A 57,671-nucleotide genomic window follows, 5' to 3' on the forward strand; every position below is an offset into this window, starting at 1 on the left:
CGGCGCCACCGCTCACAGTGCGATTGTCGCCCGAGCCCTCGGGATTCCAGCGCTGGTCGGCGCCGGCCCGGCGGTGTTGCTGCTGGCGCCGGGCACGCCGTTGCTGATTGATGGTCAGCGTGGCCGCCTGCACGTGGACGCCGACGCGGCGACCTTGCAACGCGCCACCGAAGAGCGCGACACCCGCGAGCAACGTCTGAAAGCAGCCGCCGAACAACGCCATCAACCGGCACTGACCACTGACGGCCATGCGGTCGAAGTGTTCGCCAACATCGGCGAAAGCGCTGGCGTGACCAGCGCGGTGGAGCAGGGCGCCGAAGGCATTGGCCTGCTGCGCACTGAACTGATTTTCATGGCCCACTCGCAAGCGCCGGACGAAGCGACCCAAGAGGTTGAATACCGTCGCGTGCTCGATGGTCTGGCCGGTCGGCCGCTGGTGGTACGTACTCTCGATGTTGGCGGTGACAAACCGCTGCCGTATTGGCCGATCGCCAAAGAAGAAAACCCGTTCCTCGGCGTGCGCGGTATTCGCCTGACCCTGCAACGTCCGCACATCATGGAAGCGCAATTGCGCGCGTTGCTGCGTGCGGCGGACAACCGTCCGCTGCGGATCATGTTTCCCATGGTCGGCAGCGTCGACGAGTGGCGCCAGGCGCGGGACATGACCGAACGTCTGCGTCTGGAAATTCCGGTTGCCGACCTGCAATTGGGGATCATGATTGAAGTGCCGTCGGCTGCATTGTTGGCGCCGGTGCTGGCCAAAGAGGTCGACTTCTTCAGCGTCGGCACCAATGACCTGACCCAATACACCTTGGCCATTGACCGTGGTCATCCAACCTTGTCGGCCCAGGCTGACGGCTTGCACCCGGCGGTGCTGCAACTGATCGACATCACCGTGCGTGCGGCGCATGCCAACGGCAAGTGGGTCGGCGTGTGCGGCGAGTTGGCGGCCGATCCGCTGGCAGTGCCGGTGCTGGTCGGTCTGGGTGTGGATGAGCTCAGTGTGTCGGGTCGCAGCATTGCCGAGGTCAAGGCGCGGGTTCGCGAACTCAGCCTGGCGCAGACCAAAATTCTTGCCCAACAGGCCTTGGCCGTGGGCAGCGCAAATGAAGTACGCGCACTAGTGGAGGCCCTGTAATGGCCAAGATCCTGACCCTGACCCTCAACCCGGCGCTGGACCTCACGGTCCAATTGCCGTTACTTGCCCCGGGCCAAGTCAACCGTAGCGACGAGATGCACACCCATGCCGCCGGTAAAGGCGTGAACGTGGCACAAGTGCTGGCGGACCTCGGGCATCAGCTCACGGTCAGCGGTTTCCTCGGGGAAGACAACCTTCAAGCGTTCGAAACCCTGTTCGCCAAACGCGGTTTTGTCGACGCGTTCATCCGTGTCCCGGGTGAGACGCGCAGCAACATCAAACTGGCGGAAAGCGATGGGCGCATCACCGACATCAACGGTCCCGGACCCTTGGTGAGTGAAGCCGCGCAGCAGGCATTGCTTGATCGACTTGATCAGATTGCTCCCGGTCATGACGCGGTCGTCGTTGCCGGCAGCCTGCCCCAAGGCATCAGTCCGCAGTGGCTGCAGGCGTTGATTGTTCGCTTGAAAAATCTCGGTTTGAACGTGGCGCTGGACACCAGCGGTGAAGCCTTGCGGGCGGCGCTCAAGGCCGGCCCGTGGCTGATCAAGCCCAATACCGAAGAGCTGGCCGACGCGCTGGGTTGTGAGGTGGTTTCGGTGGCTGCGCAAGCGCAAGCCGCGAGCCGCTTGCATGCTCAAGGCATCGAGCACGTGGTGATCTCCGACGGCGCTGATGGTGTGAACTGGTTCAGTGTCGGCTCGGCGATGCATGCCACGCCGCCCAAGGTCAGTGTCGTCAGCACCGTGGGCGCAGGCGATTCGTTACTGGCCGGCATGCTCCACGGTCTGCTCAGCGCCGACACGCCTGAACAGACCTTGCGCACCGCCACGGCGATTGCCGCGATGGCGGTCACCCAGATCGGTTTCGGTATTGGCGACGCCACGCAGTTGGCACGGCTCGAACAGGGTGTGCGCATGCGCACCCTGACAGAACAATAAGAGGGTTTGTCATGAAGTTAGCCATTGTTACGGCCTGCCCGAACGGCATGGTCACCAGTGTGCTGTGCGCCCGTTTGCTTGATGCGGCGGCCCAGCGTCAGGGCTGGAGCACCAGTGTCGAAGTCAACGATGCCGCGCACCCGGAACGTCAACTATCGGCGGCCACGATCGAGGCCGCCGAATGGGTGTTGCTGGTGACCAGCGCGCCGGTGGATATGTCGCGATTCGTCGGCAAGCGGGTGTTCCAAAGCACTCCGGCGCAAGCCCTGCAAGATGTTGAAGCGGTGCTGCGTCGCGGTGCTGAAGAGGCTCAGGTTTACGTCGCCCCCGAAGCCGTGGCCGAGCCTGCCGCGCTCGTAAAAAACGCCCCGCGCCTGGTCGCGATTACCGCGTGTCCGACCGGCGTCGCTCACACTTTCATGGCCGCCGAAGCCTTGCAGCAAGCGGCCAAGCGTCTGGGTTACGACCTGCAAGTGGAAACCCAGGGCTCGGTCGGTGCGCGCAATCCGCTGAGTGCAGCAGCAATTGCCGATGCGGACGTGGTGCTGCTGGCCTGCGACATCGAAGTCGCCACCGAGCGTTTCGCCGGCAAGAAGATTTACCGTTGCGGCACCGGCATCGCCCTCAAACAAGCTGAAGCGACGCTGAATAAAGCGTTGGCCGAAGGCACGCAGGAAACCGCTTCGAGCGGCGCCAAAGGCCCGGCCAAGCAAGAGAAAACCGGTGTCTACAAACACCTGCTGACGGGCGTGTCGTTCATGCTGCCGATGGTGGTGGCAGGCGGTCTGATGATCGCCTTGTCGTTCGTGTTCGGCATCACTGCGTTCAAGGAGCCGGGCACGTTGGCGGCGGCGCTGATGCAGATCGGCGGCGAGACCGCGTTCAAGCTGATGGTGCCGCTGTTGGCGGGTTACATCGCCTACTCGATCGCCGACCGTCCGGGCCTGGCGCCGGGGATGATTGGTGGTCTGCTGGCAAGTACCCTGGGTGCCGGTTTTATCGGCGGGATCGTTGCCGGCTTCATCGCCGGTTACGCGGCGCAGGCGATCAACCGTTATGCGCGCTTGCCGCAAAGTCTTGAGGCACTGAAACCGATCCTGATCATCCCGTTGCTGGCGAGTTTGTTCACCGGTCTGGTGATGATCTACGTGGTGGGCAAACCGGTGGCCGGGATGCTCGAAGCCCTCACGCACTTCCTCGACAGCATGGGCACCACCAACGCGATTCTGCTCGGTGTGTTGCTGGGCGGGATGATGTGCGTCGACCTTGGCGGGCCGATCAACAAAGCCGCGTATGCGTTCTCGGTAGGGCTGCTGGCGTCGCAAAGTTATGCACCGATGGCCGCGACCATGGCGGCCGGCATGGTGCCGCCGATTGGCCTGGGCATCGCTACGTTTATCGCGCGGCGCAAGTTTGCTCAGACCGAACGCGAGGCCGGTAAAGCGGCGTTGGTATTGGGGCTGTGCTTTATCTCCGAAGGCGCGATTCCGTTTGCCGCCAAGGACCCGCTGCGGGTGATCCCGGCGAGCATTGCCGGTGGTGCGCTGACCGGTGCGTTGTCGATGTATTTCGGCTGCAAACTGATGGCGCCGCACGGCGGATTGTTCGTACTGGCGATCCCGAATGCGATCAACCATGCGCTGTTGTATCTGCTGGCGATTGTGGCCGGGAGTCTGCTGACGGCGGTGGCGTATGCGGTGCTCAAGCGGCCGGAAGTCGTTGAGCTGGCACTGGAACCCGCCAACGCCTGATACCCCACCGCACTACTGTAGGAGTGAGCCGGCTCCGGGCGGCGTTCCGACGATGGCTGCTTAACATTCAATAGATAAGTTGACTGTTACACCGCTATCGCGAGCAGGCTCGCTCCCACAGGAGGTTGCGTTTTCACACGGACGTCATGCGTACATGTTTTAGTTTTTCCTTTTCAGGGAGAACAATATGAGCGAATTCGACCTCGGTCGCCGTCGTGTCATACAAGCCGTCGGTGCCGGGCTGTTGTTGCCAGGCCTGGCGCCGGCGGTGATTGCCTCGGTCAAGGATCGTCCGCAACTCACCGATGGCGTGCAGTCGGGCGACGTGCTGGGCGACCGGGCGATGATCTGGAGTCGTTGTGATCGTCCGGCGCGAATGGTGGTGGAGTGGGACACCCGCAGCCTGTTCAGCAACCCTCGTCGTTTTGTCTCGCCATTGGCCGATTCCAATACCGATTTCACTGCCCGCGTCGAACTCACTGGCCTGCCCGCCGACCAGGCGATTTTCTACCGCGTGCTCTTCGAAGACGCCCAGAACGGCGTCGCCAGCGAGCCCTGGTTCGGTCATCTGCGCAGCGTGCCGCAAACCCGTCGCGACATCCGTTTCGTCTGGAGCGGCGACACCGCTGGCCAGGGCTTCGGCATCAACCCGGACATCGGCGGCATGCGCATCTACGAAGCCATGCGTTTGCGCCTGCCGGACTTCTTTATCCACAGCGGCGACACCATCTACGCCGACGGCCCCATACCTGCGCAGCTCACCACAGAGGGCGGCCGCGTGTGGCGCAACATCACCACTGAAGCCAAGAGCAAAGTGGCCGAAACCCTAGACGACTATCGCGGCAATTACCGCTACAACCTGATGGACGAAAACATCCGTCGTTTCAACGCCGAGGTCCCGCAGATCTGGCAGTGGGACGATCATGAAGTGGTGAACAACTGGTCGCCGGGCAAGCAGTTGGATGTGCGCTACAAGAGCAAAGATATCCACAGTTTGGTCGGCCGCGCGCGTCAGGCCTGGCTCGAATATGCACCGATGCGGTTGCAGAGTGCCGATGGCGGCGGGCGGATTTATCGCAAGCTCGGTTACGGTCCGTTGCTCGATGTGTTCGTGCTCGATATGCGCAGCTACCGCGGGGCCAATGACGACAACCTGGGTGCCGCTAAACCGTTCCTCGGACGTGAACAGCTGGACTGGCTCAAACGTGAGTTGAAGGCTTCCAATGCCCAGTGGAAAGTCATCGCTGCTGATATGCCGATCGGCCTCGGCGTACCAGATGGTGAAGTCAGCCCCGGTGTGGCGCGTTGGGAAGCCGTGGCCAACGGTGATCCGGGACCGGCCCAGGGGCGTGAACTGGAAATTGCCGAATTGTTGGGTTTTCTGCGGGCGCAGCAGGTGCGCAATTTTGTCTGGCTGACGGCGGATGTGCATTACTGCGCCGCGCACCATTACCACCCGGACCGTGCGGCGTTTCAGGATTTCGAACCGTTCTGGGAGTTTGTCGCCGGGCCTTTGAATGCGGGGAGCTTCGGGCCTGATTCGCTGGATAAGACCTTTGGCCCGGAGGTGGTGTTCGAGAAAGCACCACCGGCACAGAACACTTCGCCGTTTGCCGGGTTTCAGTTTTTTGGTGAGGTGAATATTGATGGGCAGACGGGGGAGATGAGTGTGGTGTTGCGGGATTTGGATGGGGTCAGTGTGTTTCAACAAAATTTGCAGCCGGTTTGAAATCGACCCCTCACCCCAGCCCTCTCCCCACGGGGGAGAGGGGGAAAGGGAGCCGATTTTCATCGTATCCAAACCTGAGTTCGACTCGATTTTTCAGGTCGATGTATAACGTGAGACACCTCGGTCAGTCCCCTCTACCTCTGGGAGAGGGTTAGGGTGAGGGGGCGATGTTCGATTCGCCGCAAGTCTCAAGATCTGCTCAAGCACTTCACTCATCCGCTCAATTACCTCCAGATTGCTAAACCGCACAACCTCAATACCTTGCTGCTGAAGGTAAAGCGTTCGACGCCGGTCATGTATTTTTGCCGCTGTCTCGTAATGCTGACCACCATCCAGTTCGATGGCCAACTTCAGTTCCACGCAATAAAAATCCAGGATGTACGGCGGGCATGGAAACTGCCGACGGAATTTCAGATTGGCGATTTGCCGAGAACGAAGTTTTTGCCAGAGCAGGAGTTCGCAGTCGGTTTGATTGGTGCGCAGATAGCGGGCGAATTGGCGTTGGTTGGAGGAGGGGCGGGTGGGCATGCTTCACGTCCGTGTGAAGGGGGATGGAGGTTTTACTGTAGTCGGGATTTTGGGGACGACTTGAAATCGACCCCTCACCCCAGCCCTCTCCCCACGGGGGAGAGGGGGAAAGGGGGCATATCGGGGGCTTTTCAGAGCCTGAGTTCGACTCGGTATTTCAGGTCGCAGTATTTCTAAAGAAACTCACGGTCAGTCCCCTCTCCCTCCGGGAGAGGGTTAGGGTGAGGGGCTCTTTTAGTAGACGTCACGGCGGTAGCGGCCTTGCTCGATCAGGCGGTCGACCTCTGCAATTCCGAGTATTTCGTTGAGCACGTGATCCACGCCTGAAGCCATCCCTTGCAAGCTGCCGCAGATGTAAATGACCGCACCCTCGGCCAGCCATTTTTTCAACTCGTCCGCCGACTCGCGCAGTCGATCCTGCACGTAGATCTTCTCGGCCTGATCCCGCGAGAACGCCAGGTCCAGCCGCTCCAGATCCCCCGAAATCAACCATTCTTCCAGCTCATCGCGACACAGATAGTCATGCTCGCGATTGCGTTCGCCGAACAACAGCCAATGACGCTGCTGCCCATCGGCGATCCGCGCCTTGAGCAAGCTGCGCAGCCCGGCCAGGCCGGTGCCGTTGCCCAGCAGGATCATCGGTGCCGGTTCGACCGGCAGGTGGAAACCGCTGTTGCGCCGTACGCGCAGGCTGATGGTGCCGCCCACAGGGGCATGCTCGGTCAGCCAGCCGGAGCCGACACCCAGGCTGCCGTCGGGATGCAGTTCCTGGCGCACGATCAGTTCGAGGATGCCATCGGCGGCGATCGAGGCGATGGAGTATTCGCGCATGGCCAGGGGCACCAGCGCATCCACCAGCGCCTGGGCATGCAGGCCGACCAGGTGAGTTCTGTTTTCTGGCAGTTGTCGACTGGCGAGGGCTCGCTCCAGCGGTTGCGACAGGCCACCGAGCGCAACCGTGGCGCGACCGTCAATGCCCAGGCCATCGAGGAAATGTTCGATCGCCCACGGACAATTGCGCGGCAACACTTCCACCAGGTCGCCGGCCAGCCAACTGCTGGTGCTGGGGGCGGTGAGGCCGAGCAAATAAACACCCGAACCGCTGCTGTCAGGGTTGAGCAACTCGCGGCGGGTCAGGTTCCAGTTGTCATAGCTTGGCGCTTGCCAGGTGTCCACGGGCGTCTGTCCGGTCAGCAGGCCGAGTTGCTGCTGCCAGTGACGCAAGGCGTAAGGGTCGCCGCTGTCGACCTCCACCGGGGCGAACAGGGTCTTGCCTCCGTGCTCGCCCAGCCATGTGTGCAAGCGTCGAGCGAAGCCGCAGAAGTGCTGATACTGGCGATCACCGAGGCCGAGCACGGCGTAGTTCAGGCGTTCCAGGCTCAACGTCCGGCCCAGCACTTTGCGCTCGAAACCCCGGGCGCTGTCCGGCGCCTCACCGTCGCCGAAGGTGCTGACCACGAACAACGCATTGCTGGAATCACGCAAGTCTTGCTCGCTGACGTCCGCCAGCGGCTGAACCTTCACCGGCAGGCCCGCAGCCTGCAATTGCCCGGCGGTCTGCCACGCCAGTTGCTCGGCAAAGCCGCTCTGGCTGGCGAAGCCGATCAGCCACGCCGATGCGTCATTGTCCGGTTGTGCGAGGTCTTTGCGGGCATTCTTGATCTGCTTTTTCTTGCGTCGACGATCGAGGTACAACAACCAACCGGTGACGAAAAACAGCGGCATCGTCAGCGCACTAATCGTCAGGATGATCCGCCCGATGATTCCGAAGTAGCTGCCGACGTGCAGCGCGTAAATGCTGGTCAGCAGTTGCGCCTTGAGGCTCTTGTCGCTGTAGCGATCATGGTGCTTGACGACGCCGGTGGCCGGATCCAGCGAGATCTGGTTCAGCGCGCGGTCGTGAGGTGAGGTGTTCAACAGGTAGAACACGGTGGCCGGCTGCCCGGCCACGGGCGGCATGCGGATGTTGTAGGCACTCAGTGCCGGGCCGGCGGCGCTGTAGATGCTGCTCCACATCGCTGCGTAGTCGGCGGTGGGTGCCGGGCCGCTTGGCGCAGGACCGCGACCGCCGCGAACGCGCTCGTTCTGTGGTGAGTCGGAAAGCAATCGGGTCAGGCCCTTGTTGTACCACTCATAGGACCAGGACAACCCGGTGAGCGCTGCCAGGAGGTAAAACATCAGGCACCAGGTGCCGGCGACGGAGTGCAAATCCCAGTTGAAGCTGCGGCCCTTTTTCTTCCAGTCGAGGGTCAGCCAGGCGCGCCAGCTTTTCCACTGACGCGGCCAGCGCAGGTAAAGACCGGACAGGCAGAAGAACACCAGAATCAGCGTACAGGCACCGGTGATCTGCCGACCGCTATCGCCCATGGCGAGGAAGCGGTGCAGTTGCAGCATCAGGCCGAAGAAATCCTGGCCGGTGGCGTCGCCCATGAACTCGGCGGTGTACGGGTCGAAGTAGCGCATCTGCCCACGGCGCTCGCCCGGTGGCGGAGTAAAGATCACGCGCGCGGCGTTACCACTGTCGGTCTCGACCCAGAGCATCGAGACTTTCTTGCCCGAGGCGCCTTCGATTTTTTCCACCAGTTCAGCGGGCGGCAGGACGCCGGCGACCTGCTTCTCGACCTGCAACACAGAAGGGTTCAGCGCGCGCAGGATTTCATCCTGAAACGACACCGTCGCCCCGGTGATGCCCATCAGGGCCAGGACCAGTCCGGCGCTGATGCCGAAAAACCAGTGCAACTGGAACAGGGTTTTCTTCAACACGTCGCTCGCCTTGTTCGTTCGAAAGTAATGATCACGGCGCGCATTATGCCGTGGGTTGTCGAGAAACATTCTTTTTTACGCACAAAAGCCCCGTTCACCTGGATGAACGGGGCCCTGGTCTTCACGCTTCTATCAGAAGTGGAAGTTGGTGCTCAGCAATGCTGTACGACCCGCCGCCTGGTTGGCGAAGTGGGTCGAGAAAGCTTTGTCGTAGTAGGTTTCATCGGTCAGGTTCTGCACGTTCAGTTGCAGGTCGACGTTTTTGCTCAGCTTGTACGCGGCCATTGCGTCGTAACGAACGTAGGAATCAACCATGGTGGTGTTGGCCACGCTGCCGAACACATCATCGACATAAAACGCACCGCCACCGATGGTCAGCTTCGGCGTGACCTGATAAGTCGTCCACAAGCTGGCACTGTTTTTCGGTGTGTTAGGCAGCTCGTTGCCTTCGGTGGCGCGGTTCAGCGGGCCGCCATCGACCTGCTCGCTGTCCATGTATGCGTAACCGGCGAACACTTGCCATTTGTCGGTGATCTTGCCGCTGGCCGACAGTTCGATACCTTGAACGCGGGTTTTGCCGGCGTTTTCATAGGCGGTTGTGTCGACTTGAACGCGAGCGTTTTCTTTCTCGGTGCGGAAGATGTCGGCGGTCAACGACAGGCGATCGTTCAGCAGGTCCCACTTGGTACCGATTTCGTAGTTCTTGGTGGTTTCCGGTTCCATGTCGCTTTTGAGCACATCTTTGTTGCGATCAACCGTGCCACCCAGCGGGTTGCCGTCCATGCCTTCGCCGAGGGTGGCGCCTGGTGGAGTGGCAGAAGTTGCGTAGGACGCATAGATGCTGCCGTTTTCGGCCGGCTTGTAAACCACACCGAATTGACCGGTGACGAATTCGCTGGTGTCTTTGCCTTTTGCAGGTACGCCTTTGTTTACGACCGTCGCCCCTACGCTGTCAAAGGTGCGGTACTGGGTGTCGAAATGGTCGTAACGCAGGCCCATGTTCACCAGCCATTGCTCGGACAACTCCAGTGTGTCGAACACATACAGCGCATAGGTATTGGCTTTGGTGTCGGTGCCAGCGTAGTTACGCGAGATTGCACCGTTCCATGGGTCGTTCGGGTTCGGGTTGGACAGCGAGGTACAGTTGTAACCGCTCGGTGCGCCAATCATCGCCGGTGTGCAGTTGGTGCTTGCAGGAGGAACGGTCGTTGCCGGGGTGGTGTCGGTGTTGACGTTGTACGAGGACTTTTCGCTTTCCTCGCGGCTCAACTCGATACCGGTAGAGAAGCTGTTTTTGAATCCGGCGATGTAGACGTCGCCAAACAGATCGGTCTGGTTAGTGGTGGTTTCGGTGTTGCTGACCCGGGTGTTGGCCCGACGCCAGACGCTGCCGTTGTTGACGTTGCCCTTGCTGTCGTCCGGCTGGGTCAGGATGTAGTCCTGCATGCTGGTGCCGTGGCGCAGGGTGTTCTTGACGGTCAGCGCGTCGCTCAGATCGTGCTCGATGGCGATGGTTGCGGTGTCGGTGCGGCCCTTGCGGAAGTCGCGGCCGTCGAGACCGTAGAAGTTGCTGCTGTCGCCGCCGTCGTTCGGTTTATCCGGATTGGCTTTGGTACGGGCAGCTGCCAGCCCGGTCGGGATGGAGTATGGAATGCCGGAATCTGGCGTGTCGTTGCTTTCCAGGTGGTAGTAGTCGAGGTTGACGCGAGTGTCGGTGCCCAGGCCGAAGGCCAGCGACGGTGCGATGCCCCAGCGATCGTAATCGACGGTGTCACGGCCGGCGACGTTGCTTTCGTGGCTCATCAGGTTCAGACGGCCAGCGGCGGTGTCGGTGAACTGATAGTTGCCATCCATGGTGTAACGCTGGGTCTGGTCGGAACCCCAGGTGAAACCGCCATCGAGCGAATTGCCAAGGTGTGCCTTTTTGCTCACCAGGTTGATGCTGCCACCGGCAGCGCCACGGCCGCCCATGGCCGAGTTCGGGCCTTTGCTGACTTCGATCGACTCAACGGCGAAGATCTCGCGGCTCTGCGAACCGGTATCGCGCACGCCATCCAGATACGTATCGCCCTGGGCATCGAAGCCGCGAATGAATGGGCGGTCGCCTTGCGGGTTGCCACCTTCACCGGCACCGAAGGTGATGCCTGGAACAGTGCGCAGCGCGTCCTGCATGTTGAGGGCGCCAGTGTCCTTGAGCACTTGTTGCGGGATGACGGTGATCGAGCGCGGCGTGTCCACCAGCGGCGCGGTGTACTTGGGCGAGGAGGCTTTTTCGACGTGGTAGGAAGTCTCGTCCTGAGCCTCGCCAGTGATGGCGGTTGCGCCCAGAGAAATCACATTACTCGGTGCTTTTTCGTCAGCTTTTTCCGCCGCGAAAACCATGTGGCCCGCAGAACCGGCAGTAATCGCCACGCCAATTGCAGACGCGAGCAAACGCGGTGAACTGGCCGGTAATTGTAGTTGTTGGCGTGACATGAGAATTCCCCTCCCCAAGGATTTGAGGCCGCGGAATATAGGGTAAACAGGTATTTGTATCAATTGCGAAACGTTACTATTCGCGACAAATTTACATTCTTTACAATTTGCCCTTACGGTTTTTGCTGTCTCGTTCGTCACAGGGGTTGTACACAGGCAATAAGAATCAATACCATTGCCGCCTCTTTGTCCTCAGGTGTCATCCCATGCTGCTGCACATTCCCGGTGTGTTCGCGAAAGAAGAAGTGCAGCGCATCCGCGAGGCTCTGGAGCAGGCAGATTGGGCCGACGGCAAAATCACCGCCGGCTACCAGTCGGCCAAAGCCAAGCACAACCTGCAGCTGCCGGAAGGTCATCCGCTGGCCAAGGAAGTCGGCGCGGCGATGCTGGAACGGCTGTGGAAAAATCCGCTGTTCATGTCGGCGGCGTTACCGCACAAGGTCTTTCCTCCGTTACTGAACTGTTACACGGCTGGCGGCAGTTTCGACTTTCACATCGACAACGCCGTGCGCCAGCCCAAGGGCAGCATCGAGCGGGTGCGCACCGATTTGTCGGCCACTCTGTTCTTCAGCGAACCGGACGACTACGACGGCGGCGAACTGGAAATCCAGGATACCTTCGGCACCCAGCGGGTGAAGTTGCCGGCCGGCGACATGGTTCTGTACCCCGGCACCAGCCTGCACAAGGTCAACGCCGTGACGCGCGGCACTCGCTACGCCTCGTTCTTCTGGACCCAAAGCCTGGTCCGCGAAGACAGTCAGCGCGCCTTGCTGTTCGAGATGGACGGGGCGATCCAGCAGTTGACCCAGGACATGCCCGACCACCCTTCGCTGATTCGCCTCACCGGCACTTATCACAACCTGTTGCGTCGCTGGGTCGAGGTATGAGTTATCAACTGCGCTGTGAGGAAGTGCTCGACGGTGACCGCCTCAAAGCCATGCTCGAGGAAAGCCCGGCGCGCGCGGCACAGGCGATTCTCATCGCCGCCCGCGAAGGTGTACTCGATGCTCAGGCGTTGCTCGGGCAGATTCTGCTGGATGGGCAGGGCATCGAGCAGGATCAGCCGCTGGCCGTGCGCTGGTTCGAGATAGCCGCTCAGGGCGGGCACTTGATGGCGCGCAACATGCTCGGTCGTTGTCATGAGCACGGTTGGGGTTGCGTTGCCGACGCCGCCGTTGCTGCGGGGCATTATCGCCTGGCCTCCGAAGCGGGGCTGGATTGGGCGATGTACAACTTCGCCAACCTGTTGGCTACCGGGCGCGGAGTGATCGAGGATCAGCTGCAAGCACTTAACCTGTATCGCCATGCGGCCGAACTGGGCCATGCGAAATCAATGAACCTGCTGGGGCGTTACCTGGAAGACGGGCGAGTGTGTCCGGCAGATCCGCAAGCTGCGCGTGACTGGTATCGACGCTCGGCGGTCGGCGGGGATTTTCGCGGGCAGTTCAGTTACGCCGCCGTGCTGGCGGATGAAGGCGATATCGACGAGGCGCTGGGTTGGCTGCACAAAGCACTGGCCGGGGGGAACCTGAATTTCTTGCGGGTCGCCAGTAAGGCGTTGGCGAGCGCGACGGATCCGAAAATTCGAGCGTTGGCGGTGGATTATGCCCATCGTTCCGCCGAACTGGAGCACGACCTGAAACCCCTGTAGGAGCTGTCGAGTGCAACGAGGCTGCGATCTTTTGATTGTTAAGGGCAAGATCAAAAGATCGCAGCCTCGTTGCACTCGACAGCTCCTACAGGGCGGCGGGGTGTTTTCGGGGGCGGATTTCAGACACAAAAAAGCCCATGACACGTCATGGGCTTTTTCATTTCTACGCGTAGTGCTTACACGTAAAACGACTTCAGCGGCGGGAAGCCATTGAACTCAACGGCGCTGTAGCTGGTGGTGTAAGCACCGGTCGACAACCAGTACAAACGGTCACCAATCGCCAGGTTCAGCGGCAGGCCGTACTTGTAGTTCTCGTACATGATGTCGGCGCTGTCGCAGGTTGGGCCGGCGATGACCACTTCTTCCATCTCGCCTTTCTTCTCGGTCCAGATCGGGAACTTGATGGCTTCGTCCATGGTTTCGATCAGGCCGGAGAATTTGCCCACATCCGTGTACACCCATCGCTCTACCGCGGTACGGGATTTACGCGCCACCAACACCACTTCGCTGACCAGGATGCCGGCGTTGGCGATCAGCGAACGGCCCGGTTCCAGGATGATTTCCGGCAGCTCGTCGCCGAAGTCTTCCTTGAGGAAACGGATGATTTCTTCAGCGTAGGTTTCCAGGCTGTTGGTGCGGGTGATGTAGTTGGCCGGGAAGCCGCCGCCCATGTTGATCAGCTTCAGGTGAATGCCGTCTTCTTCTTTCAGGCGTTCGAAGATCACTTTGACCTTGGCGATCGCCGCGTCCCAGACGCTGATGTCGCGCTGTTGCGAGCCGACGTGGAACGAGATGCCGTACGGCACCAGGCCCAGGTCGCGAGCGAGGATCAGCAAGTCCATGGCCATGTCGGTCTGGCAGCCGAATTTGCGCGACAGAGGCCAGTCAGCGGTGGTCGAGCCTTCGGTGAGGATGCGCACATAGACTTTCGAACCCGGTGCAGCCTTGGCGATGTTGCGCAGGTCGGCTTCGGAGTCGGTGGCATACAGACGCACGCCCTTCTCGTAGAAGTAGCGAATGTCTTTGGATTTCTTGATGGTGTTGCCGTAGCTGATGCGATCCGGGCCGACGCCCTGGTTCATCACTTTGTCGAGCTCGTAGATCGAAGCGATGTCGAAGTTCGAGCCTTTCTCTTTGAGCAGGTCGATGATTTCGACGGCCGGGTTGGCCTTGACCGCGTAGTAGACCTTGGCGAATTCGAAACCGGCGCGCAGGTCGTCATAGGCCTGGCTGATCATCGCGGTGTCGATCACCACGAACGGGGTTTCTTGTTTGTCGGCGAAGGCCTTCATTTTGTTGAAGGTATCGCGCGCGAAATAGTCTTCGACGTTGATCGACATGCTGGGAACTCCTACTGGCAAACTGAAATTAACAATGGGTGCAAATGAACGTCCTCCGTATCCCCACTTTGGTTCGCCTACTTCCCAAGGCATGTCGCCGAAAGCAAAAAGGCCATGGGAAGCGGTGCTTTCCCTTGGCCTTGCTGTCTCGTCGTCAGTACTTGAGCCGGATGGATCGTTTCCAGCATGGACGTTCGGCGCGAACTTTAGGGCGTGAGGGGCTTGAGATCAACAAAAAATGTCGCGTTTTTACACACATCCGTCGTGCGGTCCCGGACAGCTACTGATGTAACCGACTTGCATGACAGTGTGATGTTCCCGTAGGAGGGATATTTGAGGTGGTTCAGCGGGATTTGTGGTGCCCCATTCGCGAGCAAGCCCGCTCCCACATTGGATCTGCGACATTCCACTATTTTGTGGCTGAACACGGACCAATGTGGGAGCGGGCTTGCTCGCGAAGGCGTCAGATCAGGCGACTGCAGTTTCAGCCGGCGAAACAATGCTGGTCTTGCCCCCACGAGACTTGCCGGAGCTCAGGTACTCGGCAATCGATTCCTGTGTCACTTCACCCAGGAACACCCGCTCCGCATCCATCACCGGCAACCACGAGCGGTTGAATTCGTACATGCGCGACAGCAGGATGCGCAAATGTTCGTCATACACGGCGGTGGCGTTGAACTCGCGCAGGTATTGCGCGCACGTGCCGGTCTGACGGTGCAGGTCGCGACGGCGCACGTAGCCCAGTGCTTTATTGTCGGCGCAAGTGACCACCACGTAGCGACGGTCCAGTTCGTCCATCAACTCCAGGGCTTCAGCCACTGGCGTTTCCGGGCTCACCGACGGCGCGTTGTCCGCTGCATCTTCGGCTTTCACCAGCAACAGACGCTTGAGGGTGCTGTCCTGGCCAACGAAGTTGCTGACAAAGTCATCCGCCGGGTGCGCCAGCAGCGTGTCCGGGTGATCGATCTGCAGCAGTTTGCCGGCGCGGAAGATTGCGATCTTGTCGCCCAGCTTGATGGCTTCATCGATGTCGTGGCTGACCATGATTACGGTCTTGTTCAGCGCGCGCTGCATTTCGAAGAACTCGTTCTGAATCATTTCGCGGTTGATCGGGTCGACCGCGCCAAACGGTTCGTCCATCAGCAACAACGGCGCATCCGCCGCCAGCGCACGAATCACGCCGATCCGTTGCTGCTGGCCACCGGACAATTCACGCGGGTAGCGAGTCAGATACTGTTTGGGTTCGAGCTTGATCATGCTCATCAACTCGCGAGCGCGGTCGTGGCATTTCTGTTTGTCCCAGCCCAGCAGACGCGGAACGATAGTGATGTTTTCCTCGATGGTCATGTTCGGGAACAGACCGATCTGCTGGATCACATAACCGATGTTGCGGCGCAGGGTCACGGCGTCGAGGTCGGTGGTGTCTTCGCCGTTGATCAGGATCTTGCCGGAGGTCGGCTTGATCAGGCGATTGATCATTTTCAGCGTGGTGCTTTTGCCGCAACCCGATGGCCCGAGGAACACACAGATCTCGCCTTCATTGACGGTCAGGCTTACCGAGTCCACGGCTTTCACATCTTTGCCGTTGCTTTGGAAGGTCTTGCTGAGGTTTTGAAGTTCGATCATTTCAGGAGTCCTTTTGGAGTCAGCGTGCGTTGCAGCCATTGCAGAAGCAGGTCGGCGAAGATGGCCAGGAGACTGACCAGCACGGCGCCGACGATCAGCATCGACATGTCGCTGCGGCTGATGGAAGCGAGAATGAGTACACCGAGGCCACCGGCGCCGATGGTGGCGGCGATGGTCATGACACCAATGTTCATGACCACGGCGGTGCGCACACCGGCGAGGATCACTGGCACCGCGATCGGCAGTTCGACCATGCGCAGGCGCTGGCCGAAGGTCATGCCGATGCCGCGGGCGGCTTCGCGAATGCCGGGGTCGACGCCGGTCAGGGCGAGGTAGGTGTTACGCATGATCGGCAGCAGTGAGTACAAAAACACCGCGGTGATCGCCGGCATCGGACCCAAGCCCTGGCCGAATTTTGAGTAGAACGGCAGCAGCAGGCCGAACAGCGCAATCGACGGAACCGTCAGTAGCACCGTGGCGCTGGCTTGCAAGGGGCCGGCGAGTGTCGGGAAGCGCGTCATCAGGATGCCCAGCGGCACGCCGACCAGAATCGCCAGGGTCACGGCAATGCCGACCAGGGTGATGTGCTGCCCGGTCAGTTGCAGGACCAACGGCCAGTCGAGATGGGAAAAGGCGTTCAGAAATTCCATGTCTTTTCCTCCTTATTTGATGGGGTGCTGGCGCAGGAAATCGGCGGCAACGGATGAAGGGCTTTCGTGATCGACATCGACCCGCGCATTGAGCTGGCGCATGGTCGCGTCGTCGAACAGTTCGGCCAGTGGCTTGAGTTCTTCGGCGAGTTTCGGATGGGCGTCGAGGTAAACCTGACGCACCACCGGCGCGGCGGTGTAGTCCGGGAAGTAATGCTTGTCGTCTTCCAGCAGTTTCAGCTTGAAGGCGTTCAAGCGACCGTCCGTGGTGTAGACCAGACCGGCAAACACCTGACCATTGCGCAGGGCGGTGTAGACCAGCCCGGCATCCATCTGGCGAATGTTTTTGCGGGTCAGGTTCATGCCGTAGAGGTCGACCATGCCGTCCAGACCGTCGGAACGGTTGGCGAATTCGGTGTCCAGGGCGACGAGGTGATTGGTCTTCGCCTCAGCCTGCATCACCGTGTTCAGCTCGCTGATGGTGTTGATCTGCGGATACGCCTTCGCGGTGTTTTCTGGCAGGGCCAGCGCGTAGGTGTTGCTGAATTTCGACGGGGTGAGCCAGATCAGGCCTTTTTTCGCGTCGAGTTCTTTCACCTTGGCGTAGGACTGAGCGCTGTCGAGTTTTTCAGTGATGTGGTTGTAAGCCACCAGCGACACGCCGGTGTATTCCCACATCAAATCCAGCTGACCACTTTCGTGGGCGCCGCGGGCCAGGTTGCTGCCCAGACCGCCGGTCACTTGGGTGTCGTAACCCTTGGTGCGCAGGTATTGGGAGGTGATTTCCGCCAGCAGGGTTTGTTCGGTGAACACCCGGGCGCCGATGCGGATCACCGGCTTTTCAGCGGCTTGGGCAAATCCTGCGAACAGCAGAACGCAGCCTGTTAAAAAGCTTAATGTCTTCATAAAAATTCCTTTGCCGAGGCTTAAGACGGGCGGAGGCCGCGTTCGAGCCAGAGGCGGCTGGCGAGTGTCACCAGACCGTCGAGCAGCAAGGCCAGCAGGGCGGTGCAGGCCGCGCCGAGCAGCAGTTGCGGCTGATTGTTCAGGGCGATGCCTGGGAAAATCAGGCTGCCCAGACTGTTGGCGCCGATCAGGAACGCCAGCGGTGCGGTGCCGACGTTGATTGCCAGCGCCACGCGCACGCCACCGATGATGATCGGCACGGCGTTCGGCAGTTCGACCCGCCACAACACCTGAGTCGGTGTCATGCCGATGCCGACGGCCGCTTCCTTGAGCGAAGCCTGGACGTTTTTCAAGCCTTCATAGGTGTTGCGCACGATCGGCAACAGCGAGGCGAGGAACAGGGCGAAAATCGCGGGGCCGCTGCCGATGCCGAGGATACCCAGGGCGATGGCCAGTACGGCAAGAGGCGGCACGGTGTTGCCGATGTTGAAGATCTGCATGAAGCGTTCAGCGCGGCCCACCATGGTCGGGCGGCTGAGAAAGATACCGGCGGGTATGCCCACAACGAGGGCGGCCAGCATGGAAGCGAGGACGAGAATCAAATGGGCTTGCAGGTAAAACAACAAATCGTCGCGGTAATGTTCGATCGTGTTGATGCCAATCCAGTGGACCAGCAGGGCCAGAAGGGCGACGACAACCGCACCTCCTATCAGCCCTTTGCCATAGCGAATAGCCACAGGCAGACTCCTTTTTCTTTGTCGGCGAACGCAGTCCCGTGAGGCATGCCATTCCTGGCTGCCGGGAGTATCAACGTTCGCGAGAAGCAGCTCTTCATGCTGATAAAACCGCATGAGATCGAGCCATAAGCGCAGCCTCGTCAGGCCAACTTGCTGATTTTTCAGCCCCTGGTACGAGTGCCGTAACAGGGGAGTGGACGTCTGCACCTTTTAAAAGGTTCCATAATTAACAGCATTTAGCCACCCTTGATGTCCCTTCCGGCCCGTCGATCGCCGTTGGCGACAGGGCGAACGGTGGTCCGTAGATGTCGGTTTGCGCTATACTCGCCGCCCTTTTTTGAATCACCTGCCAGGCGATTTCCCATGACCAAACAGGCCGCCGAAGTCGCGAAACGCCGCACTTTCGCCATTATTTCCCACCCCGATGCCGGTAAAACCACCATCACCGAGAAGCTCTTGCTGATGGGCAAGGCGATTGCGATTGCTGGCACGGTGAAATCTCGCAAGTCTGACCGCCATGCCACCTCCGACTGGATGGAAATGGAAAAACAACGGGGTATTTCCATTACCACGTCGGTCATGCAGTTCCCGTATCGCGACCACATGATCAACCTGCTCGACACCCCGGGCCACGAAGACTTCTCCGAAGATACCTACCGCACCCTGACGGCGGTTGACTCGGCCTTGATGGTCCTCGACGGCGGTAAGGGTGTAGAGCCACGCACCATCGCGCTGATGGACGTCTGCCGTCTGCGTGACACGCCAATCGTCAGCTTCATCAACAAACTCGACCGTGACATCCGCGACCCGATCGAACTGCTCGACGAAATCGAAGCGGTCCTGAAGATCAAGGCAGCGCCGATCACCTGGCCGATCGGTTGCTACCGCGATTTCAAGGGCGTTTATCACCTCGCCGACGACTACATCATCGTGTACACCGCTGGCCACGGCCACGAGCGCACCGATGTGAAAATCATCGAGAAACTCGACTCCGATGAAGCCCGCGCGCACTTGGGCGACGAGTACGATCGCTTCGTCGATCAGCTGGAACTGGTGCAGGGCGCCTGTCACGAATTCAACCAACAGGAATTCCTCGACGGCCAACTGACCCCGGTGTTCTTCGGTACCGCACTGGGCAACTTCGGTGTCGATCACGTGCTCGACGCCGTGGTCAACTGGGCGCCGAAACCGCTGGCCCGTGTCGCCAACGAGCGCACCGTGGAACCGGTTGAAGAAAAATTCGCCGGCTTCGTGTTCAAGATCCAGGCGAACATGGACCCGAAACACCGCGACCGAATCGCCTTCATGCGTATCTGCTCCGGCAAGTACGAAAAAGGCATGAAGATGCGCCACGTGCGCACCGGCAAAGACGTGCGGATCGGCGATGCACTGACCTTCTTCTCCTCCGAGCGTGAGCAACTGGAAGAAGCGTTCGCCGGCGACATCATTGGTTTGCACAACCACGGCACCATCCAGATCGGCGACACCTTTACCGAAGGCGAAGTCCTGGGCTTCACCGGTATCCCGCACTTCGCTCCGGAACTGTTCCGTCGCGTGCGCCTGCGTGATCCGCTGAAATCCAAGCAACTGCGTCAGGGGCTGCAGCAACTGGCGGAAGAGGGCGCGACCCAAGTGTTCTTCCCGACGCGCAGCAACGACATCATTCTCGGCGCCGTCGGTGTGCTGCAGTTCGATGTGGTCGCCAGCCGTTTGAAAGAGGAATACAAGGTCGAGTGCTCCTATGAGCCGATCACCGTTTATTCCGCGCGCTGGATCGATTGCAGCGATAAGAAGAAGCTCGAAGAATTCCAGATCAAGGCTGTGGAAAACCTCGCGATTGACGGCGGCGGTCACCTGACCTACCTGGCCCCGACGCGGGTCAACCTGGCGCTGATGGAAGAACGCTGGCCGGATGTGAAATTCAGGGCGACGCGTGAGCATCACTAAGCGCTGATCGGCTACATCAAAAACCCCGTTGCGAAAGCAGTGGGGTTTTTTGTTGACCCGATTTCAGCCAGTTAAGCGAAATCCCTGTGGGAGCGGGCTTGCTCGCGAAAGCAATAGACCCGCCAACAGAAGTGATGAGGCTGATGGCCCCTTCGCGAGCAAGCCCGCTCCCACAGGTTTTGTGCTCACTGCTGCAGGATAAATGTCCCTTGATGGAAAACCATCTGCCATTGCTCATCTTGCTTACGCCAAATCGAACAACGCAAGCTGTTGGCAGGGGCGCGCTGGCTGCTGGTGGCGGTGTGACAGTGGTAGGTCACAAGCACGGTGTGTTCTGACAGCTGTTTGACTGCGAATTCGCTGATCGTGCGTTTGGTAAAGGGCTGATCGGGCAAATGCTCGACTAGGTCGGCTTTGGTCCAAGTGCTGCCGCTGGCGCCAAACTCGATGAAGTCGTCGGCGATCAGAAGGGCGATTTCTTCGGCATCGCACCGAACATCTTGCGACTGGAGGCGTTGTTCGAGTTGCAGCAGTGTCTGCGATAGATCCATGGCGGTAGCCTTTGTCTGAGTGCTCACTCTCAGCTTGCGTAGTTAGGGCTTGTGCTTTACTCCACGGCTGTGGATCAGCCGGATGTCTTCCTTGAACTGTTCTCTAAATCCTTTCAAGCGTTCATGGCGAATCTGTGCCAGACGTTGCCTCGCGCGAGGCTTCAATCCTGCAAGGAATTATCATGGTTCGCAACGACCCAGATTTCTGACAGGCTGCGTGCATTGATCTTGAGTATGTAGGAGCACGGCTTGCCGGCGATGGCGGTTTCGAAATTGTCATCGCGAGCAAGCTTTGCTCCTACGGGTTGTGTGGTGCCCCTGATCTTTGATCAGTACCAAGCGATCTGCGTGTGAGGTTTTTCTGTAGGTATTTTCCCGTGATTTCGTAGCTTGACTCTGGTTTTCCATTATCGGGGCTTTTCCTCGCGACAATGAACTCGTCGACGTCTAGTGTTCAGAGGACATTTCGCAAGCAGCGACTTTCCACGAGCAGGAGCACAAGGGATCAATGGAATGACAATTCGGTTGACTCACCTGCTGCGGCTGGACGGCTATTTCTGCACCATGGCCTGGGTACTGGCGGCGCTGCTTTTCATCAATCGCTTGAGCAGCATGGTCAAGCTGTTCATGGCGCTGTACCTGCGTCAGGAACTGGGGCTGGCCATTGAAACAGTCGGCTGGCTGCTGTCCGCTTATGGCGCCGGACTGTTGATCGGCTCGATGCTGGGTGGATGGCTGAGCGATCATGTGCCCACGGCGCGGCTGACGGCTGCGCTGTTTTTTGCCTCGGTGTGGACGCTGGTCTTGCTCGGGCTGACCACGCAGGTGCCGCTGCTGGCAGGTTTGCTTTTGCTCAGCGGGACACTCGACGGGGCGATTCGTACGCTGCATCAGCGGCTGATCATGGAGTACTGCGAGGTGGCGCAGCGTCCTCGCGCGCAGACCTTGAGCCGTGTCGCCAGAAACCTCGGAATGGCTGCCGCTGGCTTGGCGGGCGGGGTGCTGGCGCAGACCGATTTTCGCTGGGTGTTTTTTGTCAGCGCGGCCATGACCCTGCTGGCATTGCTTTGGTTTGTCCGCACGACATGGCATCGACCAGTGCTGATTCCTGACGAAACGCCCGATGTCGGCACAGGCACAGGCGTCCCCTATCGAGATCGACTGTTCCTCTGGTTGCTGGCAGCAGTGATCCTGCTCGGCATGGCGTTCGACTCGATCTACAGCATGCTCGGCAATTACCTGCGGGATTACTACCGGTTGAGCACTGAAGCCATCGGTTGGCAGTTCGGGCTCAATGCGATGCTGATTGTGGTATTGCAAATACCGCTTTCGCACTGGGGTGAACGCTGGGGCGTGCGCCGGCAACTGGCGGCGGGATGTGTGTTGCTGGCGGTCGGACTCGGCATGTTGCCGCTCGGTTCCGGGGTGTTTTACGCCTGCCTTTCGACTGTGGTCTGGACCCTGGGGGAAGCCTTGTTCATGCCGCCGCTGAATGTACTCGTCATGCAGCACGCGCAGGCCGGAAAAAGCGGCCAGTACTTCGGCCTGTTCTTCATGTGCTGGAGTGCGAGCGCGCTGCTTTCGCCTGTGCTTGGCGGGCAGCTTTACGGTCATTTCGGTGGCCACAGTGTCTGGCTCGCAAGCGCGGCGCTGGCGGTGTTGTCCATACCGCTGTTTTATCAAGCAACGCGTTTGTCGGAGCGGCAACGGGTTCTCTCCTCGGCGCACGGCGAGCCTGCTTAACTTAGCTGATCTGGTTATAGACATTATGCAAAACCAATCTCCCTCTCGGCGGCATTCTGTCCATTCGTTAGCGTCCTATCTGGAGAATCGGGTGAATCGGAACTAGATTTCACACAGCGCCAGACAAGCACCCCATGCACCACTCAAGAAAGGATGGAATCGGCTATGAGCATTTTTCAACGCATTGTGCTGTTGCTTAAGGTTTTGGTGATGCTGTCCGTTGGTATGTCGGCGGCGTGGGCCGAGTGCGAGGATCACGGAGAGCAGGCTTCGAGTGGGCCGGTGGCGCACAGTGGCATGATGATCGCCAAATCGGAATCCGAGCCTGGAGACAAAGGGCAGGGTGGTAGCGAGGGCGATGACGATTCGACCACCGAAGAGCCCGACAGCGACGATGATGAAGGCGACAGCCAGACGTAGATGACGGACAAAAGAAAACCCCTCCTGCCGGACTGATGCGCAGCCCAGGCAAGAAGGGGTTTGGTTAACCCTGAAAAAGCGCGCCTCAGTGACTGAGGCGCGTTTTTTTATGCCGCGCCGTCGAGGAATTGCTCGGCGTAGTGGCAAGCCACTTGGCGGCTGTCGAGCAGGCGCAGGGCCGGCTCTTCGGTGCTGCAGCGCTCGGTCGCGTACGGGCAGCGCTTGTGGAAAGCGCAACCCGACGGCGGGTTCAGCGGGTTGGGCAATTCGCCGACGATCTTGATTTTCGGCTTGTTCGGGTCCGGGTGAATGGTCGGGGTGGCCGACAGCAGCGCCTGGGTGTACGGGTGCAGAGGGCGCTCGTAGATGTCGTTTTTCGGGCCCATTTCCACCGGGCGACCGAGGTACATCACCATCACGTCATCGGCGACGTGTTGCACCACCGCCAGGTTGTGGGAGATGAACACGTAAGCGGTGTTGAACTCTTGCTGCAAGTCCATGAACAGGTTCAGCACCTGCGCCTGAATCGACACGTCCAGCGCCGAGGTCGGTTCATCCGCGACCAGCACTTTAGGCTGCAACATCATCGCGCGGGCCAGGGCGATCCGCTGGCGCTGACCGCCGGAGAACATGTGCGGATAACGCTGGTAGTGCTCGGGACGCAAGCCCACCTGCTTCATCATCGCCTGGACTTTCTCGCGACGTTCGGCTGCGCTCAGGTTGGTGTTGATCAGCAGCGGCTCGCCGAGCTGGTCACCGACTTTTTGCCGTGGGTTCAACGACGCGTAAGGGCTCTGGAACACCATCTGCACGTCTTTGCGCAGTTGCTTGCGTTCAGCCTTGTTCGCACCGGTGACTTCCTGCCCGGCGATTTTCAAGGAGCCGGAGGATGGCTCTTCGATCAGCGTCAGGGCACGGGCCAGGGTGGATTTGCCGCAGCCCGATTCGCCGACGACAGCGAGGGTCTTGCCAGCTTCCAGTTCGAACGACACGCCGTTCAGGGCGCGAACGGTCGCATGGCCCTTGAACAGGCCACGGGACACTTCGTAGTGACGGGTCAGGTCGCGGGCGGTAAGTACGACGGCCATTACGCCACCTCCTGATTCAGCGGGTAGAAGCAGCGGGCGAGGCTGTTGCTTTTCGGGTCGAGGGTTGGACGTTGCTGACGGCAGGTGTCCTGCACGTACGGGCAACGCGGCGACAGCAGGCAACCCTGCGGGCGGTCATAACGACCGGGAACGATGCCCGGCAGCGTCGCCAGGCGCGTGGCGCCCAGGCTGTGTTCCGGAATCGCCTTGAGCAGCGCTTCGCTGTACGGGTGCGCCGGAATGTCGAACAGCTGAGGCACCTGACCCACTTCGACCGCCTGGCCGGCGTACATCACGCACACGCGCTGAGCGGTTTCGGCCACGACCGCGAGGTCATGAGTGATCAGCACCAGGCCCATGTTCTGCTCTTTCTGCAGGGCCAACAGCAGGTCCATGATCTGCGCCTGAATCGTTACGTCCAGTGCAGTGGTCGGTTCGTCGGCGATCAGCAGTTTCGGTTCGCCGGCAATCGCCATGGCGATCGCAACACGCTGGCTCATGCCGCCGGACAGTTGATGCGGATAAGCATCCATACGGCTGGCGGCGCCCGGGATTTCAACTTTTTCCAGCAGTTCGATGGCGCGCTTGCGGGCTTGCTTGCCGGACATTTTCAGGTGCAGGCGCAGCACTTCTTCAATCTGGAAACCGACGGTGTAGCTCGGGTTCAGCGCGGTCATCGGGTCCTGGAAGACCATGGCCAGGTCTTTGCCGACGATTTTTCGACGCTGACGGTTGCTGAGCTTGAGCATGTCTTTGCCGTCGAACATCAGGGCGTCGGCAGTGACGATCCCCGGATGCTCGATCAGGCCCATCAGCGCCATCATGGTCACGGACTTGCCGGAACCCGATTCGCCAACGATGGCCAGCACTTCGCCCTTGTCCACGGTAATGTCGAGACCGTCGACCACCGGAACGGCGTTCTTGTCGCCGAAGCGAACGTTGAGATTCTTGATTTCTAACAGTGACATTTGAATCTCCTCAGGCGGCGTTCTTGAGTTTCGGGTCCAGCGCATCGCGCAGGCCGTCGCCCATCAAGTTGATTGCCAGCACGCTGAGCAAAATGGTCAAACCAGGCAGACTGACGACCCACCAGGCGCGTTCGATGTAGTCGCGAGCCGAAGCCAGCATGGTGCCCCACTCAGGGGTTGGCGGTTGAACGCCAAGGCCGAGGAAGCCCAGTGCCGCGGCATCGAGGATCGCCGAGGAGAAACTCAAGGTCGCCTGAACGATCAGCGGCGCCATGCAGTTAGGCAGCACGGTGACGAACATCAGGCGTGGCAGATTGGCACCGGCCAGGCGCGCGGCGGTCACGTAGTCGCGGTTCAGTTCGCCCATCACCGCGGCGCGGGTCAGGCGAACATAGGACGGCAACGAAACCACGGCGATGGCAATAATGGTGTTGATCAGGCCAGGGCCGAGGATGGCGACAATCGCCACAGCCAGCAGCAGGGACGGCAGGGCCAGCATGATGTCCATCAGACGCATGATGGTCGGGCCGAGCAAGCGCGGGAAGAACCCGGCGAACAGACCCAAAAGGATGCCCGGAATCAGCGACATCACCACCGACGACAAACCGATCAGCAGGGACAGGCGCGAACCGTGGATCAGCCGCGACAGCAGGTCGCGACCCAGTTCATCGGTGCCGAGCAGGAACTGGATTTGCCCACCTTCCAGCCAGGACGGCGGGGTCAGCAGGAAGTCGCGGTACTGCTCGCTCGGGTTATGCGGCGCGACCCAAGGGGCGAACAGGGCGCAGAAAATCACCAGCAGCATGAACAGCAGGCCGGCGACGGCGCCTTTGTTCTTGGAGAACGCTTGCCAGAATTCTTTGTATGGAGACGGATACAGCAGACTTTGATCGACTGCTACCGCTGGAATTGAAGTGGTCATGGTCATAATGATCTCAACGCTGGTGACGAATGCGTGGGTTGGCAAAGCCGTAGAGGATGTCCACTACGAAGTTGACCAGAATCACCAGGCAGGCGATTAACAGGATGCCGTTTTGCACCACGGGATAATCCCGTGCGCCAATGGCTTCGATCAGCCATTTGCCGATGCCGGGCCAGGAGAAGATGGTTTCGGTCAGGACCGCACCGGCCAGCAATGTGCCGACTTGCAGGCCGACCACGGTCAGTACCGGAATCAGCGCGTTACGCAGGCCGTGAACGAATACCACGCGCGATGGCGACAGGCCTTTGGCGCGGGCGGTACGGATGTAGTCTTCACGCAGCACTTCAAGCATCGAAGAGCGGGTCATCCGCGCGATCACCGCCAGCGGAATGGTGCCGAGCACAATGGCCGGCAGGATCAGGTGATGCAGGGCATCGAAGAACGCACCGACGTCATCGGCCAGCAGCGTGTCGATGAGCATGAAGCCGGTCCTCGGCTCGATGTCATAGAGCAGGTCGATCCGCCCGGACACTGGGGTCCAGCCCAGTGACACCGAGAAGAACATGATCAGGATCAGGCCCCACCAGAAGATCGGCATCGAGTATCCCGCCAGGGAGACGCCCATCACCCCGTGGTCGAACAGGGATCCTCGCTTGAGTGCCGCGATCACCCCGGCCAGAAGGCCCAGGATGCCGGCGAACAGCAGGGCGGCCATGGACAGTTCCAGGGTCGCGGGGAATAGAGAAGTGAATTCGCTCCAGACACTTTCACGGGTACGCAGGGATTCGCCGAGATCGCCGTGGGCCAGTTTGCCAACGTAATCCAGGTATTGGGCATACAGGGGTTTGTTCAGACCTAGGCGTTCCATTGCCTGAGCGTGCATTTCGGGGTCGACTCGACGTTCGCCCATCATTACTTCCACGGGGTCGCCTGGAATCATGCGAATCAACGCGAAAGTCAGCAAGGTGATGCCGAAGAACGTGGGGATCAATAACCCCAATCGGCGGGCAATAAAACTAAACATCTTGTGGTGTACCTCATCAGCCGGTTAGGCGTGCCTGGCGTCCCTGGGGTCAGGGACGCCGGGAGTTTTCTTATCTACTTCACCTGGGTGGTGGCGAAGTTATTAGTGGTGAGCGGGCTAATGTGATAGCCCTCTACGTTGTTGCGCATTGCGGTGAACATACGGGTGTGCGCCATACTGATCCAAGGTTGGTCCTGGTTAAAGACTTCTTGGGCTTGCTCATAGAGCGCTGCACGTTCCGCCGGGTTAACTTTAGCCCTGGCTTCATCGATCAGCGTCTGGAACTTCTCATTGCACCAACGTGCATAGTTTTCGCCGTTTTTGGCGGCCTCGCAACTGAGCATAGGCGTCAGGAAGTTATCCGGGTCGCCGTTATCGCCCGCCCATCCGGCAGACACCATGTCGTGCTCGCCGTTTTTCGCGCGCTTGAGCATTTCGCCCCACTCCATGACGCGAATATCGACCTTGATCCCGACCTGGGCCAGGTCGGCCTGCATCATCTGCGCGCCGAGCATCGGGTTCGGGTTGGTTGGACCGCCACCGTTACGGGTGAACAGGGTGAACGTGGTGCCTTCCGGTACGCCGGCTTCCTTGAGCAGGGCACGAGCCTTGTCCAGATCACGCGGCGGATTCTTCAGGTCGTGGTTGTAGCCCAGCAGGGTGTCCGGGTACGGATTGACCGCCACGGTCGCATTGCCTTTGCCGAACAGCGCATTGACATATGCGGCCTTGTCGAAGGCGATATCGATGGCTTTACGTACGCGCACATCGCTCATGTACTTGTGCGAGGTGTTCATGGCGATGTACGAGACCGTCATCGCGTTCAGTTCATCGACACTCAGTTTGGCGTCTTTCTTGATGCTCGGAATGTCATCCGGTTTCGGATACAGCGCAATCTGGCATTCGTTGGCTTTGAGTTTTTGCAGGCGCACGTTGTTATCGGTGGCGATGGCCAGGATCAGCGAATCAGCCGGTGGCTTGCCACGGAAGTAATCCGGGTTGGCCTTGAAGCGGACTTGAGCGTCCTTGTTGTAACGCTGGAAAACGAACGGGCCGGTGCCGACAGGCTTGTTGTTCAGGTCGCCGGTCTTGTTGGCCTTGAGCAGCTGGTCGGCATACTCGGCGGAGTAGATCGAGGAGAAGGCCATGGCGATGTCGGCCAGGAACGGCGCTTCGCGGCGGGTCAGGGTGAAGGTGACCGTGTTGTCGTCGATCTTCTCGACACTTTTGAGCAGTTCCTTGAAGCCCATGCTTTCAAAGTACGGGAAGCCCACGCTCGACAGTTTGTGCCACGGGTGATTCGGGTCCAGCTGACGCTGGAAGCTCCAGACCACGTCGTCGGCGTTCATGTCGCGGGTCGGCTTGAAGTATTCGGTGGTGTGGAACTTGACGCCTTTGCGCAGGTGGAACGTGTAGGTCAGACCGTCTTCGCTGATGTCCCAGGAGTCGGCCAGTGCCGGAATCACTTCAGTGGTGCCGGGCTTGAAGTCCGCCAGACGATTGAAGATGGTTTCGGCCACCGCATCGGCGGTGACTGCAGTCGTGTACTGGACCATGTCGAAGCCTTCCGGACTGGCTTCGGTGCAGACCACCAGGGGTTTGGCCGAGACGCCAACAGCGACACTCAGCAACGCGGCCGCGATGGCCGCACGTAGGGGAAGCATTTTCATCAAAGAACCCTCTGCAATCGGTTAAAAGGACAAAAGCCGAACGGCCGATTCGTCACTGAATCAGCCGTTTGGCAGGTTCATTACAGAATGTTGAACGGGATGGTGGTCACGAGACGGAACTCGTTGATGCTGCCATCAGACTGGTTCTCGCTGGCGCGGTGAGCGGTGTAGGTCGCGCGCACAGTGGTGGCCTTGAGTGGGCCGCTCTGCACGGCGTACGAAGTACCGATGCCGTATTCATAGTGGTGTTCACCGTCCATCGTGGTCACGCTGTCGTAGGCGCCACCTTTGTAGTGAGTACCATCGATGCCCCAGCCGCGAGCCTGATAGATGTTGAACTTCAGGCCTGGCACGCCGTATTCGGCCATGTTCAAGCCGTAGGCGATCTGGAAGGATTTCTCGTTCGGGCCGTTGAAGTCCGACAGCAGGGAGTTGGCCAGGTAGATGCCGTTGGTTTCGTGCAGGTAGTCGAAGTACTCGTTACCGTTCACTTCCTGGTAGGAGAAGGTCAGGCTGTGGGCCTGGTGGGTCAGGCCGAGCGACAGGGAGTAGGTGTCGTTGTCGATTTCGCCCAGCAGCTTTTTGCCTTCGTCGACGGTTTTGTAGTAGTTCAGGCCGGTGGTCAGGCTCAGTACCGAGCTGTCACCCAATACATGGCTGGCGCCGAAATAGTACTGGTTCCACAGGTCTTCGGCCTGGGTGCCCCACAGGCTGGTGGTCAGGCTCGCGAACGGCTGATAAGTGATACCAGCGGTGTTCACGTGATCGGCTTCAATGACAGTGTCGGCGTATTCGGAGCGGAACTTACGCTGGCTCTCTTCGGTACGCGGTGAGTTGCGATCGAAGGTGCCGAGGTCGAACGACAGGTTCTCCAATTCTTCACTGTGCAGGCTGACACCCTGGAAGCTCGAAGGCAGTGCACGGTTGCCGATTACATCGACCTGCGGGCTGCTGAAGTTTTGACGACCGGCGGTCAGAGTGGTGTTGGAGACACGCGCCTTGACGTTGGCCAGGCCCAGTTTGCTCCACTGACCCTGGGCGTCGCCGCCGTCTTTGGTCAGGGTACGGTTGTTGCCAAGGCCGCCAACACCATTCAGTGGTGCGCCACCGTTAGCAGACGCAAGGTCTTTGCGGTCACGGTCCAGGGCGATGGCGTTGTAAGCCGCGACTTCAGTGCTGAAGCCGACAGTACCCTCGGTGAAGCCCGAGTTGTACTTGATGATGGTGCCCTGGACCCAGTTGATACGACGATCCGTTTCGGTCGATACACCGTTTTTGTTGTACTTGAAATGGGCGCCACGTTTCAGTTGCTCGTTGGCATACCAGTTACGCGTGCTCCCGGTGATCGACTGGCCTTCGACAAAGCCAGTGGCTTCACTCTGAGCGCTTTTCTCTTTCACGGTAACCGGGGTGTACGCCTGGCTTTGGGTTTCTGCGTACGCCGAGGCGGTTACGCTGCTGATGGCCAGGGCCAATAACGCGGTGCTACTCAGTTTCATGGGGTGAAGCTCCTTTCTTTCTTTTTTTAATGCCGGTCTTTTTTGGTGATCCGGCTATTTGGTTTAGAACTCATTCAAGGCATCGCAAACGTTTGCTGTAGGCCTGATTGACGAATTACGGCAATACGCTTGCGTGAGGGCGCAATGCGCCCCCAGCGGTTCTGGCTAATCGGTTATTTTTCTATGCTGACGCCCGAGAACACGTTACGACCGAAAGGGCTCACCTTGAATCCTTCGATTTTGGCGCTCAACGGCTGGTTAACCGTCGAATGGGCGACTGGCGTAATCGGCACCTGCTGCTTGAGGTACTGTTGCGCCTGTTTGTAAAGCACGGTGCGCTGGTCGCGGTCGGTGACGACCTTGGCCTGCTTGATCAGCTTGTCGTAAGCCGGGTCACACCACATGGAGTAGTTGTTGCCGCCAATGGCGTCGCAGCTGTAAAGCGTGCCGAGCCAGTTGTCCGGGTCCCCGTTGTCACCGGTCCAGCCAATCAGGCTGACGTCGTGTTCGCCATTCTTGGTGCGCTTGATGTACTCGCCCCATTCGTAGCTGACGATCTTCACTTTGAGGCCGATTTTTGCCCAGTCCGCCTGGAGCATTTCGGCCATCAATTTGGCGTTCGGGTTGTAAGGGCGCTGAACGGGCATCGCCCACAAAGTAATTTCGGTGCCTTCCTTCACGCCGGCAGCCTTGAGCAATTCCTTGGCTTTTTCCGGGTTGTAGGCGGCGTCTTTAATGGTCTCGTCGTAGGACCATTGGGTCGGCGGCATGGCGTTGACGGCCAGTTGACCAGCGCCTTGATAGACAGCGTTGAGAATGCCTTGCTTGTTCACCGCCATGTCCAGCGCCTGGCGCACTTCGAGCTGGTCGAAAGGTTTGTGGCGCACGTTGTAGGCGATGTAACCGAGGTTGAAACCGGGCTTCTCGATGAGCTTGAGTGTCGGGTCGTTCTTCAGCGCGGTCACGTCGGCAGGGCGCGGGTGCAGGGTGATCTGGCACTCGTTGGCCTTGAGCTTCTGCACGCGCACCGAGGCATCGGTGTTGATGGCGAAAATCAGGTTCTCAAGCTTGACCCGGCTCGGGTCCCAGTACTGCTTGTTGCCGGTGTAACGGATGTTGGAATCTTTCTGGTAGCTCTTGAACACGAACGGCCCGGTGCCGATCGGCTTCTGGTTGATGTCGCTCGGCTTGCCTTCGGCCAGCAGTTTGTCGGCGTATTCGGCGGACAGGATGGCGGCGAAGCTCATGGCGATGTTCTGGATGAACGCGGCGTCCACGCTGTTGAGCGTCATGACCACGGTCAGCGGCCCGGTCTTCTCGACCTTGGCGATGTTCTTGTTCAGGCTCATCCCGTTGAAATACGGGAACTCGGTCGGATAAGCCTTACGGAAAGGTTGCTGTGGATCGAGCATGCGATTGAACGTGAACAGCACGTCATCGGCGTTGAAATCACGGGTCGGCGTGAAGTATTTGGTTGTGTGAAATTTCACCCCTTCGCGCAGGTGAAAAGTGTACTTGAGGCCGTCCTCGGAAATATCCCAGCTCGTCGCCAGGCCTGGTACGACGTTGGTGGCGCCTTTTTCGAACTCTGCCAGTCGGTTGTACAACGGCTCGGCGGCGTCATTGTCGGTCGCAGTGGTGTACTGCGCGGTGTCGAAGCCAGCCGGGCTGCCTTCGGAGCAGAACACCAGGCTGTTATTGGCGGCCTGGCTGATGGACGTGGCGGCCAGCAGACCGGTGCCCAGCAATGCGGATAAAACCAAGGTATGGCGCATGACGCTCCCTTTTCTCTTTCTCTAAGTGTTTTCAATGAATCGCCGTCCCGTCCGGGGACGTGGAGGCATCATTGATCTCAAGCCATGACAGGCAGCAATAACCGAGAGCCCACGCACGAACTGGTCAGATCCCGACGGTAGGAGCCGTGGGTCTGGCAGTAAATGCGCAGATTCCGAAAGACTCGTAGGAAAAGGCAACGCGTCCGAAACCACTGCTGTAGTACGCAGTGGAATTGGATGTCAGCGGATTCCTACTTTCTCGGCAGATAAAACAACGGCGACGTTAAAAACGTCGCCGCTGCAAAACCTTATTTGCTGACGCTGACGCCGTAGAAGGAGTTCAAGCCAAACGGGCTGATCTTGAAGTCCTGCACGTTGTCGCGCATGGGTTGGAACACCGTCGAGTGAGCGATAGGTGTCATTGGAACGGCATCTTTGAGGACGTGTTGCGCCTGTTTGTACAGTTCGGTGCGCTTGGACTGATCGGTCGTGCGCTTGGCTTCTTTTACGATGCCGTCGAACTTCTTGTCGCACCACTTGGAGAAGTTGTTGCCTTGCAGAGAGTCGCAGCCGAACAGCACGTTCAGCCAGTTGTCCGGGTCACCGTTGTCGCCGCTCCAGCCAATCAGCATCGCGCCGTTTTCGCCGCCTTTGGAGCGCTTGATGTACTCGCCCCACTCGTAGGTCACGATCTTGGCCTTGATACCGATCTTGGCCCAGTCGGACTGCAGCATTTCAGCCATCAGCTTGGCGTTCGGGTTGTAAGGACGCTGCACCGGCATCGCCCACAGGTTGATCTCGGTGCCTTCCTTGACGCCGGCTTCCTTGAGCAGCTCTTTGGCTTTCTCAGGGTTGTACGGCGCATCCTTGATGGTGGTGTCGTAAGACCACTGGGTTGGCGGCATGGCGTTGACGGCCAGCTGACCAGCACCCTGGTAAACGGAATCGATGATCTGCTGCTTGTTGACAGCCATGTCCAGCGCTTGACGCACTTTCAGTTGGGCCATCGGGTTCGGCTGATCGCTGCCCTTGATCTTGTCCATCACGTTGTAGGCGATGTAACCCAGGTTGAAACCAGCCTGGTTAGGCACTTTCAGAGTCTTGTCTTCCTGAAGAGCCTTCAGGTCGGCTGGACGTGGGAACAGAGTGATCTGGCACTCGTTCTTCTTCAGCTTCTGGATACGTACCGACGGGTCGGTGGTGATAGCGAAGATCAGGTTGTCGATCTTGACGTCGTCAGGCTTCCAGTAGTCCTTGTTCCCGGTGTAGCGGATGTTGGAGTCTTTCTGGTAGCTCTTGAACACGAACGGACCAGTGCCGACCGGCTTCTGGTTGATGTCGGCGGCTTTGCCTTCTTTCAGCAGCTGGGCGGCGTACTCGGCGGACTGGACGGAAGCGAAGCTCATGGCCATGTTCTGGATGAACGCGGCGTCGACTTCTTTCAGGGTGAACTTGACAGTTTTGTCGTCGACTTTATCGATCTTGGTGATGTTGGTGTCCATCCCCATGTCTGTGAAGTACGGGAATTCGGTCGGGTACGCCTTACGGAACGGATCATCCTTGTTAATCATGCGATTAAAGGTGAACAGCACGTCGTCGGCGTTGAACTCACGAGTTGGCTTGAAGTACGGGGTGGTGTGGAACTTGACGCCTTCACGCAGGTGGAAGGTGTAAGTCAGGCCATCATCGGAGATGTCCCATTTGGTCGCCAAACCAGGAATAACGGCGGTGCCGCCGCGCTCGAACTGAGTCAGACGGTTGAACATGGTTTCTGCAGAGGCGTCGAAGTCGGTTCCGGTGGTGTACTGACCAGGATCAAAACCGGCCGGGCTCCCTTCGGAGCAAAACACCAGGTTAGTCGCCGCTTGGGCGAAAGGTGCGCTAGCTAACAAGCCTGCGCCGACTAAAAACGGAATGACCGCGTGTTTAAGCATGGTGGCCTCATGATTTGTTGTCATTTTTGGAATTAGAGGACGACCTCGTGAGTCGTGCCTGCGGATACTTATGCAGGGGCCATACCCAATGCAAGATCCTGAGCGACCACAGGCGTTAAACAGTGGCACGAACGTACCTTAATGTCGCATTTGTATAAATTCACGCACATTTGACCGTTTGCGCAGGTTTTTTTCAGTGCATATGGCGCACCTGTACGGGGCGATCTGGACGTTTTGCGCACCCGATTGGAGCGCGGTGTTACTTATTTATACCCATCATTGAGGGGTGTGAACGGGGAGTGCGGGCGTGAATGAGATTGAGTTCTGGTTTGGTGGCTAGGTGTTTGTTGTTTAAAGGGTTGTTGTGTCTGTGGGGGCAGATTGTTCCGTTACTGTTTGTCAGTGGACATCTGTGGGTGATGCGGGCTTTGGGATTTTGTGGGGGCTGCGTGGGCGTGTTGGTAGTGCCGGAGGTGCAACCTTTGCTGCTTGCTGGTCCGACTTGTCTTTGCGCAGGCAATAAAAAAACGGCGATCACTTCGGTGATCGCCGTTTTTGTGTACGGGTTATCGAATCAAGGCATCAACACTTCAATCGAACCATCCGCCGTCATGCTGACCTGGCTGGTACCCGCCTCAACCTCAGGCGTCACCGGTGCCGAGTCCATGCTCGCCGCTTTCATCATCATCGGCGCGCGCATGTACGGTTGTGGATAACCGTTGCTGTTCAAGTTCAGGTTAACGATTTTGTAACCCTTGCCACCCAATGCATCGGTCGCCAATTGAGCGCGGGCCTTGAAGGCTGTCACGGCTTCTTTAAGCAGCGCATCTTCGCTGGCCTTGCGGGTTGGTGTGGCGATGGCGAAGTCCATGCCGCCCATTTTCAGGTCGGTGAGCAGTTCACCGGTCAGTTTCGACAGTGCGGCGAAGTCGGAGCTTTCCAGGCGCAGTTCGGCGCGTTCGCGCCAGCCGGTGATTTTTTGGCCCTTGGTGTCGTAGATCGGGTAGCTGTTGCGGCTGCCCTGTCGCAGGGTGACTTCCTTGACCTGTTTGGCCTGGGCCAGCGCTTTGTTCATGGTGGTGCTGACGTCGGCGGCGAGTTTGGCCGGGTCGGTGTTTTGTTCTTCGGTGTAGAAGGTCACGATCATCAGGTCGCGGGCCACTTCCTGACTGACTTCGGCGCGCAGGGCGATCTGGTTGTAATGAAGTTCGTCGGCGGCCAGGGCCGGGAGGCTGGCGACGGTGCCAACGCTAAGGGCAAGAAGGGCGGCGCTGCGGCTGAAACTGTGCATGAAAACTCCTTGGACGGTGCGCAGGGGTTAAGGTCCGAGCCTGCGTGAAACCATCAGACTCTAGCTTTTATGATCCGGTTCGCACAGTTACAACTTCTATACAGATGGATTGACGGTGGCCGCTGCGCGGCCAATCGCGAGCAGGCTCGCTCCCACATTGGAACGCGTTCACCTGTGGGAGCGAGCCTGCTCGCGAAGGCGGCCTTATAGTCGCAGCCGGTTATTTTGCCATGTGGTCGTTTGCCGCACTTGCGCCTCTGACGGCGTGGCTTGGTTATACTCCGTGCGATCCGCCTGGAGCGCTCATCAGGAGAGCTCATGCTCGCCCCCGTTCAAATCACTTCCGCTACTCGCCAGAATCTCTGGCGGCTGACGTTCATCCGCACATTGGTGTTGGCCGCTCAGGCCGGTTCCGTGGGCCTGGCCTACTGGCTCGACTTACTGCCGCTGCCCTGGTTCCAACTGGCCGCGACCCTTGGTTGCTCGATGTTGCTGTGCGCGTTCACGGCGATTCGCCTGCGCACCACATGGCCGGTGACCGAACTCGAATACGCCGTGCAACTGGCCTGCGACCTGTTTATCCACAGTGCCTTGCTGTATTTCTCCGGCGGCTCGACCAACCCTTTCGTCTCTTATTACCTGGTGCCGCTGACCATCGCGGCCGTGACGTTGCCGTGGCGTTATTCGGTGATTCTGTCCGGTATCGCGTTGACGATGTACACCTTGCTGTTGGCGCGCTTCTATCCGCTGCAAACCTTCCCGATCGCTCGGGAAAACCTGCAGGTTTACGGGATGTGGCTGAGTTTCGCCCTGGCCGCGGCGGTCATCACCTTCTTCGCCGCACGCATGGCCGAAGAGCTGCGTCGTCAGGAAGAACTGCGTGCCATCCGTCGCGAAGAGGGCTTGCGCGATCAGCAACTGCTGGCCGTCGCCACCCAGGCCGCCGGCGCTGCCCATGAACTGGGCACGCCGCTGGCGACCATGAGCGTGTTGCTCAAGGAAATGCGTCAGGACCATCACGACCCGATGTTGCAGGACGACCTGAGCGTGCTGCAGGATCAGGTCAAACTCTGCAAAGAAACCTTGCAGCAACTGGTGCGCGCCGCCGAGGCCAATCGTCGATTGGCGGTGGAGATGCAGGACGTCACCGATTGGCTCGACGAAGCCCTGAATCGCTGGCACTTGATGCGCCCGGAAGCCAGTTACCGCTTCCAGCGCTTGGGCCAAGGCACCGTGCCGCGCATGGCGCCGCCACCGGACCTGACCCAGGCGTTGCTGAATTTGCTCAACAACGCCGCCGACGCTTGCCCCGAAGGGCTGCAAGTGACGCTGGACTGGAATGCCGAGGACTTGACCATCAGCATCCGCGACCACGGCGCCGGTGTGCCGCTGGCCATCGCCGAGCAGATCGGCAAACCGTTTTTTACCACCAAGGGCAAAGGTTTCGGCCTGGGCCTGTTTTTGAGCAAGGCCAGCGTGACACGCGCCGGCGGCTCAGTGAAACTCTACAGTCATGAGGAAGGCGGCACGCTCACCGAGCTGCGCCTGCCCCGTGTTGCCCGAGGAGACGAACATGAGTGACGAGATCCAAGTCGAAGGCGAAGGCGAAGAACTGCCGCATTTGCTGCTGGTCGACGACGACGCAACGTTTACCCGGGTGATGGCCCGTGCCATGGCCCGCCGCGGCTTTCGCGTCAGCACCGCCGGTTCCGCCGAAGAAGGCCTGACCATCGCTCAGGCCGACCTGCCGGACTACGCCGCGCTGGACCTGAAAATGGACGGCGATTCCGGCCTGGTGCTGTTGCCCAAGCTGCTTGAGCTGGACCCGGAAATGCGCGTGGTGATCCTGACCGGTTACTCGAGCATTGCCACCGCCGTCGAGGCGATCAAGCGCGGCGCCTGCAACTACCTGTGCAAACCGGCGGACGCCGATGACGTGCTGGCCGCGTTGCTCTCCGAGCATGCGGACCTCGACACGCTGGTGCCGGAAAACCCGATGTCGGTGGATCGCCTGCAGTGGGAACATATCCAGCGCGTGCTGACCGAGCACGAAGGCAACATCTCCGCCACTGCTCGCGCCTTGGGCATGCACCGTCGTACGTTGCAGCGCAAATTGCAGAAGCGTCCGGTTCGGCGTTGAACGGATGTTGTTGGAGGGGGCAAAAAGCGACACTCGATGGAGTGTCGCAACATGATTAATGCGCCCTTTGCGATAGCTTTAGCTGGATTCAAGCTGGTCTGGTCGTCGAAATCAAAGTAGGCATTGGTCGGATGGTTAAAGATTTTCAATGCGATAAAAATTTTCTTTCGAGGCCGATTCTACATCCCCCTCTTTTATATGAAGCCTTAGTTCGACTCTGTTGCCAATGTGAGGGCGTAGGAAGCGCACCGGAATCAGCGCCGAGGGAGTTTCGCTAAATTCGGAAGTCCATTCATCAGTGCCTAAATGAATTTTTGCACTGAACCTGTATAGGTGATCCTGGGGTGTGATTACGGCTTTGGCCGATACTTCTGTGAATTCACCTAACTTGGAGAGGGGAATCGCTTCACCTCTGGCTTCTTGGAAAAATGCCTGTGTGGGACGGACGATGTCGCTTTCTTTGCCTTTGTTATGAATGCTCATTGAGAAGCTCCTTTGTGTGCGGGGAAGCGATAGAGTGCGAGCTCAGTAAGCGCGGTTAGAGTTTTGATTCCTACTGTCAAATATGACAGTGCCGACCGACGGTCGGCACACTCTGCAAGCGCCACCACGCAGGCTTTCACCGCCGAACCGGCGCTGAACGAATATCCCCAGACTCGCGATAACCCCGGCCGATCATCTATGATCGGTTCGACGTGTGTTCTTTTCCCTATAGAGCCTGAACAATGAATCAGAACGCTGAATATTCCGCGGTCAACGATGCTGTGCGCGGGCAGTTTTTTCGCAAAGTCTGGGCGATGACCACGCCTTACTGGCGCAGCGAAGAGAAGGGCAAGGCCTGGACGTTGCTGATCGCCGTGATCGCGCTGTCGCTGTTCAGCGTGGCGATTTCGGTGTGGATCAACAGTTGGTACAAGGACTTCTACAACGCCCTGCAGAAAAAGGACGAAGCGGCCTTCTGGCAGTTGATCCTGTATTTCTGTGGCATCGCGGCGGTGGCGATTCTTGGCGCGGTGTATCGGCTCTACCTGACGCAGATGCTGACGATTCGCTGGCGGGCCTGGCTCACCGAGAAGCACTTCGCTCGCTGGCTGGGCAACAAGAATTACTATCAGCTGGAGCAGGGCGGTTACACCGATAACCCGGACCAGCGGATTTCCGAAGACCTTAACAGCTTCACGTCCAATACCCTGGGCCTGGGCTTGGGCCTGATCCGCAACGTGGTCAGCCTGGTGTCGTTTTCAATCATCTTGTGGGGCGTGTCGGGCAGCATTGAAGTGTTCGGCTTCACCATTCCCGGCTACATGTTCTGGTGCGCGCTGGTTTACGCCGCGGTCGGCAGCTGGCTGACGCATTTAATCGGTCGTCGCTTGATCGGTCTCAACAACAATCAACAACGCTTCGAAGCCGACCTGCGTTTTTCCATGGTCCGGGTTCGTGAGAATGCCGAAAGCATCGCGCTGTACAACGGCGAACCCAACGAGAACCGTCGTCTGAGCAGCCGCTTCGGGCTGGTCTGGCACAACTTCTGGGACATCATGCGCGTGTCCAAGCGCTTGACGTTTTTCACTTCCGGTTATGGCCAGATCGCAATAATCTTCCCGTTCATGGTCGCCGCGCCACGCTACTTCGCCGGCAAGATCGAGCTCGGTGAGCTGATGCAAATCAACTCCGCCTTCGGCAATGTCCAAGAGAACTTCAGCTGGTTCATCAGCGCGTATCAGGACCTTGCCGCGTGGCGCGCCACCTGTGATCGTCTGCTGAGTTTCCGCCAGGCCATGAGCGACAACGAAGAGCGGGCGCCGGCGATCGATGTGCAGAATCACGGTTCGGCGCTGAAAGTGCACAATCTTGGCCTCGACCTCGCTGACGGTCGTCATCTGCTGACCAACGCCGACATGACCGTGGAAGAGGGCGAGCGCGTCATGCTCAGCGGCCGATCCGGCAGCGGCAAGTCGACCTTGCTGCGGGCGATGGGGCATCTGTGGCCGGCTGGCCATGGCAGCATACGTCTGCCGGCGGCGCGTTATTTGTTCCTGCCGCAAAAACCTTATCTGCCGATTGGCACGTTGTGTGAGGCGCTGAGTTATCCACAGTCTGGCGATACCTATCCGCACGAACGCTACGTTCATGTGCTGGAAGCCTGTCGTTTACCGCATCTGGTGTCGCGTCTTGATGAAGCGAATCACTGGCAGCGCATCCTGTCGCCGGGTGAGCAACAGCGTCTGGCTTTTGCCCGTGCGCTGCTTTACGCACCGCAATGGCTGTACATGGACGAAGCGACCTCGGCGATGGATGAGGAGGATGAAGCGTCGCTGTATCAGGCCTTGATCGATGAGATTCCGGGCTTGAGCATTGTCAGCGTCGGGCATCGCAGCAGCCTGAAGCGCTTCCATCCACGGCATGTTCGTATCGAGAATGGGCATCTGGTGGACCAGACCGTGACCGCATAAACACCAAAACCCTTGTGGGAGCTCGCTCCCACAAGGGCCGGCGTTCGCCGACGGTGATCGTACAACCGCGTTGAGCTATGATGCGGTTTCAGCCGCAACTTTCGAGAAAGACGTTCACCATGGAAAACCCGATCGACGCACCACGCCTCCCTCGCAAGCGCCGCAGCCTCGCTCAGGAACTGGTGACGGTGCTGTCCGAGCAGATCCGCGACGGTCACCTCAAACGTGGCGACAAGTTGCCCACCGAGTCGGCGATCATGGATGCCCATGGCGTCAGCCGCACCGTGGTGCGCGAAGCGATTTCCCGTTTGCAGGCGGCAGGCCAGGTTGAAACCCTCCACGGCATCGGCACCTTCGTGCTCGACACCCCGAGCCCGAGCGGTTTCCGTATCGACCCGGCGACCGTGGTCACGCTGCGTGACGTGCTGGCAATTCTGGAACTGCGCATCAGCCTCGAAGTGGAGTCCGCCGGCCTCGCCGCGCAACGCCGCAGCCCCGAGCAGTTGGCATTGATGCGAGCTGCCCTGGATGCGTTGAATGAAAGTGTTTCCCATGCCAGCGATGCGGTGGCGTCCGACTTCCAGTTCCACCTGCAAATCGCCCTGGCGACGGGCAACCGCTACTTCACCGACATCATGACCCACCTGGGCACCAGCATCATTCCGCGTACGCGCCTCAACTCCGCGCGCCTGGCCCATGACGACCAGCAGCACTACATGAATCGCCTGAGCCGAGAGCACGAAGAGATTTACGATGCGATTGCGCGTCAGGATTCGGATGCGGCGCGGGCGGCGATGCGGTTGCATCTGACGAATAGCCGCGAGCGGCTGCGTCATGCGCATGAAGAGGCGGAGGCGCAGCGGGGATAGGTTTGCAGGTTGGGTGATTTGCTGCCTGACAGATCGCTTTCGCGAGCAAGTCGAATCGTCGCACCGCCGCTCCCACACTTGATCTCGGTTGTTCACAAAAAATGCGTTCACCGAAGATCCAATGTGGGAGCGGCGGTGCGACGATTCGACTTGCTCGCGAAAGGGCCGGCGCCCATCGCGCAGTAACTTCAGCCAGTCCTCAAAATCGAACGATCCACCCTCACCGCCAAATCAGCAGCCCCAGGTTTTGCATCGAAAACCGCATGCCCATGCTCATCAACCACCGCCCGGGCAATCGGCACTCCCTTGGCCAACAACTCCAACGGCGCACCCTTCAGCGATTGCCCCGAAGCCAGTTCCAGTTTCAATTTGATAGTCATCATCGATCTCCTTATCAGGCAACGTTGCCAGTGGGTTTGTAATCCTTGAGCAGCAAATAAGTGCTCCAGCCCCACCAGTCATCCACGGTGGCGGTGTCGTTCAGGTTGTTGACGTCCTTGCGCCGCAGCACCTTGTTGCCCTCGACCTTGAACAACGGCGAGAAATTACCCGTCGGGTTCAGCACTGCTTGAAGATCAGGCAGTTTTTTCAACGCAGCAAAGCTGCCGGCCGACGGAGCGATTCCACTGAGATACGCCGCAAACACTTCATCCGCAGACACCTGAACCGCCTGATTCACCTGGGCGCGATTGGCGCTGGAGAGGGCGTCGAAGTAGCGCTTGTCCCCATACGCATGCCATTGATCGCCGTTGCCATTGCGCACGTTGAGACCGAACTTGCTGTCTTCGTCGTGCATGAAACGCGTGATCAACGAACCCAGATCGCTGGGTGTAACCACCGCTGCCAATTGCTTGCGCGGCACTCGCAGATGGCCGGCGGAAAACAGGTCGGTCAGGTAGTGATCGGCAAAAGCGTTCATCGCATAGGCCAGCTCCAGCTGCTTTTCATCGCCACTGGCGTGGGCCAGCACCGCGTGTTGCACCGCCGCGGTGTGCCCGGCGATATAGGCCAGCAGCGCCCATTCGGCGAAGTGATCGGCATTGTTGGCGGCCAGTTTCAGGTAGCGGCCAAATGGAAACAGCGCCGAGACGACACTGCCGCCGCCGGTGATCTTGTTCCACTCTTCCGACAACGTATCACCGAGGGCGTCATACGCCTCGTGAGGTTGTTTACCGTCCTTGATCGCCTGCTTGATCGCGGCGATTTCCTTTTGCATCACACCGAGGATCAGCTTGGCCTCAGCATAAGCAGCAGGCAGCACGGCCAGCGAGTTGAAGGCATTGGTAAACCGCTGGATTCGGTCGGCGCCTGTCGCGCCTTCGCTGATCGGTTGATCGGGAATTCCATAGAAATCACCCCCCAGCGCAATGACCTGGCCATAGGTCAACGCCAGCCCATTGGGCAAATGCAGCTCCACCTGTGAAGCCGGGATAGCGGGTGCGTCCTTGACGAGACGCAGCAGGGTGCTGTCGCCGATGGCGGTGTGTTCGCCACCCTCGAACCTCAGCTGTGGCTTGCCTTTCAGGGCTTTACCAGAGGCTGTGGGTAGCGACGCGGAAAGGGCAGACGCAGAGTTGTGATGATCAGCAATCTGCAAGACCACGTGTTGGTTATTCCCTATCAGAGGGATGCCATGCTCGGTAAAAAGATCATCCAGTTCGGCGATGACCTGTTTCGGTTTTTCCTTCGGTTGTGCGTGTAGACCTGACATTTCTATCTCCTTGATATGTCGTCGGTACGATCAAAAAATAACTGTATGTATATACAGTTATCTGGATCATAGATGAGAAATTTCCTACGTCAAGAAAATACCTTTCCGACTCAAATTCTGCGGTTGGCGATGAAATGCAGTTGACGGTTATTATTTAAGTTGTACGATGACCTACAACTTCGGCGAAGGCTGAACGGTTTCCTCACACACATACGTCGCTATCCAGGGTGTTCGAATAATGAATCCACAAGAACTGAAGTCCATCCTCTCTTCCGGTCTGCTGTCTTTCCCGGTTACCGATTTCAATGCTCAGGGCGACTTCCATCGCGCGGGCTACATCAAACGTCTCGAATGGCTGGCCCCATACGGCGCCTCGGCATTGTTCGCCGCGGGCGGCACCGGTGAGTTCTTCTCTCTGGCGGCCAGCGAATATTCGGAAATCATCAAGACTGCCGTCGACACCTGCGAAACCAGCGTGCCGATTCTGGCCGGCGTTGGCGGTTCGACTCGTCAAGCCATCGAATACGCACAGGAAGCCGAGCGTCTGGGCGCCAAAGGTCTGTTGCTGCTGCCGCACTACCTGACCGAAGCCAGCCAGGACGGCGTTGCCGCCCACGTTGAAGCCGTGTGCAAATCGGTGAAAATCGGCGTGGTGGTTTACAACCGCAACGTCTGCCGCCTGACTGCGCCGCTGCTGGAACGTCTGGCCGAGCGCTGCCCGAACCTGATCGGCTACAAGGATGGCCTGGGCGATATCGAGTTGATGGTGTCGATCCGTCGCCGCCTCGGTGATCGCTTCAGCTACCTGGGCGGTTTGCCGACCGCCGAAGTCTACGCCGCCGCCTACAAGGCACTGGGCGTACCGGTTTACTCCTCGGCGGTGTTCAACTTCATCCCGAAAACCGCGATGGATTTCTACCACGCCATTGCTCGCGAAGATCACGCCACCGTTGGCAAGATCATCGACGACTTCTTCCTGCCATACCTGGACATCCGTAACCGCAAAGCGGGCTACGCGGTGAGCATCGTCAAGGCCGGGGCAAAAATTGTCGGCTATGACGCAGGTCCTGTGCGTGCGCCGCTGACCGATCTGACGGGCGAAGAGTACGAAATGCTCGCCGCGCTGATCGACAAGCAAGGTGCGCAGTAACACATCCGATTAAACAAGGCCGCTGAGTATTCAGCGGCCTTTTGCGTGAGGAGAACATCTCGTGGCAAATGCAAAGCGTTTTGATAACTACATCAACGGTGAATGGGTTGCGGGTAGCGATTACTCCAACAACATCAACCCGTCGGAGTTGACCGACACCATTGGCGAGTACGCCAAAGCCGATCTCGCTCAGGTTCACGCCGCCATCGACGCCGCCCGTGCAGCGTTCCCGGCCTGGTCCACTTCGGGCATTCAGGCGCGTCACGATTCCCTGGATAAAGTCGGCACTGAAATCCTCGCTCGCCGCGAAGAGCTCGGCACCTTGCTGGCCCGGGAAGAGGGCAAGACCCTGCCTGAAGCGATCGGCGAAGTGACTCGCGCCGGTAACATCTTCAAGTTCTTCGCCGGTGAATGCCTGCGTCTGTCCGGCGACTATCTGCCGTCGGTACGTCCGGGTGTGAACGTCGAAGTGACTCGCGAAGCGCTCGGCGTGGTCGGTCTGATCACACCATGGAACTTCCCGATCGCGATCCCTGCGTGGAAAATCGCCCCGGCCCTGGCTTACGGCAACTGCGTCGTGTTGAAACCGGCCGATCTGGTGCCGGGTTGCGCCTGGGCGCTGGCCGAAATCATCTCCCGCGCAGGCTTCCCCGCCGGCGTGTTCAACCTGGTAATGGGCAGCGGTCGTGTGGTTGGCGATGCGCTGGTGCAGAGCCCGAAAGTCGACGGCATCAGCTTCACCGGTTCCGTGGGCGTCGGTCGTCAGATCGCGGTCAACTGCGTGTCGCGCCAGGCCAAGGTTCAGCTGGAAATGGGCGGTAAGAACCCGCAGATCATTCTCGACGACGCCGACCTCAAGCAAGCGGTCGAGCTGTCGGTACAGAGCGCGTTCTACTCCACCGGCCAGCGTTGCACCGCCTCGAGCCGCTTCATCGTCACCGCCGGGATTCACGACAAGTTCGTCGAAGCCGTGGCTGAGCGCATGAAGTCGATCAAGGTCGGTCACGCGTTGAAAACCGGCACCGACATCGGTCCGGTCGTCTCGCAAGCGCAGCTTGAACAGGACATGAAGTACATCGACATCGGCCAGTCCGAAGGCGCACGTCTGGTCAGCGGCGGCGGTTTGGTGACCTGCGATACCGAAGGTTACTACCTTGCACCAACCCTGTTTGCCGACAGCGAAGCATCGATGCGCATCAGCCGCGAAGAGATCTTCGGCCCGGTGGCCAACGTGGTTCGCGTCGCGGATTACGAGGCTGCGCTGGCCATGGCCAACGACACCGAATTCGGTCTGTCGGCGGGCATCGCCACCACGTCGCTGAAGTACGCCAACCACTTCAAGCGCCACTCCCAGGCCGGGATGGTGATGGTCAACCTGCCGACCGCTGGCGTGGATTACCACGTTCCATTCGGTGGGCGTAAAGGTTCATCCTATGGGTCCCGCGAGCAAGGTCGCTACGCGCAAGAGTTCTACACCGTCGTAAAAACTGCCTACGTCGGCTCCTGACACACCGCAATACCCCTGTAGGAGCTGCCGCAGGCTGCGATCTTTGCTTTTAAAAATCAAAAGATCGCAGCCTCGTTTCACTCGACAGCTCCTACAGGGAACACACCAAGATTCACCCGCGCATAAAAATAATCAGTGGGAGTACATCTACATGCAAGCGACCAAGCCGACCCACGTCCGCTATTTGATTTTGCTCATGCTTTTTCTGGTGACGACGATCAACTACGCCGACCGGGCTACCATTGCCATCGCGGGCTCCAGCCTGCAAAAAGACCTCGGCATCGACGCGGTCACCCTCGGTTACATCTTCTCTGCATTCGGTTGGGCCTACGTGGCCGGGCAAATTCCCGGTGGCTGGTTGCTGGATCGTTTCGGCTCGAAAAAAGTGTACGCGCTCAGCATCTTCACCTGGTCGCTGTTCACCGTGCTGCAGGGCTATGTCGGTGAGTTCGGCATGTCCACGGCGGTGGTTGCGCTGTTCATGCTGCGCTTCCTGGTGGGCCTGGCCGAAGCGCCATCGTTCCCCGGCAACGCACGCATTGTGGCGGCCTGGTTCCCGACCGCTGAACGCGGTACGGCGTCTGCGATTTTCAACTCGGCGCAATACTTCGCCACGGTGCTGTTTGCGCCGCTGATGGGCTGGATCGTTTACAGCTTCGGCTGGCAGCACGTGTTTATCGTCATGGGCGTGATCGGCATCATCTTCTCGGGGATCTGGCTGAAGGTTATCCACAGCCCGCGTCAGCACCCGATGATCAATGACGCCGAGTTCAAACACATCGCCGACAACGGCGGCATGGTCGACATGGACCAGGACAAAGGCAAAGGCAAAAAGGTCGATGGACCGAAGTGGGACTACATCCGCCAGTTGCTGACCAACCGCATGATGCTCGGTGTGTATCTGGGCCAATACTGCATCAACGGCATCACCTACTTCTTCCTGACCTGGTTCCCGGTGTACCTGGTGCAAGAGCGCGGCATGACCATCCTCAAGGCCGGTTTCATCGCCTCTTTGCCGGCGATCTGCGGCTTCATTGGTGGCGTGCTCGGCGGCGTAATTTCCGACTACCTGCTGCGCAAGGGCCATTCCCTGACCTTCGCCCGCAAGGCGCCGATCATTGCCGGTTTGCTGGTTTCCAGCAGTATCGTGGCCTGCAACTACGTGGACATCGAATGGATGGTCGTTGGCTTCATGGCCTTGGCATTCTTCGGCAAAGGCGTGGGCGCGTTGGGCTGGGCGGTGGTGTCCGACACCTCGCCGAAACAGATCGCCGGTTTGAGTGGCGGCCTGTTCAACATGTTCGGCAACATCGCTTCGATCACCACCCCGATTGTCATCGGCTACATCATCAGCTCCACCGGTTCGTTCAAATGGGCGCTGGTGTTTGTCGGTTGCAACGCACTGGTCGCAGTGTTCAGTTACCTGGTGATCGTCGGTCCGATCAAACGTGTGGTACTCAAGGAGCCGCCAGTCAGCGGTCCTGAAACCAATAACAAATTGTCTCAAGCGCATTCCTGAGGAGCGGCGTCATGCAGTTGATTGAACATTCCGACTCGCCGCGCTACATCCGCCTGCACGAGCGGGACAACGTAGTGATCGTGGTCAATGACCAGGGCGTGCCGGCCGGCACCGAGTTTCCGGACGGCCTGGTCACCGTGGATTTCGTGCCACAGAGCCACAAGGTCACCCTCGAAGACATTCCCGTGGGTGGCCAGGTGATTCGTTACGGGCAGACCATTGGCTACGCATTGCAGCCGATTCCGCGCGGCAGCTGGGTCAAGGAAGATCAACTGCGCATGCCCACTGCGCCACCGCTGGACAGCTTGCCGCTGTCCACCGAAGTGCCAGCGGCGCAGGCACCGCTGGAAGGCTTCACGTTCGAGGGTTATCGCAACGCCGACGGCACCGTCGGTACGCGCAACATTCTCGGGATCACCACGACGGTTCAGTGCGTCACCGGCGTGCTGGACCATGCGGTCAAGCGCATCAAGGACGAGTTGCTGCCCAAGTATCCGCACGTTGATGACGTGGTCGCGCTGACTCACAGCTACGGCTGTGGCGTGGCGATTACCGCGACTGACGCGTACATCCCGATCCGTACCGTGCGCAACCTGGCGCGTAACCCGAACCTGGGTGGCGAGGCGCTGGTGATCAGCCTGGGCTGCGAGAAATTGCAGGCCGGGCAGGTGATGCACGAGAACGACAGCTCGGTGGATTTGAGCGAGCCGTGGTTGTACCGCTTGCAGGATTCCAGTCACGGTTTCACCGAGATGATCGAGCAGATCATGGCGCTGGCCGAAATCCGTTTGAAGAAGCTCGATCAGCGTCGCCGGGAAACCGTGCCGGCGTCCGAGCTGATCCTCGGCATGCAGTGCGGCGGCAGTGATGCGTTTTCCGGGATCACTGCCAACCCTGCGTTGGGCTATGCCTCGGACCTGTTGTTGCGCGCGGGTGCGACGGTGATGTTTTCCGAAGTCACCGAAGTGCGCGATGCGATTTACCTGCTGACGTCTCGCGCCGAAACTGAGGAAGTGGCTCAGGAACTGGTGCGGGAAATGGACTGGTACGACCGTTACCTGGCCAAGGGTGAAGCGGATCGCAGCGCCAACACCACGCCGGGGAACAAGAAGGGCGGGTTGTCGAACATTGTCGAGAAGTCGTTGGGCTCGATCGTCAAATCCGGTAGCAGCGCGATCAACGGGGTGCTGGGTCCTGGCGAGCGGTTCAAGCGCAAAGGGCTGATTTTCTGTGCGACCCCGGCCAGTGATTTTGTCTGCGGGACGTTGCAATTGGCGGCGGGGATGAACCTGCATGTGTTCACTACCGGGCGTGGCACGCCGTATGGCTTGGCGATGGCACCGGTGGTGAAGGTGTCGACCCGGACCGAGCTGGCGCAGCGCTGGCCGGATTTGATCGACATCGATGCCGGGCGGATTGCGACCGGGCGGGCTTCGATCGAGGACCTTGGCTGGGAGTTGTTCCACTACTACCTGGATGTGGCCAGCGGCAAGAAGCAAACCTGGGCCGAGAAGCACAAGCTGCATAACGACATCACCTTGTTTAACCCGGCGCCGATCACCTGATACCGCGTTATCGTTCATCGCGAGCAGGCTCGCTCCCACAGTGGATCTTCTTCGTACGCAGATTTTGTGTTCGACGCTGGACAAATGTGGGAGCGAGACTGGCTTGCCGGCGATAGCGGTCTAACAGACGCCAGAGGACTTGCTGGCTTATCATTAGCCCCCTAACGACGCTCACCCAAGGTTACCCCGGCATGCTGGCTATCTTCCTCGAAACCCTGAACATCACCGCGCCGGTGTTTGCCATGCTGTTTCTGGGGGTGCTGCTCAAGCGCATCGACTGGATCAACGACAATTTCATCCACACCGCGTCGGCCCTGGTGTTCAACGTCACCATGCCGGCGTTGCTGTTTCTGGGCATCCTGCACGCCGACCTCCACGCCGCGTTGCAACCGGCGTTGCTGATCTATTTCTCGCTGGCGACGCTGGTGTGTTTTGCCATCGCCTGGGGCTGGGCGATCTGGAAGTGCCCGCGGGAAGACCGGGGGATCTACACCCAGGGCGCCTTTCGCGGTAATAACGGGGTGATCGGGCTGGCGCTGGCGGCAAGCATGTACGGCGACTACGGGATTTCCCTCGGTGCGATTCTCGCGGCGTTGGTCATCCTGTTTTACAACACGCTCTCGACCATTGTGCTGGCGGTGTACAGCCCGGTGATCAAGTCCGACCCCTGGAGCATCTGCAAAAGCGTGATGGTCAATCCGCTGATCATCAGCGTGTTTGTGGCGGCGCCGTTTGCCTACTTCAAGATCGGCTTGCCAGGATGGCTTGAGAAGTCCGGCCAATACCTGGCGCAAACCACCTTGCCGTTGGCGTTGATCTGTATCGGCGGCACGCTGTCGCTGGCAGCACTGCGCAAAAGCGGCAACATGGCGATGAGTTCAAGCCTGGTGAAGATGATCAGCCTGCCGATTCTGGCGACGCTGGGGGCGTGGCTCTGGGGATTTCGTGGTGCGGAGTTGGGGATTCTGTTCCTGTACTTCGGCAGCCCGACCGCCGCGGCCAGTTTTGTCATGGCCCGTCAGGCCAATGGCAATCATGAACTGGCGGCAGCGATCATCGTGATCACCACGTTGATGGCGGCGGTCACCACCAACATCGGGATCTTCCTGTTGCAGTGGGGCGGCTGGATTTAGCCCCGGGATTTACGGTGTTCTTCAGGGCCTCATCGCGAGCAGGCTCGCTCCCACAGGGAAAATGTATTCCAAATGTGGGAGCGAGCCTGCTCGCGATAGCAATCTTTCTAACACTACAAACGCCGGCCTGTTACTCCGGCTTCTGGTAGGTGTCGATCACTTCCTGCGCCGCCCGAAACGCATCGATGGCCGCCGGGACACCGGCATACACCGCGCAATGCAGCAGCGCTTCACGAATCTCTTCCACAGTGCAGCCATTGTTCAGCGCACCGCGCACGTGACCTTTCAATTCCTGCGGGCACTTCAACGCGGTCAGCGCGGCGAGGGTGATCAGGCTGCGGGTTTTCAATGGCAGGCCTTCGCGGTTCCAGACGCTGCCCCAGGCGTGCTCGTTGACGAAATCCTGCAGCGGTTGCGTGAACTCGGTGGTATTGCCCAGCGCGCGGTCGACGAAGGCGTCGCCCATCACTTGGCGGCGGACTTCAACCCCAGGCTTTTTATCATCGGTCATGGCAATTCCTTACTGTGGTGTTGGCGACGCCAGGCGCGCAGCGACGTGAACAGCAAAAACGCCATCAGCGCCGGCAGGACAAAAAACAGCATCAGGTGTTCAAGCTTGCCGGCCAGCGGCATGCCGGTGGTGAACGACACCACGTGCAGACCGTAAGCCAGATACAAACCCAAAAACATCAGACCTTCGGCGCGGGTCACCCGGTAACCGGAATAGAACACCGGCAGGCACAACACCGCGACACCGAGCATCACCGGCAAGTCAAAATCCAGGGCGTTTGGCGACACCGACAGCGGCGATGGCGCAATCAACGCAGTGAAGCCCAGCACGCCCAAAAGATTGAACAGATTGCTGCCGATCACGTTGCCCACGGCGATGTCGCGCTGACCGCGCAAGGCGGCGATCAACGAGGTCGCCAGTTCCGGTAGAGAGGTGCTGACGGCGACGATGGTCAGGCCGATGATCCGCTCCGATAATCCCAGATCGGTCGCGACCGAAACCGCCGCGCCCAACAGCAAGTGCCCGGCGTAGACCAGCATCGCCAAACCCACGACGATCATCAGCAGACTGCGGAGCCATGGCACTTGCGGGACTTCGTGGGTGGTCGATTGTGGACGGACCGAGTGTCGTGACTGGCGCAGCAGCAGGCCCAGATACAGCACCAGTGCCGCCAGCAGCAGCACGCCATCGACGCGGGTCAGTTCTTCGTTCCACGCCAATACGAACACCAGCAGGCTGGCGCCGATCATCAGCGGGATATCCAGGCGCACCAGTTGCCGTGAAACCCGCAGCGGGATGATCAGCGCCGAGAGCCCGAGGGTGACGAGGATGTTAAAGATGCTACTGCCGATCACGCTGCCGACGGCGATGTCGGCGTTCTGCGTCAGGGTGGCTTGCAGGCTGACCGCCATCTGCGGTGCGCTGCTGCCGAGGGCGACGATGGTCAGGCCGATAATCAGTGGTCGTACATGCAGGCGCGCCGCGAGACGCACGGCGGCGCGCACCATCAGCTCGGCGCCGGCGATCAGCAACAGCAAGCCGCTGAGCAATTCAATCACGCTGATCAGGGGTATATCGGCAAGTCCGAAAATGGTCAGCGCTCCGTCTATCAGTCGTCGAGGGCCTGCACACGAACCCGTGCGGTGCCGCTTCTGAGCATACCCAGTTGTTCGGCCGCTTCATGTGAAACATCGATCAGACGCCCACGGGTGTGCGGCCCGCGATCGTTGATACGGACCACACAGGATTTGTCGTTGTTCAGATTGGTGACCTTCACCCGAGTGCCAAAGGGCAACTGGCGATGGGCGGCGGTCAGGGAATTCTTGTTGAAACGCTCGCCGCTGGCGGTGCGTTTACCTTGGTGTTTGGCGCCGTAATACGAGGCAACGCCGGTCTTGTCGTAGCCATGAGGATCGATGGTGTCGGTGCTGGCGCAACCGGCCAGCAGAGAGAGCAGGGCACAGGCACTGAGCAGACGTTTCATAAAAGGTATCCCGGAAACAAATGTGGGAGCGGCGGTACGGCGATCCGACTTGCTCGCGAATGCATTCTGACAGTCAACCTTGTGTTGAGTGCCGAACCGCTTTCGCGAGCAAGCCCGCTCCCACAAGGGAATGGAGCCAGTTTTGAGATCTGGCTCCATTCTCATCAGCCTTCGAGTTTGCTTTTGAGCAGTTCGTTGACCTGTTGCGGGTTGGCCTTGCCTTTGGAGGCTTTCATGGCCTGGCCGACGAAGAAGCCGAACATCTTGCCGCGTTTGGCTTCGTCTGCCGCGCGGTACTGTTCAACTTGTTCGGCATTGGCCGCGAGCATTTCGTCCAACACTGCCGAGATCGCACCGGTGTCGGTTACTTGCTTCAAGCCGCGCTTGTCGATGATCTCGTCCGCGCTGCCTTCGCCGTTGGCCATGGCTTCAAACACCACCTTGGCGATTTTGCCGGAGATGGTGTTGTCGGTGATGCGCAGCAGCATGCCGCCCAGTTGCTCGGCCGAGACCGGCGACTGATCGATGTCCAGGCCCTGTTTGTTCAACAGGCTGCCAAGCTCAACCATCACCCAGTTCGCTGCCAGCTTGGCGTCGCCGCCGATGCTCACGACTTTCTCGAAGTAATCGGCTTGCTCGCGGCTGGTGGCCAGGACGCTGGCGTCGTAGACCGACAGACCGAACTGCGCCTGGAAGCGCTCGCGTTTCTGCGGTGGCAGTTCCGGCAGGGTGGCGCGCACGTCGTCGAGGAACGAGTCTTCGATGACCACCGGTAGCAGGTCCGGATCGGGGAAGTAACGGTAGTCGTTGGCTTCCTCTTTACTGCGCATCGGACGGGTTTCGTCCTTGTTCGGATCGTACAGACGGGTCTGCTGGATCACCCTGCCGCCGTCTTCGATCAGTTCGATCTGACGCTGCACTTCGGTGTTGATCGCCTTCTCGATGAAACGGAACGAGTTGACGTTCTTGATCTCGCAGCGCGTGCCGAATTCAACCTGGCCTTTCGGACGGATCGACACGTTGCAGTCGCAACGCAGCGAGCCTTCAGCCATGTTGCCGTCACAAATGCCAAGGTAACGCACCATCGCGTGGACAGCCTTAACGTAAGCCACGGCTTCCTTGGCACTGCGCATGTCCGGCTCGGACACGATTTCCAGCAGCGGCGTGCCGGCACGGTTCAGGTCGATGCCGGTGGCGCCGCTGAATTCTTCGTGCAGGCTTTTACCGGCGTCTTCTTCCAGGTGCGCGCGGGTGATGCCGACGCGCTTGACCGTGCCGTCTTCCAGCGCGATGTCCAGGTGGCCCTTGCCGACGATCGGCAATTCCATCTGGCTGATCTGGTAGCCCTTCGGCAGGTCCGGGTAGAAATAGTTTTTACGGGCGAACACGTTGTGCTGACCGATCTCGGCATCAATCGCCAGACCGAACATCACCGCCATGCGCACCGCTTCCTGGTTCAACACCGGCAATACGCCGGGCATGCCGAGGTCAACCAGGCTGGCCTGGGTGTTCGGCTCGGAACCGAACGTGGTGGAGCTACCGGAAAAGATTTTCGACCGGGTGGTGAGCTGGGTGTGAATCTCCAGCCCGATCACGACTTCCCATTGCATGTGTTTCTCCTCAGAAGCCGGTTGGGGTGCGGGTGTGCCAGTCAGTGTTGAGCTGATACTGGTGGGCAACGTTCAACAGGCGACCTTCCTGGAAATACGGGGCGAGCAATTGCACGCCGACCGGCAGGCCGTCGACAAAACCGGCTGGCATGGACAAGCCCGGCAGACCGGCGAGGTTGGCGGTAATGGTGTAGACGTCTTCGAGGTACGCAGCGACCGGGTCGCTGCTCTTGGCGCCAAGCTTCCAGGCCGGGTTTGGCGTGGTTGGGCCGAGGATGATGTCGACCTCATTGAAGGCAGCCATGAAGTCGTTCTTCACCAGACGGCGAATCTTCTGTGCCTTCAGGTAATAGGCGTCGTAGTAGCCGGCCGACAGTGCGTAAGCACCGACCATGATCCGGCGCTGCACTTCCGGGCCGAAGCCTTCGCCACGGGAACGCTTGTACAGGTCGATCAGGTTTTTCGGGTCTTCGCAGCGGTAGCCGAAGCGCACGCCGTCAAAACGCGACAGGTTGGAGGAGGCTTCTGCCGGGGCGATCACGTAGTACGCAGGGATCGCGTGCTGCATGTTCGGCAGGCTGATTTCCTTGACCACGGCACCGAGCTTTTCCAGCTCCTTGACGCTGTTGAGGACCAGCTCGGCAATGCGCGGGTCGAGACCGGCGCTGAAGTATTCCTTCGGCACGCCGATGCGCAGACCTTGCAGCGAACCGTTGAGGCCGGCGCTGTAATCAGGCACGGGCTCGTCGATGCTGGTGGAGTCTTGCGGGTCGAAACCGGCCATGCCTTGCAGCAGGATGGCGCAGTCTTCGGCGGTGCGGGCCAGAGGGCCGCCCTGATCGAGGCTGGAGGCGTAAGCGATCATGCCCCAGCGCGAAACGCGACCGTACGTCGGTTTCAGGCCGGTCAGGTTGGTAAACGCGGCCGGCTGGCGGATCGAGCCGCCAGTGTCGGTCGCAGTGGCGGCCGGCAACAGACGAGCGGCAACGGCCGCAGCCGAACCACCGGACGAACCGCCGGGCACGTGTTCCAGGTTCCACGGGTTTTTCACTGCGCCGTAGTAGCTCGACTCGTTGGCCGAACCCATGGCGAATTCGTCCATGTTGGTCTTGCCCAGCGTCACGGCACCCGCGGCGGCCAGCTTGGCGACCACGGTGGCGTCGTACGGTGCTTTAAAGTTGTCGAGCATCTTCGAGCCGCAGCTGGTGCGGATGCCCTGAGTGCAGAACAGGTCTTTGTGGGCGATCGGCGCACCGAGCAGGGCGCCGCTCTCACCATTGGCCCGGCGTGCGTCAGCGGCTTTCGCCTGCTGGAGCGCCAGGTCTTCGGTGAGGCTGATGAAACTGTTGAGCTGCGGATCGAGCTGGGCGATACGCGCCAGCAGGACTTTGGTCAGCTCTTCGGAAGAAAACTTTTTATCGGCGAGACCGCGGGTGATCTCGGCCAGAGTCAATTGATGCATTGCAGGCTCTTTCCCTTTAGTCGATGACTTTCGGAACCAGGTACAGGCCGTTTTCGACCGCTGGTGCGATGGACTGATAGGCCTCGCGATGATTGGTCTCGGTCACGACGTCTGCACGCAGGCGCTGGCTGGCTTCCAGTGGGTGGGCGAGCGGCTCGATACCGTCGGTATTGACCGCCTGCATTTCGTCGACCAGCCCCAGAATGCTGTTCAGGGCCGAAGTGATGTGTGGAAGATCGGCATCATTAAGGCCCAGACAGGCCAGATGAGCGATTTTTTCCACGTCGGAGCGTTCAAGCGTCATGGGATTCTCCAGTGGAAGGAAAACAGAACGGATGCTATCCGTGTGTTAGATTGTCGGAACACTACCGCATTTCTACGGTCATAAGGCCGCGATTGTGGGGGTTGGTGCACAGAAAAGCGGCCAATTTAACATATTGGCGCCTTGCCCAAAATCCCTGTCGTTGTTAGAGTTTGCCGCACTTTTTTACCCACGCGTTGCCTAGGGTCCCTTTCCCATGTTCAAGAAACTGCGTGGCATGTTTTCCAGCGATCTTTCCATTGACCTGGGCACTGCCAACACCCTTATTTACGTGCGCGAGCGCGGTATCGTCCTGAATGAGCCCTCGGTTGTGGCTATTCGGACACACGGTAACCAGAAAAGTGTCGTTGCTGTCGGCACCGAGGCCAAGCGCATGCTCGGCCGTACGCCGGGCAACATTGCTGCCATTCGTCCGATGAAGGACGGTGTGATCGCCGACTTCAGCGTTTGCGAAAAGATGCTGCAATACTTTATCAACAAGGTTCACGAAAACAGCTTCCTGCAGCCTAGCCCTCGTGTGTTGATCTGCGTTCCGTGCAAATCCACCCAGGTTGAGCGTCGTGCCATCCGTGAATCGGCCCTCGGTGCCGGTGCCCGAGAAGTGTTCCTGATCGAAGAGCCAATGGCGGCTGCGATCGGTGCCGGTCTGCCGGTTGAAGAAGCTCGCGGCTCGATGGTTGTCGATATCGGTGGTGGTACCACTGAAATCGCGCTGATCTCCCTGAACGGTGTGGTTTACGCCGAATCCGTACGGGTTGGCGGCGACCGCTTCGACGAAGCGATCATCACTTACGTGCGTCGCAACTACGGCAGCCTGATCGGTGAGTCCACGGCCGAGCGCATCAAGCAGGAAATCGGTACTGCCTACCCGGGCGGCGAAGTTCGCGAAGTCGACGTTCGCGGCCGTAACCTGGCCGAAGGCGTTCCACGCGCATTCACCCTGAACTCCAATGAAGTGCTGGAAGCTCTGCAAGAGTCCCTGGCCACCATCGTTCAGGCTGTGAAAAGTGCACTGGAGCAATCGCCTCCGGAACTGGCTTCCGATATCGCCGAGCGTGGTCTGGTACTGACCGGTGGTGGCGCCTTGCTGCGTGACCTCGACAAGTTGCTGGCCCAGGAAACCGGTCTGCCGGTGATCGTTGCCGAAGATCCGCTGACCTGCGTTGCTCGCGGCGGTGGCCGTGCATTGGAAATGATGGATAAACACACCATGGACCTGCTGTCGAGCGAGTGATTTCGCCCGACGCATCTATGCTGTTGGCGCGCAGGCAGCACTTTGCAGTGCTGCCTGTTGGCGTTTATCTTCTGTCAGTCTGCATCCAGGCCGGTTTGATGCCGTATGAATAAAGAGAACATTTGCCTGGGAGGAGCGGCTTATTAAACCGCTTTTCACCAAAGGGCCTTCACTGGGCGTGCGCTTGTTGGTGCTGGTCGTGTTATCGGTCGCGCTGATGGTGGTCGATGCCCGCTTCACACTGCTCAAGCCAGTGCGTAGCCAAATGTCGCTGGTACTGATGCAGTCTTACTGGATCACCGACCTGCCACAGCGGCTATGGCAGGGTGTGGCCAGCCAATTTGGCAGCCGTACCGAGCTCGTCGCCGAAAACGAAAAACTCAAAACCGAAAACCTGCTGTTGCAGGGCCGCATGCAAAAGCTTGCCGCCCTCACCGAGCAGAACGTTCGGCTGCGCGAGTTGCTCAACTCCTCCGCGCTGGTCAACGAGAAGGTCGAAGTGGCCGAACTGATCGGCATGGACCCTAACCCCTTCACCCACCGCATCATCATCAATAAAGGTGAGCGCGACGGTGTGGTCCTAGGTCAGCCGGTGCTCGATGCCCGCGGCCTGATGGGCCAGGTGGTCGAGTTGATGCCGTACACCTCTCGTGTGCTGTTGCTGACCGACACCACTCACAGCATTCCGGTGCAGGTGAACCGCAACGGTCTGCGGGCGATTGCCAGCGGCACCGGCAACCCGGAACGCCTGGAGCTGCGTCACGTGGCCGATACCGCCGACATTAAAGAAGGCGATCTGCTGGTCAGCTCCGGTCTGGGGCAGCGGTTCCCGGCGGGTTACCCGGTGGCGACGGTCAAGGAAGTGATTCACGATTCCGGTCAGCCGTTCGCTATTGTGCGTGCCGTACCGACCGCCGCCTTGAACCGTAGCCGTTACCTGCTGCTGGTGTTCACTGACGGCCGCACAGCCGAAGAGCGCGCCAACGAAGCTGCCCAGGCTCAAGAGGCTTTGGACCAGCACGGTGGTGGACCGATCATTCCAGCGACCGTGCCGAAACCTGCCATCGTCCCGGCTGCTGTTGCTGCGCCCGTGACGCCGGTAGCGCCGACGGCTGCCCCTGCTGCCACAACCCCGCCCAAACCTGCGGCAACTCATCCTGCTGCTGCGAAACCTGCCGCCAGCAAGCCGCCCGCTGCCGTGAAGCCTGCTGCCAAACCGCCTGTCTCTGCGCCGGCTACCACTGGGGGACGAGAATAATGGTGGGTGCTACTGCCTCCCGAAACGGCTGGATGGTCTGGCTGACATTCGCCATAGGCATGCTGCTCAGTGTTTCGCCGCTGCCGCAATTCATGGAAATCCTCCGTCCACTGTGGCTGGCCTTGCTGCTGGCATTCTGGGCGTTAGCCATGCCGCAGAAAGTCGGGATGGTCACCGCGTGGTGTCTGGGCCTGGCCGAAGACGTGCTTTATGGCACGCTGCTGGGTCAGAACGCGTTGATCCTGACGTTGATCACGTACCTGGTGCTGGCGCTGCAACAACGCCTGCGCATGTTCCCGATGTGGCAACAGAGCCTGGTGATCCTGGTGATCTTCGGTCTCGCGCAGCTTGTTCAACTATGGCTCAGCGCCCTGACCGGCAATCGTCAGCCGACGCTGGCACTGGTCTTGCCGGCACTGGTCAGTGCATTGCTCTGGCCATGGATCAGCTACGGTTTGCGCGGTTTGCGTCGACGCTACAAAATCAATTAATTCGGTCAGGCATTTGCCCGCACCTCGACAAGGGAGATGTCTTGATGAAACAGCTGTACCTCGCCTCAGGCTCGCCGCGTCGGCGTGAACTGCTCACGCAGATCGGCGTGCCGTTCTCCGCCATCAGCGCGGACATCGATGAAACCCCTTTAGAAGATGAATCCCCGTCGGCCTATGTCGAGCGCC

At 59.4% G+C, this 57,671-nt stretch carries 48 protein-coding genes and 1 pseudogene (2 of these 49 running past the window's edge); 22 read left to right on the forward strand and 27 right to left on the reverse strand.

Features of this window, described 5'->3' with window-relative positions; all coding sequences use genetic code 11:
* The 4 genes from ptsP to ACYZTZ_RS01025 form a co-directional block, all read left to right on the forward strand.
* A protein-coding gene (gene ptsP / locus ACYZTZ_RS01010; protein ID WP_461996945.1) for a phosphoenolpyruvate--protein phosphotransferase crosses the window boundary here: on the forward strand, nt 1–1,138 show its 3' portion. Its footprint begins 1,724 nt before the window's first position; 1,138 of the gene's 2,862 nt are visible here — the last part of the coding sequence; the start codon falls outside the window, past its left edge; the stop codon is at nt 1,136–1,138.
* A complete protein-coding gene (gene pfkB / locus ACYZTZ_RS01015) occupies nt 1,138–2,079 on the forward strand; it encodes a 1-phosphofructokinase (RefSeq protein WP_461996946.1) in 942 nt (313 codons plus the stop codon). The genes ptsP and pfkB overlap by 1 nt, the downstream gene beginning before the upstream one ends.
* Before the next feature lie 11 nt (nt 2,080–2,090).
* Nucleotides 2,091–3,830 carry a PTS fructose-like transporter subunit IIB gene (locus tag ACYZTZ_RS01020; RefSeq protein ID WP_461996947.1) on the forward strand — a complete coding sequence of 580 codons (1,740 nt, stop codon included), beginning with the start codon at nt 2,091–2,093 and terminating at the stop codon, nt 3,828–3,830.
* A gap of 187 nt (nt 3,831–4,017) precedes the next feature.
* A complete protein-coding gene (locus ACYZTZ_RS01025) occupies nt 4,018–5,559 on the forward strand; it encodes an alkaline phosphatase D family protein (protein ID WP_461996948.1) in 1,542 nt (513 codons plus the stop codon).
* 93 nt (nt 5,560–5,652) lie between these two features.
* Here the strand turns inward: ACYZTZ_RS01025 and ACYZTZ_RS01030 are convergent, their stop codons facing one another.
* The 3 genes from ACYZTZ_RS01030 to ACYZTZ_RS01040 all read right to left on the reverse strand — a co-directional run bounded on the left by ACYZTZ_RS01030 (nt 5,653) and on the right by ACYZTZ_RS01040 (nt 11,325).
* Entirely contained in the window at nt 5,653–6,087 is a 435-nt protein-coding gene (locus ACYZTZ_RS01030; protein WP_461996949.1) for an endonuclease domain-containing protein, read from the reverse strand.
* A 234-nt stretch (nt 6,088–6,321) separates the two neighbouring features.
* Nucleotides 6,322–8,850 carry a PepSY domain-containing protein gene (locus ACYZTZ_RS01035; protein ID WP_461996950.1) on the reverse strand — a complete coding sequence of 843 codons (2,529 nt, stop codon included), beginning with the start codon at nt 8,848–8,850 and terminating at the stop codon, nt 6,322–6,324.
* A gap of 132 nt (nt 8,851–8,982) precedes the next feature.
* The gene (locus ACYZTZ_RS01040) at nt 8,983–11,325 is read right to left on the reverse strand and encodes a TonB-dependent receptor (protein WP_461996951.1); all 2,343 of its coding nucleotides are present in this window, start codon (nt 11,323–11,325) and stop codon (nt 8,983–8,985) included.
* 206 nt (nt 11,326–11,531) lie between these two features.
* Between ACYZTZ_RS01040 and ACYZTZ_RS01045 the strand changes: the two genes are divergently transcribed.
* Nucleotides 11,532–12,212, forward strand: a complete 681-nt coding sequence (locus ACYZTZ_RS01045) for a Fe2+-dependent dioxygenase (RefSeq protein ID WP_008148973.1) — start codon at nt 11,532–11,534, stop codon at nt 12,210–12,212.
* Nucleotides 12,209–12,976 (forward strand): tetratricopeptide repeat protein, encoded by a 768-nt coding sequence (locus tag ACYZTZ_RS01050; protein ID WP_461996952.1) that lies wholly within the window; start codon nt 12,209–12,211, stop codon nt 12,974–12,976. Before ACYZTZ_RS01045 ends, ACYZTZ_RS01050 begins: the two co-directional genes overlap by 4 nt.
* A gap of 176 nt (nt 12,977–13,152) precedes the next feature.
* Here the strand turns inward: ACYZTZ_RS01050 and ACYZTZ_RS01055 are convergent, their stop codons facing one another.
* The 5 genes from ACYZTZ_RS01055 to ACYZTZ_RS01075 form a co-directional block, all read right to left on the reverse strand.
* Entirely contained in the window at nt 13,153–14,316 is a 1,164-nt protein-coding gene (locus ACYZTZ_RS01055; protein ID WP_033058084.1) for a type III PLP-dependent enzyme, read from the reverse strand.
* Between the two features lie 468 nt (nt 14,317–14,784).
* Nucleotides 14,785–15,942, reverse strand: a complete 1,158-nt coding sequence (locus ACYZTZ_RS01060) for an osmoprotectant ABC transporter ATP-binding protein OsmV (RefSeq protein ID WP_056742886.1) — start codon at nt 15,940–15,942, stop codon at nt 14,785–14,787.
* Nucleotides 15,939–16,592 (reverse strand): ABC transporter permease, encoded by a 654-nt coding sequence (locus ACYZTZ_RS01065; protein WP_008148960.1) that lies wholly within the window; start codon nt 16,590–16,592, stop codon nt 15,939–15,941. The genes ACYZTZ_RS01060 and ACYZTZ_RS01065 overlap by 4 nt, the downstream gene beginning before the upstream one ends.
* A 12-nt stretch (nt 16,593–16,604) precedes the next feature.
* On the reverse strand, nt 16,605–17,498 hold the full coding sequence (locus tag ACYZTZ_RS01070; RefSeq protein ID WP_461996953.1) for a glycine betaine ABC transporter substrate-binding protein: 894 nt from the start codon (nt 17,496–17,498) through the stop codon (nt 16,605–16,607).
* Between the two features lie 20 nt (nt 17,499–17,518).
* On the reverse strand, nt 17,519–18,235 hold the full coding sequence (locus ACYZTZ_RS01075; RefSeq protein ID WP_461996954.1) for an ABC transporter permease: 717 nt from the start codon (nt 18,233–18,235) through the stop codon (nt 17,519–17,521).
* Nucleotides 18,236–18,598: 363 nt separating this feature from the next.
* On the opposite strand from ACYZTZ_RS01075, the gene ACYZTZ_RS01080 reads away from it, so the two are divergent.
* On the forward strand, nt 18,599–20,182 hold the full coding sequence (locus ACYZTZ_RS01080; protein ID WP_131062973.1) for a peptide chain release factor 3: 1,584 nt from the start codon (nt 18,599–18,601) through the stop codon (nt 20,180–20,182).
* A gap of 185 nt (nt 20,183–20,367) precedes the next feature.
* Here ACYZTZ_RS01080 and ACYZTZ_RS01085 read toward each other — a convergent pair whose 3' ends face one another.
* Nucleotides 20,368–20,733, reverse strand: a complete 366-nt coding sequence (locus tag ACYZTZ_RS01085) for a nuclear transport factor 2 family protein (protein ID WP_056742892.1) — start codon at nt 20,731–20,733, stop codon at nt 20,368–20,370.
* Between the two features lie 513 nt (nt 20,734–21,246).
* On the opposite strand from ACYZTZ_RS01085, the gene ACYZTZ_RS01090 reads away from it, so the two are divergent.
* The gene (locus ACYZTZ_RS01090) at nt 21,247–22,476 is read left to right on the forward strand and encodes an MFS transporter (RefSeq protein ID WP_461996955.1); all 1,230 of its coding nucleotides are present in this window, start codon (nt 21,247–21,249) and stop codon (nt 22,474–22,476) included.
* A gap of 165 nt (nt 22,477–22,641) precedes the next feature.
* Nucleotides 22,642–22,896: a hypothetical protein gene (locus tag ACYZTZ_RS01095; protein ID WP_461996956.1), complete on the forward strand. Its 255-nt coding sequence runs from the start codon at nt 22,642–22,644 to the stop codon at nt 22,894–22,896.
* A gap of 107 nt (nt 22,897–23,003) precedes the next feature.
* Here ACYZTZ_RS01095 and ACYZTZ_RS01100 read toward each other — a convergent pair whose 3' ends face one another.
* The 9 genes from ACYZTZ_RS01100 to ACYZTZ_RS01140 form a co-directional block, all read right to left on the reverse strand.
* The gene (locus ACYZTZ_RS01100; RefSeq protein ID WP_111450436.1) at nt 23,004–23,984 is read right to left on the reverse strand and encodes a peptide ABC transporter ATP-binding protein; all 981 of its coding nucleotides are present in this window, start codon (nt 23,982–23,984) and stop codon (nt 23,004–23,006) included.
* Nucleotides 23,984–24,952 (reverse strand): ABC transporter ATP-binding protein, encoded by a 969-nt coding sequence (locus ACYZTZ_RS01105; protein ID WP_461996957.1) that lies wholly within the window; start codon nt 24,950–24,952, stop codon nt 23,984–23,986. Before ACYZTZ_RS01105 ends, ACYZTZ_RS01100 begins: the two co-directional genes overlap by 1 nt.
* A gap of 10 nt (nt 24,953–24,962) precedes the next feature.
* Entirely contained in the window at nt 24,963–25,874 is a 912-nt protein-coding gene (locus ACYZTZ_RS01110) for an ABC transporter permease subunit (RefSeq protein ID WP_046046053.1), read from the reverse strand.
* Nucleotides 25,875–25,887: 13 nt separating this feature from the next.
* Nucleotides 25,888–26,898 carry an ABC transporter permease subunit gene (locus tag ACYZTZ_RS01115; RefSeq protein ID WP_008148942.1) on the reverse strand — a complete coding sequence of 337 codons (1,011 nt, stop codon included), beginning with the start codon at nt 26,896–26,898 and terminating at the stop codon, nt 25,888–25,890.
* A 74-nt stretch (nt 26,899–26,972) separates the two neighbouring features.
* Nucleotides 26,973–28,568 (reverse strand): ABC transporter substrate-binding protein, encoded by a 1,596-nt coding sequence (locus tag ACYZTZ_RS01120; RefSeq protein WP_461996958.1) that lies wholly within the window; start codon nt 28,566–28,568, stop codon nt 26,973–26,975.
* A gap of 80 nt (nt 28,569–28,648) precedes the next feature.
* Nucleotides 28,649–30,067: an OprD family porin gene (locus ACYZTZ_RS01125; RefSeq protein WP_461996959.1), complete on the reverse strand. Its 1,419-nt coding sequence runs from the start codon at nt 30,065–30,067 to the stop codon at nt 28,649–28,651.
* Between the two features lie 173 nt (nt 30,068–30,240).
* Nucleotides 30,241–31,842, reverse strand: a complete 1,602-nt coding sequence (locus ACYZTZ_RS01130; protein ID WP_461996960.1) for an ABC transporter substrate-binding protein — start codon at nt 31,840–31,842, stop codon at nt 30,241–30,243.
* A gap of 308 nt (nt 31,843–32,150) precedes the next feature.
* Entirely contained in the window at nt 32,151–33,776 is a 1,626-nt protein-coding gene (locus ACYZTZ_RS01135; protein ID WP_056742905.1) for an ABC transporter substrate-binding protein, read from the reverse strand.
* 574 nt (nt 33,777–34,350) lie between these two features.
* On the reverse strand, nt 34,351–35,067 hold the full coding sequence (locus ACYZTZ_RS01140) for an SIMPL domain-containing protein (protein WP_461996961.1): 717 nt from the start codon (nt 35,065–35,067) through the stop codon (nt 34,351–34,353).
* Between the two features lie 318 nt (nt 35,068–35,385).
* Between ACYZTZ_RS01140 and ACYZTZ_RS01145 the strand changes: the two genes are divergently transcribed.
* Nucleotides 35,386–36,648: an ATP-binding protein gene (locus ACYZTZ_RS01145; RefSeq protein WP_056742908.1), complete on the forward strand. Its 1,263-nt coding sequence runs from the start codon at nt 35,386–35,388 to the stop codon at nt 36,646–36,648.
* Nucleotides 36,641–37,207, forward strand: coding sequence for a response regulator transcription factor (locus ACYZTZ_RS01150; RefSeq protein WP_008148925.1), 567 nt, complete (start codon nt 36,641–36,643; stop codon nt 37,205–37,207). The genes ACYZTZ_RS01145 and ACYZTZ_RS01150 overlap by 8 nt, the downstream gene beginning before the upstream one ends.
* A 135-nt stretch (nt 37,208–37,342) precedes the next feature.
* Here ACYZTZ_RS01150 and ACYZTZ_RS01155 read toward each other — a convergent pair whose 3' ends face one another.
* On the reverse strand, nt 37,343–37,690 hold the full coding sequence (locus ACYZTZ_RS01155; protein WP_461996962.1) for a hypothetical protein: 348 nt from the start codon (nt 37,688–37,690) through the stop codon (nt 37,343–37,345).
* Between the two features lie 242 nt (nt 37,691–37,932).
* Between ACYZTZ_RS01155 and ACYZTZ_RS01160 the strand changes: the two genes are divergently transcribed.
* Nucleotides 37,933–39,660 (forward strand): ABC transporter ATP-binding protein/permease, encoded by a 1,728-nt coding sequence (locus ACYZTZ_RS01160; protein ID WP_461996963.1) that lies wholly within the window; start codon nt 37,933–37,935, stop codon nt 39,658–39,660.
* A 119-nt stretch (nt 39,661–39,779) separates the two neighbouring features.
* On the forward strand, nt 39,780–40,529 hold the full coding sequence (locus tag ACYZTZ_RS01165) for a FadR/GntR family transcriptional regulator (RefSeq protein ID WP_461996964.1): 750 nt from the start codon (nt 39,780–39,782) through the stop codon (nt 40,527–40,529).
* Nucleotides 40,530–40,717: 188 nt separating this feature from the next.
* On the opposite strand, the gene ACYZTZ_RS01170 is transcribed toward ACYZTZ_RS01165, so the two are convergent.
* Nucleotides 40,718–40,909 carry a hypothetical protein gene (locus tag ACYZTZ_RS01170; RefSeq protein WP_461996965.1) on the reverse strand — a complete coding sequence of 64 codons (192 nt, stop codon included), beginning with the start codon at nt 40,907–40,909 and terminating at the stop codon, nt 40,718–40,720.
* A gap of 14 nt (nt 40,910–40,923) precedes the next feature.
* Nucleotides 40,924–42,240, reverse strand: a complete 1,317-nt coding sequence (locus ACYZTZ_RS01175; protein WP_461996966.1) for a phospholipase — start codon at nt 42,238–42,240, stop codon at nt 40,924–40,926.
* A 238-nt stretch (nt 42,241–42,478) separates the two neighbouring features.
* Between ACYZTZ_RS01175 and kdgD the strand changes: the two genes are divergently transcribed.
* The 5 genes and pseudogenes from kdgD to ACYZTZ_RS01200 all read left to right on the forward strand — a co-directional run bounded on the left by kdgD (nt 42,479) and on the right by ACYZTZ_RS01200 (nt 49,114).
* Nucleotides 42,479–43,390 carry a 5-dehydro-4-deoxyglucarate dehydratase gene (gene kdgD / locus ACYZTZ_RS01180; RefSeq protein WP_046045831.1) on the forward strand — a complete coding sequence of 304 codons (912 nt, stop codon included), beginning with the start codon at nt 42,479–42,481 and terminating at the stop codon, nt 43,388–43,390.
* Between the two features lie 61 nt (nt 43,391–43,451).
* Nucleotides 43,452–44,897, forward strand: a complete 1,446-nt coding sequence (locus ACYZTZ_RS01185; RefSeq protein WP_461996967.1) for an aldehyde dehydrogenase family protein — start codon at nt 43,452–43,454, stop codon at nt 44,895–44,897.
* A 121-nt stretch (nt 44,898–45,018) separates the two neighbouring features.
* Nucleotides 45,019–46,416, forward strand: a pseudogene (locus tag ACYZTZ_RS01190) (MFS transporter); the annotation flags it as partial.
* Between the two features lie 11 nt (nt 46,417–46,427).
* Complete coding sequence (gene garD / locus ACYZTZ_RS01195) at nt 46,428–47,981, forward strand: galactarate dehydratase (protein WP_461996968.1); 1,554 nt, start codon at nt 46,428–46,430, stop codon at nt 47,979–47,981.
* A 191-nt stretch (nt 47,982–48,172) separates the two neighbouring features.
* Nucleotides 48,173–49,114 (forward strand): AEC family transporter, encoded by a 942-nt coding sequence (locus ACYZTZ_RS01200; protein WP_461996969.1) that lies wholly within the window; start codon nt 48,173–48,175, stop codon nt 49,112–49,114.
* A gap of 130 nt (nt 49,115–49,244) precedes the next feature.
* Here the strand turns inward: ACYZTZ_RS01200 and ACYZTZ_RS01205 are convergent, their stop codons facing one another.
* The 6 genes from ACYZTZ_RS01205 to gatC form a co-directional block, all read right to left on the reverse strand.
* Complete coding sequence (locus ACYZTZ_RS01205) at nt 49,245–49,625, reverse strand: carboxymuconolactone decarboxylase family protein (RefSeq protein WP_461996970.1); 381 nt, start codon at nt 49,623–49,625, stop codon at nt 49,245–49,247.
* Entirely contained in the window at nt 49,622–50,683 is a 1,062-nt protein-coding gene (locus tag ACYZTZ_RS01210; RefSeq protein WP_461996971.1) for a calcium/sodium antiporter, read from the reverse strand. The genes ACYZTZ_RS01205 and ACYZTZ_RS01210 overlap by 4 nt, the downstream gene beginning before the upstream one ends.
* 50 nt (nt 50,684–50,733) lie before the next feature.
* Nucleotides 50,734–51,108, reverse strand: a complete 375-nt coding sequence (locus ACYZTZ_RS01215) for a septal ring lytic transglycosylase RlpA family protein (RefSeq protein ID WP_461996972.1) — start codon at nt 51,106–51,108, stop codon at nt 50,734–50,736.
* Nucleotides 51,109–51,272: 164 nt separating this feature from the next.
* Entirely contained in the window at nt 51,273–52,718 is a 1,446-nt protein-coding gene (gatB, locus tag ACYZTZ_RS01220) for an Asp-tRNA(Asn)/Glu-tRNA(Gln) amidotransferase subunit GatB (protein WP_095129458.1), read from the reverse strand.
* Nucleotides 52,719–52,728: 10 nt separating this feature from the next.
* Entirely contained in the window at nt 52,729–54,180 is a 1,452-nt protein-coding gene (gatA, locus tag ACYZTZ_RS01225) for an Asp-tRNA(Asn)/Glu-tRNA(Gln) amidotransferase subunit GatA (RefSeq protein WP_461996973.1), read from the reverse strand.
* A 16-nt stretch (nt 54,181–54,196) separates the two neighbouring features.
* Nucleotides 54,197–54,484 (reverse strand): Asp-tRNA(Asn)/Glu-tRNA(Gln) amidotransferase subunit GatC, encoded by a 288-nt coding sequence (gene gatC / locus ACYZTZ_RS01230; RefSeq protein ID WP_008026876.1) that lies wholly within the window; start codon nt 54,482–54,484, stop codon nt 54,197–54,199.
* Nucleotides 54,485–54,698: 214 nt separating this feature from the next.
* Between gatC and mreB the strand changes: the two genes are divergently transcribed.
* The 4 genes from mreB to ACYZTZ_RS01250 all read left to right on the forward strand — a co-directional run.
* Complete coding sequence (mreB, locus tag ACYZTZ_RS01235) at nt 54,699–55,736, forward strand: rod shape-determining protein MreB (RefSeq protein WP_002555108.1); 1,038 nt, start codon at nt 54,699–54,701, stop codon at nt 55,734–55,736.
* A gap of 142 nt (nt 55,737–55,878) precedes the next feature.
* A complete protein-coding gene (gene mreC, locus ACYZTZ_RS01240; RefSeq protein ID WP_462000631.1) occupies nt 55,879–56,994 on the forward strand; it encodes a rod shape-determining protein MreC in 1,116 nt (371 codons plus the stop codon).
* Nucleotides 56,994–57,485, forward strand: coding sequence for a rod shape-determining protein MreD (mreD, locus tag ACYZTZ_RS01245; protein WP_008148886.1), 492 nt, complete (start codon nt 56,994–56,996; stop codon nt 57,483–57,485). Before mreC ends, mreD begins: the two co-directional genes overlap by 1 nt.
* A gap of 44 nt (nt 57,486–57,529) precedes the next feature.
* Nucleotides 57,530–57,671, forward strand: partial view of a Maf family protein gene (locus ACYZTZ_RS01250; RefSeq protein ID WP_461996974.1) — the start only. It continues 455 nt past the right edge of the window; only the first 142 of its 597 coding nucleotides appear in the window; the start codon lies at nt 57,530–57,532; its stop codon lies off the right edge, out of view.

It is taken from the genome of Pseudomonas sp. LB3P58 (genome assembly GCF_054897895.1).

Bases quoted from the DNA above. Each gene is read 5' to 3' on its own strand.
- ACYZTZ_RS01175 (WP_461996966.1), bottom strand. From the start codon at position 42,240: ATGTCAGGTCTACACGCACAACCGAAGGAAAAACCGAAACAGGTCATC.
- gatA (WP_461996973.1), bottom strand. From the start codon at position 54,180: ATGCATCAATTGACTCTGGCCGAGATCACCCGCGGTCTCGCCGATAAA.
- ACYZTZ_RS01085 (WP_056742892.1), bottom strand. From the start codon at position 20,733: ATGGATCTATCGCAGACACTGCTGCAACTCGAACAACGCCTCCAGTCG.
- ACYZTZ_RS01105 (WP_461996957.1), bottom strand. From the start codon at position 24,952: ATGTCACTGTTAGAAATCAAGAATCTCAACGTTCGCTTCGGCGACAAG.
- ACYZTZ_RS01030 (WP_461996949.1), bottom strand. From the start codon at position 6,087: ATGCCCACCCGCCCCTCCTCCAACCAACGCCAATTCGCCCGCTATCTG.
- ACYZTZ_RS01145 (WP_056742908.1), top strand. From the start codon at position 35,386: ATGCTCGCCCCCGTTCAAATCACTTCCGCTACTCGCCAGAATCTCTGG.
- ACYZTZ_RS01065 (WP_008148960.1), bottom strand. From the start codon at position 16,592: ATGGAATTTCTGAACGCCTTTTCCCATCTCGACTGGCCGTTGGTCCTG.
- ACYZTZ_RS01040 (WP_461996951.1), bottom strand. From the start codon at position 11,325: ATGTCACGCCAACAACTACAATTACCGGCCAGTTCACCGCGTTTGCTC.
- ACYZTZ_RS01215 (WP_461996972.1), bottom strand. From the start codon at position 51,108: ATGAAACGTCTGCTCAGTGCCTGTGCCCTGCTCTCTCTGCTGGCCGGT.
- kdgD (WP_046045831.1), top strand. From the start codon at position 42,479: ATGAATCCACAAGAACTGAAGTCCATCCTCTCTTCCGGTCTGCTGTCT.
- ACYZTZ_RS01025 (WP_461996948.1), top strand. From the start codon at position 4,018: ATGAGCGAATTCGACCTCGGTCGCCGTCGTGTCATACAAGCCGTCGGT.
- ACYZTZ_RS01050 (WP_461996952.1), top strand. From the start codon at position 12,209: ATGAGTTATCAACTGCGCTGTGAGGAAGTGCTCGACGGTGACCGCCTC.
- ACYZTZ_RS01165 (WP_461996964.1), top strand. From the start codon at position 39,780: ATGGAAAACCCGATCGACGCACCACGCCTCCCTCGCAAGCGCCGCAGC.
- ACYZTZ_RS01115 (WP_008148942.1), bottom strand. From the start codon at position 26,898: ATGTTTAGTTTTATTGCCCGCCGATTGGGGTTATTGATCCCCACGTTC.
- gatC (WP_008026876.1), bottom strand. From the start codon at position 54,484: ATGACGCTTGAACGCTCCGACGTGGAAAAAATCGCTCATCTGGCCTGT.
- ACYZTZ_RS01070 (WP_461996953.1), bottom strand. From the start codon at position 17,498: ATGAAGACATTAAGCTTTTTAACAGGCTGCGTTCTGCTGTTCGCAGGA.
- ACYZTZ_RS01055 (WP_033058084.1), bottom strand. From the start codon at position 14,316: ATGTCGATCAACGTCGAAGACTATTTCGCGCGCGATACCTTCAACAAA.
- ACYZTZ_RS01205 (WP_461996970.1), bottom strand. From the start codon at position 49,625: ATGACCGATGATAAAAAGCCTGGGGTTGAAGTCCGCCGCCAAGTGATG.
- garD (WP_461996968.1), top strand. From the start codon at position 46,428: ATGCAGTTGATTGAACATTCCGACTCGCCGCGCTACATCCGCCTGCAC.
- ACYZTZ_RS01130 (WP_461996960.1), bottom strand. From the start codon at position 31,842: ATGCGCCATACCTTGGTTTTATCCGCATTGCTGGGCACCGGTCTGCTG.
- ACYZTZ_RS01110 (WP_046046053.1), bottom strand. From the start codon at position 25,874: ATGACCACTTCAATTCCAGCGGTAGCAGTCGATCAAAGTCTGCTGTAT.
- mreB (WP_002555108.1), top strand. From the start codon at position 54,699: ATGTTCAAGAAACTGCGTGGCATGTTTTCCAGCGATCTTTCCATTGAC.
- ACYZTZ_RS01135 (WP_056742905.1), bottom strand. From the start codon at position 33,776: ATGCTTAAACACGCGGTCATTCCGTTTTTAGTCGGCGCAGGCTTGTTA.
- ACYZTZ_RS01045 (WP_008148973.1), top strand. From the start codon at position 11,532: ATGCTGCTGCACATTCCCGGTGTGTTCGCGAAAGAAGAAGTGCAGCGC.
- pfkB (WP_461996946.1), top strand. From the start codon at position 1,138: ATGGCCAAGATCCTGACCCTGACCCTCAACCCGGCGCTGGACCTCACG.
- ACYZTZ_RS01150 (WP_008148925.1), top strand. From the start codon at position 36,641: ATGAGTGACGAGATCCAAGTCGAAGGCGAAGGCGAAGAACTGCCGCAT.
- ACYZTZ_RS01020 (WP_461996947.1), top strand. From the start codon at position 2,091: ATGAAGTTAGCCATTGTTACGGCCTGCCCGAACGGCATGGTCACCAGT.
- ACYZTZ_RS01090 (WP_461996955.1), top strand. From the start codon at position 21,247: ATGACAATTCGGTTGACTCACCTGCTGCGGCTGGACGGCTATTTCTGC.
- ACYZTZ_RS01080 (WP_131062973.1), top strand. From the start codon at position 18,599: ATGACCAAACAGGCCGCCGAAGTCGCGAAACGCCGCACTTTCGCCATT.
- ACYZTZ_RS01125 (WP_461996959.1), bottom strand. From the start codon at position 30,067: ATGAAACTGAGTAGCACCGCGTTATTGGCCCTGGCCATCAGCAGCGTA.
- ACYZTZ_RS01160 (WP_461996963.1), top strand. From the start codon at position 37,933: ATGAATCAGAACGCTGAATATTCCGCGGTCAACGATGCTGTGCGCGGG.
- ACYZTZ_RS01200 (WP_461996969.1), top strand. From the start codon at position 48,173: ATGCTGGCTATCTTCCTCGAAACCCTGAACATCACCGCGCCGGTGTTT.
- mreD (WP_008148886.1), top strand. From the start codon at position 56,994: ATGGTGGGTGCTACTGCCTCCCGAAACGGCTGGATGGTCTGGCTGACA.
- ACYZTZ_RS01120 (WP_461996958.1), bottom strand. From the start codon at position 28,568: ATGAAAATGCTTCCCCTACGTGCGGCCATCGCGGCCGCGTTGCTGAGT.
- ACYZTZ_RS01100 (WP_111450436.1), bottom strand. From the start codon at position 23,984: ATGGCCGTCGTACTTACCGCCCGCGACCTGACCCGTCACTACGAAGTG.
- ACYZTZ_RS01095 (WP_461996956.1), top strand. From the start codon at position 22,642: ATGAGCATTTTTCAACGCATTGTGCTGTTGCTTAAGGTTTTGGTGATG.
- ACYZTZ_RS01170 (WP_461996965.1), bottom strand. From the start codon at position 40,909: ATGACTATCAAATTGAAACTGGAACTGGCTTCGGGGCAATCGCTGAAG.
- ACYZTZ_RS01060 (WP_056742886.1), bottom strand. From the start codon at position 15,942: ATGATCGAACTTCAAAACCTCAGCAAGACCTTCCAAAGCAACGGCAAA.
- ACYZTZ_RS01155 (WP_461996962.1), bottom strand. From the start codon at position 37,690: ATGAGCATTCATAACAAAGGCAAAGAAAGCGACATCGTCCGTCCCACA.
- gatB (WP_095129458.1), bottom strand. From the start codon at position 52,718: ATGCAATGGGAAGTCGTGATCGGGCTGGAGATTCACACCCAGCTCACC.
- ACYZTZ_RS01140 (WP_461996961.1), bottom strand. From the start codon at position 35,067: ATGCACAGTTTCAGCCGCAGCGCCGCCCTTCTTGCCCTTAGCGTTGGC.